General features: G+C 45.5%; 43 protein-coding genes and 1 pseudogene (1 of these 44 running past the window's edge). 19 read left to right on the top strand and 25 right to left on the bottom strand.

Translation table 11 applies throughout. The annotated features are described in order from the left end of the window. The first annotated feature begins 628 nt into the window (after nucleotides 1–628). A complete protein-coding gene (locus ACFPFU_RS20165) occupies nucleotides 629–1,264 on the top strand; it encodes an NAD(P)-dependent oxidoreductase (RefSeq protein WP_377067493.1) in 636 nt (211 codons plus the stop codon). Nucleotides 1,265–1,366: 102 nt separating this feature from the next. On the opposite strand, the gene ACFPFU_RS20170 is transcribed toward ACFPFU_RS20165, so the two are convergent. The 7 genes from ACFPFU_RS20170 to ACFPFU_RS20200 form a co-directional block, all read right to left on the bottom strand. Beyond that, on the bottom strand, nucleotides 1,367–2,716 hold the full coding sequence (locus ACFPFU_RS20170; RefSeq protein WP_377067495.1) for a purple acid phosphatase family protein: 1,350 nt from the start codon (nucleotides 2,714–2,716) through the stop codon (nucleotides 1,367–1,369). A 497-nt stretch (nucleotides 2,717–3,213) separates the two neighbouring features. Beyond that, nucleotides 3,214–4,905, bottom strand: a complete 1,692-nt coding sequence (locus ACFPFU_RS20175) for a SusD/RagB family nutrient-binding outer membrane lipoprotein (RefSeq protein WP_377067496.1) — start codon at nucleotides 4,903–4,905, stop codon at nucleotides 3,214–3,216. A gap of 40 nt (nucleotides 4,906–4,945) precedes the next feature. Continuing rightward, nucleotides 4,946–8,329, bottom strand: a complete 3,384-nt coding sequence (locus ACFPFU_RS20180) for a SusC/RagA family TonB-linked outer membrane protein (protein WP_377067498.1) — start codon at nucleotides 8,327–8,329, stop codon at nucleotides 4,946–4,948. Nucleotides 8,330–8,513: 184 nt separating this feature from the next. Further along, nucleotides 8,514–8,732, bottom strand: a complete 219-nt coding sequence (locus tag ACFPFU_RS20185) for a hypothetical protein (RefSeq protein ID WP_377067500.1) — start codon at nucleotides 8,730–8,732, stop codon at nucleotides 8,514–8,516. Between the two features lie 412 nt (nucleotides 8,733–9,144). Continuing rightward, nucleotides 9,145–10,833, bottom strand: a complete 1,689-nt coding sequence (locus ACFPFU_RS20190) for a SusD/RagB family nutrient-binding outer membrane lipoprotein (protein ID WP_377067502.1) — start codon at nucleotides 10,831–10,833, stop codon at nucleotides 9,145–9,147. A gap of 136 nt (nucleotides 10,834–10,969) precedes the next feature. After that, nucleotides 10,970–14,374, bottom strand: coding sequence for a SusC/RagA family TonB-linked outer membrane protein (locus tag ACFPFU_RS20195; protein WP_377067504.1), 3,405 nt, complete (start codon nucleotides 14,372–14,374; stop codon nucleotides 10,970–10,972). A 186-nt stretch (nucleotides 14,375–14,560) separates the two neighbouring features. After that, nucleotides 14,561–14,794 carry a hypothetical protein gene (locus ACFPFU_RS20200; protein WP_377067506.1) on the bottom strand — a complete coding sequence of 78 codons (234 nt, stop codon included), beginning with the start codon at nucleotides 14,792–14,794 and terminating at the stop codon, nucleotides 14,561–14,563. Between the two features lie 322 nt (nucleotides 14,795–15,116). On the opposite strand from ACFPFU_RS20200, the gene ACFPFU_RS20205 reads away from it, so the two are divergent. From ACFPFU_RS20205 to trxA, 3 genes are all read left to right on the top strand, one after another. Then, on the top strand, nucleotides 15,117–16,937 hold the full coding sequence (locus ACFPFU_RS20205) for a purple acid phosphatase family protein (protein ID WP_377067508.1): 1,821 nt from the start codon (nucleotides 15,117–15,119) through the stop codon (nucleotides 16,935–16,937). Between the two features lie 142 nt (nucleotides 16,938–17,079). Further along, nucleotides 17,080–21,366 (top strand): DNA polymerase III subunit alpha, encoded by a 4,287-nt coding sequence (dnaE, locus tag ACFPFU_RS20210; RefSeq protein WP_377067510.1) that lies wholly within the window; start codon nucleotides 17,080–17,082, stop codon nucleotides 21,364–21,366. Nucleotides 21,367–21,455: 89 nt separating this feature from the next. Next, nucleotides 21,456–21,776, top strand: coding sequence for a thioredoxin (gene trxA / locus ACFPFU_RS20215; RefSeq protein WP_377067512.1), 321 nt, complete (start codon nucleotides 21,456–21,458; stop codon nucleotides 21,774–21,776). 48 nt (nucleotides 21,777–21,824) lie between these two features. On the opposite strand, the gene ACFPFU_RS20220 is transcribed toward trxA, so the two are convergent. The 10 genes from ACFPFU_RS20220 to cmk all read right to left on the bottom strand — a co-directional run bounded on the left by ACFPFU_RS20220 (nucleotide 21,825) and on the right by cmk (nucleotide 31,470). Beyond that, complete coding sequence (locus ACFPFU_RS20220; RefSeq protein ID WP_377067514.1) at nucleotides 21,825–23,123, bottom strand: DUF4221 family protein; 1,299 nt, start codon at nucleotides 23,121–23,123, stop codon at nucleotides 21,825–21,827. 102 nt (nucleotides 23,124–23,225) lie between these two features. Beyond that, nucleotides 23,226–24,353, bottom strand: a complete 1,128-nt coding sequence (rffA, locus tag ACFPFU_RS20225) for a dTDP-4-amino-4,6-dideoxygalactose transaminase (RefSeq protein WP_377067516.1) — start codon at nucleotides 24,351–24,353, stop codon at nucleotides 23,226–23,228. An 11-nt stretch (nucleotides 24,354–24,364) separates the two neighbouring features. Then, nucleotides 24,365–24,985, bottom strand: coding sequence for a DUF502 domain-containing protein (locus ACFPFU_RS20230; protein WP_377067518.1), 621 nt, complete (start codon nucleotides 24,983–24,985; stop codon nucleotides 24,365–24,367). Nucleotides 24,986–25,092: 107 nt separating this feature from the next. After that, nucleotides 25,093–25,704 carry an NADH:ubiquinone reductase (Na(+)-transporting) subunit E gene (gene nqrE, locus ACFPFU_RS20235; protein WP_377067520.1) on the bottom strand — a complete coding sequence of 204 codons (612 nt, stop codon included), beginning with the start codon at nucleotides 25,702–25,704 and terminating at the stop codon, nucleotides 25,093–25,095. Between the two features lie 16 nt (nucleotides 25,705–25,720). Further along, nucleotides 25,721–26,404 carry an NADH:ubiquinone reductase (Na(+)-transporting) subunit D gene (locus ACFPFU_RS20240; protein ID WP_377067522.1) on the bottom strand — a complete coding sequence of 228 codons (684 nt, stop codon included), beginning with the start codon at nucleotides 26,402–26,404 and terminating at the stop codon, nucleotides 25,721–25,723. A gap of 29 nt (nucleotides 26,405–26,433) precedes the next feature. Then, nucleotides 26,434–27,198, bottom strand: coding sequence for an NADH:ubiquinone reductase (Na(+)-transporting) subunit C (gene nqrC / locus ACFPFU_RS20245; protein WP_377067524.1), 765 nt, complete (start codon nucleotides 27,196–27,198; stop codon nucleotides 26,434–26,436). After that, the gene (locus ACFPFU_RS20250; protein WP_377067526.1) at nucleotides 27,185–28,387 is read right to left on the bottom strand and encodes an NADH:ubiquinone reductase (Na(+)-transporting) subunit B; all 1,203 of its coding nucleotides are present in this window, start codon (nucleotides 28,385–28,387) and stop codon (nucleotides 27,185–27,187) included. Before ACFPFU_RS20250 ends, nqrC begins: the two co-directional genes overlap by 14 nt. Nucleotides 28,388–28,392: 5 nt before the next feature. Next, the gene (locus ACFPFU_RS20255) at nucleotides 28,393–29,757 is read right to left on the bottom strand and encodes a Na(+)-translocating NADH-quinone reductase subunit A (RefSeq protein ID WP_377067528.1); all 1,365 of its coding nucleotides are present in this window, start codon (nucleotides 29,755–29,757) and stop codon (nucleotides 28,393–28,395) included. Between the two features lie 130 nt (nucleotides 29,758–29,887). Then, complete coding sequence (locus tag ACFPFU_RS20260) at nucleotides 29,888–30,787, bottom strand: 4-hydroxy-3-methylbut-2-enyl diphosphate reductase (protein ID WP_377067530.1); 900 nt, start codon at nucleotides 30,785–30,787, stop codon at nucleotides 29,888–29,890. A gap of 5 nt (nucleotides 30,788–30,792) precedes the next feature. Further along, a complete protein-coding gene (gene cmk, locus ACFPFU_RS20265) occupies nucleotides 30,793–31,470 on the bottom strand; it encodes a (d)CMP kinase (protein WP_377067532.1) in 678 nt (225 codons plus the stop codon). A 148-nt stretch (nucleotides 31,471–31,618) separates the two neighbouring features. Between cmk and ade the strand changes: the two genes are divergently transcribed. Continuing rightward, on the top strand, nucleotides 31,619–33,250 hold the full coding sequence (gene ade / locus ACFPFU_RS20270) for an adenine deaminase (protein WP_377067534.1): 1,632 nt from the start codon (nucleotides 31,619–31,621) through the stop codon (nucleotides 33,248–33,250). 107 nt (nucleotides 33,251–33,357) lie between these two features. Continuing rightward, entirely contained in the window at nucleotides 33,358–34,608 is a 1,251-nt protein-coding gene (locus tag ACFPFU_RS20275) for a sensor histidine kinase (RefSeq protein WP_377067536.1), read from the top strand. Between the two features lie 21 nt (nucleotides 34,609–34,629). Here ACFPFU_RS20275 and ACFPFU_RS20280 read toward each other — a convergent pair whose 3' ends face one another. Next, entirely contained in the window at nucleotides 34,630–35,619 is a 990-nt protein-coding gene (locus ACFPFU_RS20280; protein WP_377067538.1) for a YpdA family putative bacillithiol disulfide reductase, read from the bottom strand. A 23-nt stretch (nucleotides 35,620–35,642) separates the two neighbouring features. Next, nucleotides 35,643–36,416: an NRDE family protein gene (locus ACFPFU_RS20285; protein WP_377067540.1), complete on the bottom strand. Its 774-nt coding sequence runs from the start codon at nucleotides 36,414–36,416 to the stop codon at nucleotides 35,643–35,645. A 150-nt stretch (nucleotides 36,417–36,566) separates the two neighbouring features. On the opposite strand from ACFPFU_RS20285, the gene ACFPFU_RS20290 reads away from it, so the two are divergent. Both ACFPFU_RS20290 and ACFPFU_RS20295 read left to right on the top strand, forming a co-directional pair. Further along, nucleotides 36,567–36,941 (top strand): BlaI/MecI/CopY family transcriptional regulator, encoded by a 375-nt coding sequence (locus ACFPFU_RS20290; protein WP_377067542.1) that lies wholly within the window; start codon nucleotides 36,567–36,569, stop codon nucleotides 36,939–36,941. Next, nucleotides 36,941–38,797: a M56 family metallopeptidase gene (locus tag ACFPFU_RS20295; RefSeq protein WP_377067544.1), complete on the top strand. Its 1,857-nt coding sequence runs from the start codon at nucleotides 36,941–36,943 to the stop codon at nucleotides 38,795–38,797. The genes ACFPFU_RS20290 and ACFPFU_RS20295 overlap by 1 nt, the downstream gene beginning before the upstream one ends. Nucleotides 38,798–38,878: 81 nt before the next feature. Here the strand turns inward: ACFPFU_RS20295 and ACFPFU_RS20300 are convergent, their stop codons facing one another. The 3 genes from ACFPFU_RS20300 to ACFPFU_RS20310 form a co-directional block, all read right to left on the bottom strand. After that, the gene (locus ACFPFU_RS20300; RefSeq protein ID WP_377067546.1) at nucleotides 38,879–39,535 is read right to left on the bottom strand and encodes a hypothetical protein; all 657 of its coding nucleotides are present in this window, start codon (nucleotides 39,533–39,535) and stop codon (nucleotides 38,879–38,881) included. 68 nt (nucleotides 39,536–39,603) lie between these two features. Next, nucleotides 39,604–43,050, bottom strand: a complete 3,447-nt coding sequence (locus ACFPFU_RS20305) for a ThuA domain-containing protein (protein WP_377067548.1) — start codon at nucleotides 43,048–43,050, stop codon at nucleotides 39,604–39,606. A 101-nt stretch (nucleotides 43,051–43,151) separates the two neighbouring features. Then, the gene (locus ACFPFU_RS20310; protein WP_377067550.1) at nucleotides 43,152–44,048 is read right to left on the bottom strand and encodes a UbiA family prenyltransferase; all 897 of its coding nucleotides are present in this window, start codon (nucleotides 44,046–44,048) and stop codon (nucleotides 43,152–43,154) included. Between the two features lie 84 nt (nucleotides 44,049–44,132). Between ACFPFU_RS20310 and ACFPFU_RS20315 the strand changes: the two genes are divergently transcribed. Genes ACFPFU_RS20315 through ACFPFU_RS20325 form a run of 3 tightly spaced genes read left to right on the top strand, consistent with a single transcriptional unit; the run spans nucleotide 44,133 to nucleotide 46,828 of the window. Next, complete coding sequence (locus ACFPFU_RS20315) at nucleotides 44,133–45,212, top strand: type III polyketide synthase (protein ID WP_377067552.1); 1,080 nt, start codon at nucleotides 44,133–44,135, stop codon at nucleotides 45,210–45,212. After that, nucleotides 45,209–45,919: a methyltransferase domain-containing protein gene (locus tag ACFPFU_RS20320; RefSeq protein ID WP_377067554.1), complete on the top strand. Its 711-nt coding sequence runs from the start codon at nucleotides 45,209–45,211 to the stop codon at nucleotides 45,917–45,919. The genes ACFPFU_RS20315 and ACFPFU_RS20320 overlap by 4 nt, the downstream gene beginning before the upstream one ends. Nucleotides 45,920–45,967: 48 nt before the next feature. Beyond that, nucleotides 45,968–46,828 carry a mechanosensitive ion channel family protein gene (locus tag ACFPFU_RS20325; protein WP_377067556.1) on the top strand — a complete coding sequence of 287 codons (861 nt, stop codon included), beginning with the start codon at nucleotides 45,968–45,970 and terminating at the stop codon, nucleotides 46,826–46,828. 523 nt (nucleotides 46,829–47,351) lie between these two features. On the opposite strand, the pseudogene ACFPFU_RS20330 reads toward ACFPFU_RS20325, so the two are convergent. After that, a pseudogene (locus ACFPFU_RS20330) lies at nucleotides 47,352–48,565 on the bottom strand (GTP-binding protein). Continuing rightward, nucleotides 48,546–49,007 carry a hypothetical protein gene (locus ACFPFU_RS20335; protein WP_377067558.1) on the bottom strand — a complete coding sequence of 154 codons (462 nt, stop codon included), beginning with the start codon at nucleotides 49,005–49,007 and terminating at the stop codon, nucleotides 48,546–48,548. Before ACFPFU_RS20335 ends, ACFPFU_RS20330 begins: the two are co-directional and overlap by 20 nt. Before the next feature lie 367 nt (nucleotides 49,008–49,374). Here ACFPFU_RS20335 and ACFPFU_RS20340 point away from each other — a divergent pair, with 367 nt between their 5' ends. From ACFPFU_RS20340 to purE, 4 genes are all read left to right on the top strand, one after another. Then, nucleotides 49,375–51,135 (top strand): MutS-related protein, encoded by a 1,761-nt coding sequence (locus ACFPFU_RS20340; RefSeq protein WP_377067560.1) that lies wholly within the window; start codon nucleotides 49,375–49,377, stop codon nucleotides 51,133–51,135. A gap of 72 nt (nucleotides 51,136–51,207) precedes the next feature. Further along, nucleotides 51,208–51,360: a lmo0937 family membrane protein gene (locus ACFPFU_RS20345; protein ID WP_377067562.1), complete on the top strand. Its 153-nt coding sequence runs from the start codon at nucleotides 51,208–51,210 to the stop codon at nucleotides 51,358–51,360. Nucleotides 51,361–51,523: 163 nt separating this feature from the next. Further along, nucleotides 51,524–52,663 carry a 5-(carboxyamino)imidazole ribonucleotide synthase gene (locus ACFPFU_RS20350; RefSeq protein WP_377067739.1) on the top strand — a complete coding sequence of 380 codons (1,140 nt, stop codon included), beginning with the start codon at nucleotides 51,524–51,526 and terminating at the stop codon, nucleotides 52,661–52,663. Further along, nucleotides 52,660–53,178, top strand: a complete 519-nt coding sequence (purE, locus tag ACFPFU_RS20355; RefSeq protein ID WP_377067564.1) for a 5-(carboxyamino)imidazole ribonucleotide mutase — start codon at nucleotides 52,660–52,662, stop codon at nucleotides 53,176–53,178. Before ACFPFU_RS20350 ends, purE begins: the two co-directional genes overlap by 4 nt. Before the next feature lie 70 nt (nucleotides 53,179–53,248). Here purE and ACFPFU_RS20360 read toward each other — a convergent pair whose 3' ends face one another. Then, a complete protein-coding gene (locus tag ACFPFU_RS20360) occupies nucleotides 53,249–53,602 on the bottom strand; it encodes a DUF3127 domain-containing protein (protein WP_377067566.1) in 354 nt (117 codons plus the stop codon). Nucleotides 53,603–53,722: 120 nt separating this feature from the next. Between ACFPFU_RS20360 and ACFPFU_RS20365 the strand changes: the two genes are divergently transcribed. The 4 genes from ACFPFU_RS20365 to ACFPFU_RS20380 form a co-directional block, all read left to right on the top strand. Beyond that, nucleotides 53,723–54,415: a response regulator transcription factor gene (locus ACFPFU_RS20365; protein ID WP_377067568.1), complete on the top strand. Its 693-nt coding sequence runs from the start codon at nucleotides 53,723–53,725 to the stop codon at nucleotides 54,413–54,415. Beyond that, entirely contained in the window at nucleotides 54,412–55,794 is a 1,383-nt protein-coding gene (locus ACFPFU_RS20370) for a HAMP domain-containing sensor histidine kinase (protein ID WP_377067570.1), read from the top strand. The genes ACFPFU_RS20365 and ACFPFU_RS20370 overlap by 4 nt, the downstream gene beginning before the upstream one ends. 256 nt (nucleotides 55,795–56,050) lie before the next feature. Further along, complete coding sequence (gene omp85 / locus ACFPFU_RS20375) at nucleotides 56,051–57,562, top strand: Omp85 family outer membrane protein (RefSeq protein ID WP_377067572.1); 1,512 nt, start codon at nucleotides 56,051–56,053, stop codon at nucleotides 57,560–57,562. 84 nt (nucleotides 57,563–57,646) lie between these two features. After that, nucleotides 57,647–57,671 carry the 5' end (the start) of a hypothetical protein gene (locus tag ACFPFU_RS20380; protein WP_377067574.1) on the top strand. It continues 926 nt past the right edge of the window, so 25 of the gene's 951 nt are visible here — the first part of the coding sequence; the start codon lies at nucleotides 57,647–57,649; its stop codon lies beyond the right edge, outside the window.

The raw sequence follows: 57,671 nt of genomic DNA on the forward strand, positions 1-57,671 counted from the left end.
GGACTGATTCTGTCAAAATCAATTTCACCGACTTCGTCGCAATGGAAAATAAACAGCGAAGTGCCAAAAATAACCCTATTCATTCACTGTCAAGCTTGTTCTATACAAGAAATTAGCCAAACTTAAGTGGGTGTAGATTGAATCTACACCCCAAATATCATTAGAAACCCACACGGAGGCATTTGTAATGCCGGTTCTCTCCCGTTCCGATAAGACGGGCACAACACGCTATCTGTTCCTGTGGCCATGAAACAGTCAGGGACCAAAGCTGACCAAGAACATTCCTTTTCTCAATGTTACTCTTTTTTGCTGCGGGTCAAAAAAGATAAGCAACCCCCCTGCCGGCAGGAAACCCCACCCCTACACCGTGGCGCACAGTGTGCATCTTTTGCGCTAAAATTTAAACAGCAACAAAACCCGCATATCAAACGCAATATATTGTAGTCAGGGGGGGAAACTCCTGGACATTATCGGTTTTGATTTTCTTATTATTTCATTACTTTTGATCCATCAAAATCTCAATAAAATATTGACATACACCTCAATTCCTTCTCTGGATTTGAGTATTTGTAAATGACTCTTGGCTAAAGGGTCTACTTCTTTTTTGTCAAATTTTATATGAGAAATAATGAAAACCAATAAAACAGCCGTTATAGGCGGCACAGGGAAATCCGGAAAATATCTTCTTAATCGACTCATTGAAAATCAATATAAGCTCAAAATCTTAGTCAGAAATCCCCAAGACCTGACAGTCGATCATTCATTTGTTGAGATCGTTAAAGGCGATGCAAGGGACTATGAATCTATTTTATTATTAGTTTCAGGTTGTGACGCTGTGATTAGTACGTTGGGACAGCCTAAAGGGGAGCCTTGCGTATTCAGTCAGGCAACTAAAAATGTTGTCAGAGCAATGCTGAAATGCGGTATTGATCGCTATATCGTCACAACAGGATTGAGTGTAAATACCTCATTTGATCAAAAGGATCCAAAAGTTCGATTTGCTACGGATTGGATGTATGACCATTATCCTGAGACTACCCGGGACAAGCAAGTTGAATATGATTATCTTTCTAAAAGTAAAATCGAGTGGACGTCAGTTCGCTTGCCTTTGATTGTTCAAACGGAAGAGAAATTTCCGATTGAGGTGAATCTGGGGAATTGTCCGGGCGAAAAGATCAGTTCTACTGATTTGGCGGATTTCTTAATCGTTCAGTTGTCGGATAAAACTTATATTAGAAAGAGTCCTTTTCTTTCTAATATTTGAATAAACTGGAGCGAGTCGGTTTGGCTCGCTCTTTTTTGGGGGCACTCTTCTGGGTTTAGATTGTATCCAAAAAACGGTCCTCACCCTACCTTATTCAATCGATCAAAATTCAGGCAAATCAGGAATCTGATTCAAAAGCCGGTTACCCCCATCCTCCTGCTTATGCAATTCAAAAGCATCATATAAAATACCATTGACTGTGTATGCCTTATATTTCAATGTGGTGTCATTTATTTCGATCAGCTGATAGGTTTGGGTCTGGGAGGCCTTCCGCTCCATCCAAGGGTAATCCCCGGCATCATACATTTTTATCCCTGCCATTGAAACCACATATACTGTACCTTCGTCCTCTGACACCACTTCTTTCATCGGTCCGTCCTGACCGGGTCCGATCATGCCCCTGCCATAGGCGTGGTCATGGCCCTGAAGCACCATATCTACTTTGTACTTGTCTATGATCGGCTTGAAATGTTTTCTCAGGTCATCATTGTCCCTGTTTTCCTTGGTGGAATAAAAGGGGTGATGGATGGTCACGATGGTCCATTTCCTGGGGTCATGCTGTAGCAAAGAGTCCAGCCATTCCTTTTGCTTTTGCTTGAGATAGGGGGATTCTTCTATTTGTTCGGCATTCAGGGATATGACCTTCAAATCCGGAAAATTCACCTGATAACATGTTTCCTCCAAACCTTCCGGACCATTCATTGGCAGGTTGAACTGGGGTCTCCATTGGGGTGAGAGCTGCCCGTCTCTGCCGTATTCATGGTTTCCGGGTGTCATCACACTGGGTACGGTGGCATGGATATGATCGCCCGCGTAAAACCATTCCCCCCATTCAAAATCATTGTTATGCCGGTTGATCAAATCCCCTGCATGAAGGATAAAATCAATGTTGGAGTCGGATTTGTGCGCCTGTCTGATCAGTCTGGACCAGTGGTCCCTGATGCCGTTTTGCGCATCCCCCAGGTAAAGGACTTTAACGCCCTTGCTTGCGGGATCCGGTGTTTCAAACTGGTACCATTCACTCCAGTATTCTCCCGAGCCCACCCGGTATACGTACCTTTGGCCGGCCTCCAGCCCATCCAGGGTTGCTGCGTGGTAATACGCTTCTACGGTAGGATTTTCGTCGTGCTCTACGGATAAAAATTCACTGACGGCATCTTTTGTCCTTACATTTTCCATAAAAGAAGTATTATGGGTAGCCAGTGCCCATTGCACCTGACCTTCGGAGACACGGGCGGACGTTCTCCAATTCACGCCTATTTTTTCCAATGGGTTTTCGTCCAGATTAAGGATGATTCTGTCCGGCAGTTTGGAAGGCAGATAGGGGAGAAATTCTTCGGCGACCTGGGAAGGCCCTGCTATTTCCTGAGCCATAAGGACCTCCATATAGGTATGAAGCAAAAGCACAAAGCCTAAAAAAAACATTCTTTTTTTACCCATAACTGATATCATTCTGAGAAATTTTTGATTTACAATCGGTAAACATCACCCTAAAATATGGCCTAAGGTTACGGCGATAGACAGGCCGCTTTATCCTTAATACTGAAAGTTTGCCTATGTGGCTATTTGCCGGAGCCGTTAATCCTATTGTACCTGAGTTCGATCATAATTAACTTTTGATACGTCATTGCGAACCCTTTTTAGGAAGTGGGCGGGTTGGAAAAGGGTGTGGCAATCCCTTAATAGGAGACTGCCGCGGCTTCATTCCCTCAAATCCACCCCTGAGCCTCGCATTGACGGTTTATATAATCGAACTGAGGTTATTTGAAGCAAGTTTGGGAGGGAGAAAAAGATTCGGCCCGGTTTTCTTTAAGGTATAAAAAATAAAATTCAGGTTGATTTTTTGGGGATACAGAAGTAGTGTTTGATATGGACTTTGATTTAGGTCAATGAAAAAACCCCGGCCTTTTTCCGGACCGGGGCTTAAAAAATGTTGACAAAAACTACTGTTACCAAGGTTTACCCGTCCCTTGCATGATCCAGGGCTTGGCCCATTGGTTGTTTTGTCCCCTGTTCGCACCTACGGTAACCTCTAATCTGTCAATGGCCTTCGCCACCTGCTGCGCGTTAAAGTTGATCTCGTTGTTGCCATAAGTAAACCTCACGGCAATCTGTGGTTCGGGAGCCGCCTCCCCAATTTGGAGTGAGGGAAATCCTGTTCTCCTCCAGTCAAACCAGGATTCCGTGGTTGTGGTCCAGCTTGCGATCCACTTTTGTTCAATGATTCTTTCCAGGGAGCCATCATAAGCCACGTTTGGATTTTGGATATAACTGTTATAGCTATCTCCTACTCCCCATGTCTGTAGGGAAAACCTCACCGCATTGTTATAGTGGGTTTCGGCATTGCCCACGGACCAACCTCTCTGGGCAGCTTCTGCAAGGATGAAGTGCACCTCTGCAGCAGACATGATCCTGGCCTTCAGGATACCTCCGCTTCTTCCCCTGTAATGGTCGGAAAGCTGAGAGACGTGCTGGTTCTCAAGCTGCTGCCCGCCTGTAGGATTTAGATTGTGGTCGCTGGGTCCCTGAAGCATGGGTGGCAGACCAACATATTCCCGTGTATCCAATTGCCTTCCCAACAAGTCGGGATTATAATGACGGGTATAGGTATTCCCCTCCGCTATCTTTTGAAGGTAAACCATGTCCTGATAAGATACCACTCCATTCAAAACCTGGCCGTTTTCCCTGATATAGGGATCAAAAGCCACAGGAAGACTGGTATCCTCCACCCATCGGCAATGCACCGGACGGAACCAAACAGACACCCTGGGATCGTCGTATTCCAGCATCCTATCCAAAAGTGTGTTGCAGGGCTTGATCCGCCTGAAGTTGGATCCCGCGTCAAAATCGGTGGCCGATGGCCAGGAGTCTCCGGCAGACGCGCCGATATAATCCATAACCACGTCCTCGTCCGCTCCCATCAGGTACACACCTGAGTTGTAAACCTGCTCAATACCCTGTCTGGCCATCTCCGGCATTTTCTCCGAAATCCTCATGTAATAACGAAGCAAGAGGGAGTTGGTGAACTTGTGCCACATGGTCGCGTTCCCGCCAAAATAAAGATCATACGCTGGAATAACTCCTTCGTTGTTGCCTGTGGCAAAAATCTGGGCAGCAGCCTTGAGATCGTTGATTACACCGGGATATATCACCTCCTGGCCGTCATACTCAGGAAACTCGTTCTCAAGACCGGGTTGATCGCCCCTCAAAGCCATGGTATAAGGCGCATCTCCCCAAAGATCGGTAACCGTACCGAAGATATAGGATTTCATCGTCAGTGCCACTCCTTTATGGAATTCCAAACCGGTTTCTTCTGCTCTTTGGTAAAGAAATTTATTGGTTCTCAAAAGGTTATACCAGCCTGTCCAGTCCCTCAGCCCCCAGTCAAACTGGTTGTGTCCGGTGAACCAGCCGTCTTTTTGCGTATGTTGCATAGCGCCCGCAATATCTCCGTACCCCAAATTAAGGATATCGGTAGCAGCAGGCCGCATCACGGAAGGCATCAGTAGATTGGGATTGGCTTCCGATGGCGACACCCCATTTGGGTTTTCGTTGATTTCGTCCAGGCTATCACAAGCCGAAAAAACCAGGATGGACGAAATAAAAACCGTTTTGAATATATGATTTAATATTTTCATCATGTAAATGTTAGAGTTGATAATACACTAAATCTTACCTGCATCAGAAGGTCATGTTGACCTTGAACCCGAATGGAATGGTCCACGGCATTACGTTCTGAAGTTCGATACCCTGTCTGAACAGGTTGGCTGAATCGCCCTGCCTGCTTGCCGTCACCTGGAAGGCCCTTTCGGGATCAATGCCGATGTTGGCGGCGGTCCAGAGAATGATATTTCTGGTAAACACCGATACGTTAGCATTTCTGATACCGGGAATATTGGGGAGGTCGTAACCTATGGAAAGCTCCCTGAGTTTCAGGAAAGATGCGTCAAAGGTAATCTGCTGGTTCCAACTCCAGGCAAACTGCCTGGAAGCGGGATAGATCACGGTACCCTCACCGCCGAGATGTTCCACATATTCACCTGGGGCCACCTCAATCACGCCGGGAATGAAAACCCCGTCATTACCGGGAGCGTCCGTGGTGTTGGTAGGCAGACCTCCGGTCTCGGGCGTATAACCACCGACCCTGGGGAAGTTGCCGTTTTGGGGGATAATATACCTCTCGGGATCTGATTTCAGTAAGGCTATCAACTCCTCGGTGCCATAAAGCCCTCCGGGTATCAGGTTGTCGATCTGTCTTTGGGATTTCCAATCCGATTCTCCATACCTATACGTGAAGGACTGGAAGTTGCCCCCCATTCTCCAGTCAAAGCTGGCCTGCATACTCCAACGCTTATACCTCAGGTTGGTCTGCATACCCATGATAAAATCAGGATTGAAATTACCCACCTTTACCCGGTCTTCCCTGTCATTTCTGGCGATCCATTTGCCGTTGGCATCCAATATAGGCCACCTGTAGTAAGGTGAATTGGGATCCTCAACATAGGCAAAGCCCCTGCTGTACAAATCCCCGATGTCCTGACCTACAAAAGTCTGGGCACCGCCGTTGTTATCGTCCCATAGAGTAATGAAGTCCATGCCCTCGGTAAGACTTTCCAGACGGGTGCGCATCCTGGTAAAATTCATGTTGATGTCCAACATCAAGCCATCCGCCCTCCTGATGGGAGTCCCTCCCAATGCAAGTTCCCAACCCCGGCTGGATATCATACCCGCATTGATCTGCTTGGCGCTGAAACCGGAAGAAGCAGGGGTCGGAATGCTCAGGATCTGGTTTCTGTTTCTTTGGTAAAAATAGGTACCTTCAAACCTCAACCGGTCATTGAAGAAGTTCAGGTCAAGACCGTATTCCTGTGAGGTATTGATCTCAGGTCTAAGGTCCGGGTTAAGCAGGGTTCCTGGATAGGTATTTGAAATCAGATTACCCCAACTCTGCATGCCCAAAACCGGCTCCAACGCATAGGGATTGGTGTCGTTACCCACCTGGGCCACACCTGCGCGTACCTTCAGCATGGAGATTTCCTGTGGCAGATCGAATGTATAATTGGCCAGCCAGCTCAATGAAGCTGAGGGGTAGAAATAGGATCTGTTATGTGCTGGCAACGTGCTTGACCAGTCGTTCCGGGCCGTCATGTCCAGGTAAATCTGGTCTTTGAAACCTATGGATGCCAAACCGAAAACACTGTAGATGGCCTTTCTGGATTCAAAATTGGAATAGTTAAGTCCGGTATTGGGGATGTTGCTGATCCTGTACAAGCCGGGCACAATCAGCCCCACTCCGGGAGCACTTCCCATGTAATTGTCCCGGAAGTTTTGGCTCATGATGTTGCCGCCACCCGACACGCTGAAGTTGAAATCGTTTACCGCCTTGCTGTAAGTGGTCAGGAATTCGATGTTGGATTCGTCTCTGGCAATATCCTGCAGGTGGTAGGCTCCTCTTCTTTCTCTGGTATAAGACCAAGGAATTTTAGTTTCCCTGTTTTCCATATAGATATCATGGGTCAAACGAAGATGGGAATTCAGGTTTTCATTTAACTTATAATCAAACTTGATATTCCCAAACGCCCTGTCTCTCACATAGGCATTTGTCATCCCGTAAGCGATGAAGTAAGGGTTGTCATGGTTAAGAGATACCGAACGTTGCTGGATTTCCTCTTGACCAGGCTCCCAGTAGTTTTCCAAATCCTTGATATTTACATGTGACCAGTTATAAACTGCTTCCAAAGGGTTTGCCCCCCTGTTACCTGTAGAAGGCCTGTCGTTGGAATTGGATTTCGACAGGTTGATGTCCGTACTTACCGACAGCTTATCATTCAATTGAAAAGTGGACGACAGACTGAGGTTGTTTCTGAAAAGATCCGAATTGGGGATCATGCCGTTGTGGGACATGTTGGTGTAGGAAAGCCTGTAAGTGGCTCTTTCTGAGGATCCGGAAATTGAAAGTGTGTTGGTGGATGTCACTCCCGTTTCAATAAAGTTCCTCATATTGTTTGGATATGACCTCAACTCTGTAGGTATTCTATTCCCGTTGGCGTCCACTGGACTGTTCCACTGCACGGCCGTATTGCCAACGTCCAACTCGGGACCAGCCCAGTAAGCGGAAAGTTCATCCAACTGCGCCACCCTGTTGCCCGTAGCGTAGCGGTAATGGAAATTCAAGTACTTTACGGGGCGCTCAAAGACGTTACTGGAAGAGAAGTTTACGGTCATCCTTTCGCCCTTCTTCCCTTTCTTGGTCGTGATCAGGATCACTCCGTTGCCCGCTCTGGCACCGTAGAGCGCTGCCGCACTCGGCCCTTTCAACACCGTCATGTCTTCGATATCGTCTGGGTTCAGGTCAGAAATAGGGTTGCCGTAGTCAACCTCATTCCTGTCCCCCATCCGACTGATGTTATTCAGCGTGTTGGATACCGGAACCCCATCTATCACGAAAAGAGGCTGGTTGTCACTGCTTAGTGAGGTAGCGCCGCGGATCACCACAGAGGTCGAAGAACCCACGCCGCTCATCTGGTTAATGGTAACACCGGCCACACGGCCAGCCAACGCATTGATCGCGTTTTCCTGCGTGACGTTACGGATATCATCACCTTTGACCTCACCTACGGAGTATCCCAAGGAACGCTTTTCCCGTTCGATACCCAAGGCGGTGACCACCACTTCCGACATGGCGGCAATACTCTCCTGGAGGGAGATATTGATATTGGTTTGGTTACCGACCCGAACCTCCTGAGACTCGAACCCCACGTAGGAAAACACCAGTATGGAATTTTCTCCCGCTACCTCTATTGTGAAGGCTCCGTCTATGTCGGTTACCGTGCCGTTATTCGTCCCCTTTTCCAGGACTGTCACTCCAGGGAGGCCCAGATCGTCACCTTGAGAAGTAACCCTTCCCCTAACGGTAACCGCAAAGACTTCCTCAAAAAATTCCACACCCCCGTTTAAAGAGGGTAGTTCCCTTATGGCGGGATCCAAAGCGCCATTGGCCATTGCCAGTACAGGACCTGAGCAATAGATGCCAACCGACAAAAGCGGAACCATCCACTTTAACATTTTTTTAGTACGGCTTTTTTTCATAAGACATCAGTTGATTTTTATTTTGTTAATTTGACTTTTTACCTACTATCGGAAAGAAATCCTTCCAAACCATTTCTCCCTTGCGGGGTTGCTGTTCCGCTGTGATGATGGAGAATCTTGAACATGCCCAAGTTTTTGTAATATTCCCCACTGCTACAGATCAATTATCATTTTGAAGCTTATCCTGTACAGGTTCTTTTAAACCAGATTCCTGCCTGTGTTTTTTCATAACCTTATCGAAATAAACTTTCATGCTCGTTTCCAGATAAATGGCCATTTCAGTGTCCTCCAAACCGCTCAGAAGTTCCTCAAACTCCAGTCTCGAAATCTTATTTTTAATAAGCTTTTGAAGTAGTGTGTCTGATCTTTTCTTTTTCATGCTATTGCCCTCCGAAGCTATATACCTACAGCTATCATATTCAGGCTATTATTTTTTAAATCAGAACAAAAAAAATTTTTATTCTATATAGGATACTCATATAAAATAAAATTTTGAATAAGTTATTGGTTTAGTTGAAAAAGCTAATTATTTGTTCGAATATTTATATGATAAAATATGAGTATTATTAATGATTATTTTTATATGACTTTTTTTTGTCATAATTGTATTATGCTGACCTGTAAAGAAATTATAGAGATTGTTTCTAATGATAAGCGTTCTTTTATCTGATGTTTAAATCTTAAGAACGTCTCATTTTCGAGCGGATATTCTCATAAAAAGGGCTCTTCAGATAATAGGAAAACCTATCTTCTGAAGAGCCTCTCTCGTAAAAGTTATAATTATTTAATTTCTACCAAGGTTTGCCGGTACCTTGGATGATCCATGGTTTGGCCCATTGGTTGTTGGGGCCTCTATTGGCACCGATGGTAACTTCAAGCCTTTCTATGGCCTTTGCCACCTGCTGGGCGTTAAAGTTGATCTCATTGTTGCCATAAGTGAATCTCACGGCTATCTGTGATTCAGGAGCAGCCTCTCCCACATTCATCTCCGGAAATCCTGTTCTTCTCCAATCAAACCAGGATTCGGTGGCGGTGGTCCAGCTGGCGATCCATTTCTGTTCGATGATTCTTTCAAGGGACCCATCATAGGCTACCTGGGGATTTTGAATATAAGTATCAAAATCATCCCCTACTCCCCATGTTTGCAGGGAATATCTTACCGCGTTGTTGTAATGGGTTTCCGCATCACCGACGGACCATCCCCGCTGGGCGGCCTCTGCAAGGATGAAGTGTACCTCTGACGCCGACATGATCCTGGCCTTCAGAAAGCCGCCGCTTCTTCCTCTATAATGGTCAGAAAGCTGGGAAACGTGCTGGTTCTCCAGCTGCTGGCCACCGGTGGGGTTAAGGTTGTGGTCACTGGGCCCCTGCAGCATGGGAGGCAATCCTACATACTCCCTGGTATCCAGTTGTCTGCCCAGCAGATCGGGATTGTAATGACGGGTATAGGTGTTCCCTTCCGCAATCCTATCCAGATATTGAATATCTTGAAACGAAACAACGCCATTGAGGATCTGGCCATTTTCTCTTATATAGGGATCCACTGCAACGGGAAGGCTGGTGTCCTCCACCCATCGGCAGTGCACGGGACGGAACCATACCCCCACCCGCGGGTCGTCATAATCCAAAAGCCTGTCCAGAAGCGTGTTGCACGGCTTGATCCTGCGGAAATTTGAACCTGCGTCAAAATCGGTCGCCGAAGGCCAGGAATCGCCCGCCGAGGCGCCTATGTAATCTATCGCCACATCCTCATCGGCACCCATCAGATAAACCCCCGAGTTGTATACCTCTTCGATTCCCTGTCTGGCCATCTCCGGCATCTTCTCCGAAATCCTCATGTAATAACGAAGCAAAAGGGAGTTGGTGAACTTGTGCCACATGGTCGCGTTGCCACCGAAATACAGGTCATATTCTGGAATAACCCCTTCATTGTTGCCCGTGGCAAAGATCTGGGCAGCGGCCTTCAGGTCATTGATGACGCCTGGGTATATTACTTCCTGGCTGTCGTACTCGGGAAATTCGTTTTCAAGTCCCGCCTGATCACCCTTGAGTGCCATGGTATAAGGCGCGTCCCCCCAAAGGTCCGTGACCGTTCCGAAGATAAAAGACTTCATCGTCAGGGAAACTCCTTTATGAAACTCAAGCCCGGTCTCTTCGGCACGTTGGTAAAGGAATCTGTTTGTCCGCAAAAGGTCGTACCAGCCGGTCCAATCCCGTAAACCCCAATCAGATTGATTGTGTCCGGTAAACCAACCGTCTTTCTGCGTATGCTGTACCGTTCCCGCCATATCGCCGTAGCCCAAATTCAGGATGTTTGTCGCTGCCGGACGCATCACTGAAGGCATCAGTAAGTTTGGGTTGGCATCGGACGGTGATACCCCATTCGGGTTTTCATTGATCTCATCCAAGGTGTCACAGGCCGTAAACACCATCATGGAAAGGAGGAAAACCGATTTGAATATGTGAATTGATGTTTTCATCTGTTTATATTTTGTTTTTCAATGGTCAGATGGAATCCCGCATGTGTGATAATCATGCCTCTGTGTGACGATCTCGTCATGCTCGGTTTCATCTTTTTGAAATTTTTGGCTTTTCATTTGGACTGCCGACAGTACTTTAAAAGGTCATGTTCACCCGAAATCCGACTGGGGCCGTCCATGGCATCACGTTCTGAAGCTCGATACCCTGTCTGAACAGGTTGGCAGAGTCGCCCTGTCTGCTGGCCGTCACCTGGAAGGCCCTTTCCGGATCAATGCCGATATTGGCGGCAGTCCAGAGAATAATATTTCTCGTGAACACGGCCACGTTCGCATTTCTGATACCCGGAATATTGGGAAGGTCATAGCCAATGGAAAGTTCCCTGAGTTTCAGAAAAGACGCGTCAAAGGTAATCTGCTGCGCCCAGCTCCAGGCAAACTGTCTGGAAGCGGGATAGATCACCGTGCCCTCTCCGCCGAGATGCTCAACATATTCGCCCGGGGCCACCTCGATCACACCGGGAATAAATACGCCGTCATTACCTGGGGCATCGGTGGTGTTGGTGGGGAGACCACCCGTTTCGGGCGTATAGCCACCCACCCTGGGGAAATTACCGTTCTGGGGGATGATGTATCTTTCGGGATCGGACTTAAGTAGGGCTATCAGTTCTTCCTCGCCGTATAGCCCCCCGGGTATCAGGTTGTCGATCTGCCGCTGGGATTTCCAGTTGGACTCCCCGTACCGGTAAGTGTAAGACTGGAAGTTGCCGCCCATCCTCCAATCAAAGCTTGCTTGCAAGGTCCATCTTTTATACCTGAGATTTGCCTGCATACCCATGATGAAATCAGGATTGAAGTTGCCGACGGGAACCCTGTCCTCTCTATCGTTTCTGGCTATCCATTTCCCGTTTTCATCCAAAATGGGCCATCTGTAATAGGGGGAATTGGGGTCATTCACATAGGCAAAGCCTCTGCTGTATAAGGTGCCAATGTCGTCTCCAACAAAGGTCTGGGCACCGCCGTTGTTGTCATCCCAAAGGGTGATGAAGTCCATGCCTTCGGTAAGACTTTCCAGGCGGGTACGCATCCTGGTGAAGTTCATGTTGATATCCAGCATCAGCCCGTCAGGCCTTTGGATAGGCGTGCCACCCAGCATCACTTCCCCACCCCTGCTGGATATCATCCCGGCGTTGATCTGCTTGGCGGAGAAGCCGGAGGAATGCGGCGTGGGTATACTTAGGATCTGGTTCCTGTTTCGCTGATAGAAATACGTCCCTTCAAACCTCAAACGGTCATTGAAAAAATTCAAATCCAGGCCGTATTCCTGGGAAGTATTGATCTCAGGTTTCAGGTCAGGATTCAACAAAGTGCCCGGATAGGTGGTAGAGATCAGGTTCCCCCAGTTTTGGGTTCCCAGGACAGGGTCCAGCGCATACGGATTGGTATCGTTACCCACCTGGGCCACACCTGCCCTCACTTTCAGCATGGAGATTTCCTGAGGCAGATCAAAGGTATAGTTCGCCATCCAACTCAGGGAGGCCGATGGATAAAAGTAGGACCTGTTGTGCGCCGGTAGTGTACTGGACCAGTCGTTCCTTGCCGTCACGTCCAGATACAGCTGATCCTTGAACCCTATGGAGGCCAGGCCGAACACACTGTAAATGGCTTTTCTCGATTCAAAATTGGAGTAATTCAGGCCGGTATTGACGATGTTGCTGATCCTGTACAGACCCGGGACGATCAGTCCGACACCGGGGGCGCTGCCCATATAATTGTCTCTGAAGTTCTGGTTCATGATGTTACCCCCGGCAGATATCGACAGATTAAAATCGTTTACCGACTTGTTATAAGTGGTCAGAAATTCAATATTGGACTCATCCCTGGCAATGTCCTGCAAATGGTATGCACCTTGCCTTTCCCTGGTATATGACCAGGGGATTTTGGTCTCCCTGTTTTCCATATAGGTATCATGGGTAAGCCTCAGGTGGGAATTGAAGTTTTCATTGAACTTGTAGTCAAACTTGATGTTTCCGAAGGCCCTGTCCCTGACAAATCCGTTATTGATGCCGTAGGCGATGAAGTAGGGATTATCATGATTCAGGGAGACAGACCGCTGCTGGATTTCCTCCTGGCCCGGCTCCCAGTAGTTTTTCATGTCCCTGATATCCACATGCGACCAGTTGTATACATCCTCAACCGGGTTGGCACCCCTGTTGCCTGTGGAAGGCCTGTCAGTGGAGTTGGATTTGGACAGATTGATGTCGGTACTTACCGACAGCTTATCGTTCAACTGAAAAGTAGACGAAAGACTGAGGTTGTTTCTGAAAAGATCAGAATTGGGAATCATCCCGTTATGCGACATATTGGTATAGGACAGCCGGTAGGTTGCCCTCTCTGAAGAGCCCGAAATGGCAAGGGAATTCGTGGAGGTAACCCCCGTCTCCAGGAAATTTCTCATGTTGTCGGGATAGGATCTCAGTTCCATAGGTACCCGGTTGCCGTTCTCGTCTACAGGGCTGTTCCACTGTACCGCCATGTTGCCTACATCCAGCTGCGGACCGGACCAGTATGAAGAAAGCTCGTCCAACTGGGCCACCCTGTTGCCGGTGGCATAGCGGTAATGAAAATCCAAGTACCTGACTGGTCTTTCAAAGACGTTGCTGGAAGAAAAATTGACCGTCATCCGCTCACCCTTTCTGCCTTTTTTGGTGGTGATCAGGATCACCCCGTTACCGGCTCTGGCCCCGTAGAGGGCCGCGGCACTGGGACCTTTTAGCACGGTCATGTCCTCAATGTCGTCCGGGTTGAGGTCCGATATCGGGTTGCCGTAATCCACTTCGTTCCGGTCCCCCATCCTGCTGATGTTGTTCAACGTGTTGGACACCGGCACGCCGTCAATCACGAAAAGCGGCTGATTGTCACTGCTCAGCGAAGTGGCTCCGCGGATCACAATGGAGGTGGAAGACCCCACGCCACTCATTTGGTTGATGGTCACGCCCGCGACCCTGCCGGCCAGTGCGTTGATCGCATTTTCCTGGGTCACGTTACGGATATCATCACCCCTGACTTCGCCCACGGAATAGCCCAGTGAGCGTTTCTCCCTTTCTATGCCCAAGGCTGTAACCACTACCTCCGACATCGCGGCCAGGCTCTCCTGAAGGGAAACTTCTATGTTGGTACGGTTTCCTATCCGGACTTCCTGAGACTCAAAGCCAACATAGGAGAATACCAATACGGAATTCTCCCCGGCCACCTCTATGGCGAACGCCCCGTCTATATCCGTAACGGTTCCGTTGTTGGTTCCTTTTTCAAGAACGGTCACACCTGGAAGGCCGGCGCCGTCTCCTTCCGACGTAACCCTTCCCCTAACATTAACTGCTACCGATTCGGAGAAAGCCTCTCCCACTTCGGGGTGGTGAACCAATCCGGTTCCCAACTCCCCTAAGGGACCCGATGCATTACTCGCCGATGCTACTATGCTCAAATAGCAAAAGGCCGTCAGCGGAATACCCCACTTGAATTTTCTTGTAAATTTTACTTTCATTTTTCAGACGATGTTTAAATGATGGATTGAGGATAAACCGGAAATATTTTCCAGGCAATAATTACCATATCCCCTTGAAACATTTGGCACTTTTCTTTTCATAGTTTTACCTATTTTTAGTTTCTATTATATTTTAAAATCAGATGAATAAAAAAAAGTCAATTTCGGAAACCTGATTATTCGCCGCTATCCCTTCTTCCTATGATCTGAAGCATCCAAAGATTTAATTTCCCTGTCCGCCTCATCTTTTTTGCCCCGCTCCTCAGACAAAAGTGAATCAAAATATTTTCTTAAGCTTTTTTCAACAGAATAGGCTTTTTCAGGGTGTTCCAAGCTATTCAAAAACGCTTCGAACTCCGCTCTGGTCACTTTGCCTGAAACCCATTTCTTTATCAAATCATCTGATTGTTTTCCTTTCATACTGTTGCCCTCCGACTTATATACCCGAGGCAGCAAAAATCCGACTATTTACAGGCATTAAAATTTTAGAAAAAAGTGCAATTTTTTTATAATATATCATATAAATAAATGTGTAAAAAATAGATACACTTTATTATTATTTCATTAAAACCTCCTTTCTCTAAAGAAAATTTATTCTGAGATGTAAAAAAATTCAAAATATTATATTAATTAAATCATATTGATATCGAAAAAAACAAATTTGACCAAAAGCTTGAAATGGCCTTTATTTCCGGTTTCCAAGTAATAAACAAAGTCGAACCAGAAAACATCTTTACGCCAAATGATGCAAAATCACGTATTCCTCCTTATCCGTGACAGATTTCACCACCTGAAAGTATATCATTGTTTTTTCATGCTGGTATTTGCCGGTGTGGGATGCAAAAGCGAAACCGGTCATAACAACTCAGGAGACTTGATGTCTACCATGGATCAAGTCGTCACAAGGCTTTACAGTGAGTTTGAAAAAGCCTCATTGGACACCATTGGCCATGACTTCGTTTTAAATTATCTTACCAAAAACGAAAAAGAGGCGTTGGCCACCCAATACTGGAAGATGAAGGTCAACGTTCCGGTGACGGTTTCTCTTATGAGAGACAAAGACCAAAAAAAGATTCCTTTTTGGTTAAAAGATGCGGGGTTTGAGGTGACCGACATGGAGGTTAAAAACACACATTCCACCTACGAAGTCTGGCAAAAAGACTTCGAACCAGGCATCATCGAACTGGGTATCAATGGCTTTGATAAACACCGTCCTGTTTATTTTTTGAGTATCGGCCCGCAGGACGGGAGCCTACCCTTAGAAATAACCCCTGTTTATCCCAAAAAACAGCATTTTGAAACGATGCAGGAGGGAGCATTTACCTATCACGACTGGAGCGAACTGACATTAACAGAGGTACCTGAATTGCTAAAAGGCCAAAGACTATTGACTACCATCCGGGGAAGGGCCAGAGAGGCCCATATAGTGGGCGCATTCAGAACCACGGATTTCCCCTCTTCAGAAAAACCTGACCACTTGCTGCTGACCTGGAGCGATGATCCCGCCCGTTCCATGGACGTGCAATGGAGAACCACAAATACTGTCCCGGATGGGTCGGTCAAATACTGGATACAAGGCACGACGGATACCCTGAGGGCTGCTGCTGACAAAAACCTTATGGAGGACCGGATGCTTCAAAACGACAGGTATATCAACAGGTTTACCGCTCAGCTTCGCGCCCTTCAGCCCGGTACCAAATATGAATACATGGTGGGCAGCGAAAACGGCGGCTGGTCAGCAACACAGCATTTTTCCACCGCTCCCTCCACTGCCAGCCCTTATTCCTTTATATGGTTCGGCGATGTGCACAATTCAGAGATATGGGGAGAATTGATCCAAAAATCGGAGAAAAAACACCCTGACACCGGTTTTTATTTTATTGCGGGCGATTTGGTGAACACCGGGCTTCACAGGGATGACTGGGATAAGCTTTTCCAATATGCGGGCAGCACCATTGCCAGAAAGCCCCTCTTGGCGGTACCGGGAAACCACGACAGCCAGGACGGCTTGGGTGCCTGGATGTATGAGGAGATGCTGAGTCTACCCTCCAACAGCCCCAGCAAAGAAATGGAGGGCAGGACCTACGCCTTCAATTACCAAAACAGCTTGTTCCTGATGATTGATGCCACATTTCCGTTGAAGGACCAGACCGAATGGATAGACCGGCAACTGGCTGAAAGCGATGCCACCTGGAAAATGGCGGTCTTCCATTTTCCCCCTTACAATGCCGTTGCACCCTACCATAACATCATAGCAGAATGGGTGCCTTTATTTGACAAGCACAAGGTGGACATGGTCATGGGTGGCCACTTTCATTATTATATGAGGTCAAAACCCCTGCGGGGAGGCGAAGTGATGCCTTCCTCCAATGACGGGACATTATACCTGATATCCATTGGGACCACGGGCAAGAATAAAGGTCTGGAGAAGGAGCATTATGCGGAGGCACAGTTTGCTGCCGAACACCTTTACCAACATGTGACCGTGGATGGAAAAAGCCTCTCTTACAAAGCCTATGATTTTGATGGGAATGTGGTGGACCAGTTTCGACTGGAGAAATAAACTTTTGATACGTTCTCACGATGAGTTCCCCTACAGCCTGATAGCCTTGGCTGTAGGATTTTTTTATGCAAAAAAAGTAAGGTCCTTTGGCACATCCGCTTTATTCGGCGTATTTTAGATTCCCTAAAAATCAGGAAATCACATGTACATTATTTTTGATACCGAAACCACTGGACTGCCCAGAGACTATGATGCCCCTATTACCGACCTGGACAACTGGCCCCGCCTGGTCCAACTGGCCTGGCAGCTCCATGACGAAAGGGGCAACCTGATTTCGAATGAAAACTTCATTATAAAGCCTGAAGGTTTTACCATTCCTTATAATGCTGAAAAAGTCCATGGCATATCCACTGAAAGGGCCTTAAAAGAGGGGCATGATCTGCAAAAGGTTCTTGAGATATTTGAAAGGGATTTAGCAAAATCCAAATATGTCGTTGGCCACAATATCGGTTTTGACATCAATGTCACCGGCGCGGAATTCCTGCGGAAACAGCTGGATACCCAGCTTCTGGAGAGAACAGAGTTGGATACCAAGGACATCTCTACGGAATATTGCGCCATCCCGGGCGGCAAGGGGGGTAAATTCAAATGGCCCACGCTCACCGAGCTGCACCGGAAGCTTTTCGGAAACGGTTTTGAAGATGCGCACGATGCCGCGTACGATGTGGATGCCACCGCCAAATGTTTTTTTGGCCTGATCAAAGCAGGGGTCTGTCCGTTGGAAGAAGGTGTGACGATAGAAGAGGTAGTGTACCAACCTCCCAAATTGGATGCGGCCAATTTTGCCGATGCCAAAGATGGTCAGAAACTGGCGGCCAAGGAAGTGCTGAAAGCGGCCCACCAAGCAGACATTTCCAATCTTGAAGATGTCCCCTTCTCCCACCTGCATGTGCATACCCAGTTTTCCATTTTACAGGCCACCTCGGAAATACCGGCTTTGGTAAACCGGGCCAAAGAATTGGGGATGCCTGCCATTGCCATGACTGACCACGGAAACATGATGGGGGCATTCAACTTTGTGAAGGAAGCCTTTAATCGAGGCATAAAACCTATTGTCGGTTGTGAGTTCAACATTTGCCGCGACAGAAACAATAAATCCAATAAGGATGATGGTTTTCAGACCGTCCTCTTGGCCAAAAACAAGGCCGGATACCACAACCTCGCCAAGTTGGCTTCCTATGCCAATATTCAAGGTTTTTATTATGTCCCCAGAATAGACAAAGAACTTTTGCTCCAATATAAGGGAGACATCATCGCCACTACGGGAGGCTTGTGGGGTGAAATCCCTTATTTGATCCTCAACGTGGGGGAAACACAGGCAGAAGAAGCCTTTGTGTGGTGGATGGACCAATTTGGGGAGGATTTTTATGTGGAGCTTAACCGCCACGGAATCCCCGAAGAGGAAAAGGTGAATGAGGTACTCCTGGGTTTCGCAAAGAAATACGGAGTCAGCTATTTTGCGGCGAATAACACCTACTATAATGCCAAATCCGATGCAAAGGCCCATGATATCCTCCTTTGTGTGAAAGATGGAGAGCTTGTGGAAAAACCCAAAAAATACATAGGCAAAAGAGGACGGGAATTTAGGTATGGATTTCCTAACGAGGAGTTCTACCTGAAAAGCCCTGAGGAGATGAAAAAGCTGTTTGCGGACCTGCCCGGAGCGATTCATTGCACCCAGGAGATCGTGGATAAAATTGAGCCTTTCAAACTGGCCAGGGAGGTCTTGTTGCCCAAGTTTGATATACCGGAGGAATTCATTGATCCCCAGGATGATGTGGATGGAGGAAAGCGGGGGGAAAATGCCTATTTGCGTCATCTCACTTATGTGGGGGCAGCGGAAAGGTATGGGGAAATCACCTCTGAGATCAAGGAAAGGCTGGATTTTGAACTGGAAACCATCGAGAGGACCGGATATCCGGGTTATTTTTTGATTGTCCAGGATTTTACCCGTGCCGCCAGGGACATGGGGGTTTCCGTAGGTCCCGGCAGGGGGTCGGCTGCCGGATCTGCCGTTGCTTACTGCGTAGGGATAACCAATGTGGACCCGATCGCTTATGATCTCCTGTTTGAGAGGTTTTTGAACCCGGACAGGGTTTCACTGCCCGATATTGACATTGATTTCGATGATGAGGGCAGGCAGAAAGTAATCGATTATGTAATCCGAAAATATGGCGCCAACCAGGTGGCGCAGATCATCACCTACGGTACCATGGCGGCAAAATCAGCCATCAGGGATACGGCAAGGGTGCTTAACCTGCCCCTGTCCGAAGCTGACAAACTGGCCAAACTGGTACCCGACATCAAACTCAAAAACCTGTTTGATCTGGCCGGTGACAAGGCCAAGCTTTCCGCCAAACTTAAAAACAACAGTGAAAACATGGATAAGGCGTTTGAGCTTATCCGTATTTCAAAAGGTCAGGACGATAATTCCAAGACCATTAACCAGGCCAAAGTACTGGAAGGCTCCGTGAGGAATACAGGCATCCACGCCTGCGGCGTCATCATTACCCCCGATGATATTACCAATTTTGTGCCGGTAGCGCTGGCCAAGGACTCGGATATGGTCTGCACCCAATTTGACAACTCCGTGGTGGAGAGTGCCGGCCTGTTGAAAATGGATTTTCTGGGATTAAAGACCCTGACTCTCATTAAGGATGCGGTCAAAATCGTCAAGGAAAGGCATGGAGTAACGCTGGATCCTGAAAAATTCCCCATTGATGACACCAAAACTTATGAGCTATTCCAAAAAGGAGAAACCATAGGCATATTTCAGTACGAATCCCCCGGCATGCAAAAATACATGCGGGAGCTGAAACCCACGGTATTTGCCGATCTGATCGCCATGAATGCCCTGTATAGGCCAGGGCCATTGGAGTATATCCCCAGCTTTATCAAGCGGAAGCATGGAAAAGAGCCGATCAGCTATGATTTGGAGGACATGAAGGAATACCTGGAGGAAACCTACGGCATTACGGTCTACCAGGAACAGGTCATGTTGCTTTCCCAAAAACTGGCAGATTTTACCAAAGGCGAAGCGGACGTCCTGCGTAAAGCCATGGGCAAAAAGCAGAAGGATGTTCTGGACAAGATGAAGCCCAAATTTATCGAACAGGCTGCTACCAAAGGCCATGATAAGAGCAAGTTGGAAAAGATCTGGAAAGACTGGGAGGCTTTTGCTTCTTATGCTTTCAACAAATCCCACTCCACCTGCTACGCCTGGATAGCTTATCAGACCGCTTACCTCAAAGCCCATTATCCTGCGGAGTACATGGCCTCGGTGCTGAGCAACAACATGAACGACATCACCCAAGTGACTTTTTTCATGGAAGAGTGCAAACGCATGGGCATTCAGGTATTGGGGCCGGATGTGAACGAATCAAAGAGCGGCTTTACAGTCAATATGGAGGGCCAGATCCGGTTTGGGTTGGCGGCTATCAAGGGGGCAGGCAATGCCGCCGTACAGGCCATCATAGAAGAAAGGGAAAAATCCGGGGTGTATAAAAACATTTTTGATTTTGTCAAAAGGGTAAACCTGCGCACGGTGAACAAAAAAACGTTGGAGGTACTTGCTATGGCCGGAGGATTTGATTGTTTCCCGGAGCACCACCGGAGACAGTACCTCGAAGCTCCGGAGGAGGATCTTCCTTTACTGGAGAAAGCCGTTAAATATGCCCAGAAAGTCATCCAGGAAGAGGAAAGCTCGCAGGTCTCTCTTTTTGGAGGAAGCAATGGCATGGAAATCCCCCTGCCCACCATACCCAAAATGGAGCCGTTCAGCCAGTTACAGCAACTCAACATCGAAAGGGAAGTAGTGGGGCTGTATATCTCCGGCCACCCTCTGGACCAGTTCAAAATAGAAATAAATGCCTTCACCAATACGGACTTGCCAGAACTCGCCAACCTGGAGACATTGAAAAACAAAGGGGAAATCAAGCTGGCCGGTGCCGTCACTTCCTTTGCTCATAGGACCACCAAAAACGGCAAGCCGTTTGGCACCCTTACCCTGGAGGACTATCATGGGGGGCATACTTTTTTCCTTTTTGGGGATGATTATGTGCGCTTCAAGGAGTATTTTATGACCGGATGGTTTTTGTATATCTCAGGCAGTGTACATCCCAGTAAGTTCAGACCCGGAGAATTCGAATTCAAGATCAACAACATCACCCTGCTCAACGAAATCAGGGCAAAAATGATCAAGGGGCTAAGGGTACATATCGACTTGGATGATCTCACCCTGGACCTGATGGAAAAGCTGGAAGCCATTACGGAAAAGTATAAAGGAGAGGCCAAACTGTACATCAATGTCATCGACAACAAGGAGAACATCACCCTGGACCTGATGTCCAAAAAGTATCACGTAGACCCTTCCAATGATATGATCAAAGCTTTGGAAAGCATACCGGAGATTGCCTATAAGATCATTTGATCCATTAAAAAACATAAGGGTCAGGAACTTATTGGGATCAAATGGAATTAAGTAATATATTTCAATGAAAACAGTTTAATTACAATCCAATGGCAAAAGCAATAGAAATTACAGACGCTAACTTTGATGAAGTGCTGCAATCGGAGCAACCCATACTAGTAGATTTTTGGGCAGAATGGTGCGGCCCCTGTAAGATGATCGGCCCCTTAGTAGAAGAACTGGCCGGTGAATATGAAGGAAAAGCAGTGGTAGGTAAATTGGACGTGGATACCAACCCCGACATCACCTCAAAATTCGGTGTGAGGAGTATCCCTACCCTTTTGATATTTAAAGGAGGACAAGTGGTGGACAAGCAGGTGGGCGCTGTGCCTAAATCCGTGCTGGCCCAGAAACTGGAAGCCCAAATCTAATTCAGATAAACAGGATATATGATAAAAAGCCTTTCACTGAGAGGCTTTTTATTTTTTCACCGGTCGGTAAACATCGTAGACCAAATCGTCTTCATTGTCATACAAAACAGGATCTACCTGTATATGTAGCCCTTCTTTTCCTATAAAAAAATTATGGAATAAATTCCTCCCACGGTCCAACACGATCTTCCCTACTTTATGAAAATCATTGTCCAGAAGGATCACAGCAGCCCTTTGTTTGTACTGAACATCAGGATCTTTTACTTCATCAAGCGTATTGCCTAATAAAGCAAACCGATAATAGAGTCCATTAAACCTGTCATAAATAACCTGATAATATCTGGAATTGGTATAATCGTACTCCACAGATTTTTGCCAATCCTGAACAGCCATGCGATCCGAAGACATGGGTTTGATGTCCTCTATATACTCGCTTGCAGCGGGATGCGGCACAAAATGCTCCTGGTGATCTGTCTCATATAAATGGTGATCTACGGGAAATGAGTAGATGAATCTTTTTGTGTCAGGGTTATAGGTGGAATAACACCTGTCAAATTCACCGTTAGCACTCCAATATCCCCTATTATAGACCTCCGGTCGATACATGCTCCTCCTAACTGTACCATCTGCAAACCCGGCAATCATCACATGGCTGAACTTGGTGTGGTCTTTCAGCGCTCTTCCCGATATCAAAGTATGCATATAGACCTCGTTGTTTTTAAGAACCAATGGCCTATTTACCCCAACATCCAACCCACCGATAAGCGTATCTTGATTCAGTGGATCCGTATAAACTTTCATTTGGTCCAAAATTTCCCCCTTACTGTTTAAAAGAAAAACTTTGTTAAGAATGACGTTGGCAACCAATATACTGTCTCTTGAAATTACCTGAAACCCTTTATAACCACTATAGCCACCTACTCCATTTGGACCTTCGTTTGAAAACTGTGCTTTATCTACAGGCATTCCAGATGCATAGTCAAAAAACACCAAAGCATTTTGCTCTCTACTATACATACAAAATAAATCTGCATCCGGCGCCTGAACATAGGTGACGAAAGTTGAAATTGGCCCTGTAAGTGAGTCTAATACAAAAGTTTTTATTCCTGTATTTTCCAGCACATAAGAAACATGGCCATCAGCTTTATTTTTTCCACCGCCCGTGCAGGATGTGCCCCAAGCTAACGCCGACAAAATAAGACTATACTTAAAAATTTGCATACCTATTTCTCTAAGCAAAACATCCTCCATTCCTGCTAACTGCGACCCTCTGTGGTCAATGAAGGTAAAATTGCGTGGATAACAAACAAGACCAATATAATTCCTTGAAAAAACATTTGCAAACATCTGATCCTTAAACGAATAAAAATCGACCCGAGGAGGGGTTATTAAAGCGGAAAGGACGACTCCAAATCCATGAATGTAATGCCTGGCATAGAGGATTCCTTCTTAATCCTTCAGCATTTCCTTCAAACTATCCGTATCCAGTCCATAGTAAAACGGCAACCGCAATAAACTTTGGCTATATTTTTCTGCTTCCAGAAGCTTCCGCCCATCATGTAACGCGCTATAAAACGGGCTCCTGTGAAGACACTGATAATGAAAAACCGCCAAAACGCCTTTTTGCCCCAATCGGGAAATTATGAGATCCCTATCCTTCTGGTCCGTGCAGACCAGATAGTACATATGGAAATTATGCTGTGAAAACAGGGGGATATGGGGAACCTCCCCATCAAACTGCGGCCATATGCTACCAAGGTTTTTATCATACCATTCCCAAATCCGCTTTCTCTCCGATTGGATGTCATCCAGGTGCTGCAGCTGCGCCCAAAGACAGGCGGCGGTGATTTCGGAGGGGGCATAGGCGCTTCCTAAGCTCACCCAGTCATAACGCTCCACCTCCCCTCTCAAAAAGGCAGACCGGTTCGTGCCCCTTTCCCATATCTCCGTGGCGCTTTCTAAAAAACGGCTGTCGTTGACCACCAGCATCCCACCTTCCCCTGAGCTGATGTTTTTGGTCTCATGGAAAGAAAAAGCAGCGAAATGGCCAAATGTACCGAGGGCCTGCTTCTCACCTTCTCCATTTATATAAAAAGCATCCAACGCGGCCGCAGCATCCTCCACTACAAAAAGCCCGTGCCGGCCGGCGAGTCCCATCACCTGTTGCATGTCACATGCTATCCCGCCATAATGGACCAGCACAATCGCCTTGGTTCTGGCCGTAATGAGACTTTCAAGATCTTCGATGCTCACACCCGGATAGTCCGGCCTGCTGTCAGCAAATACGATCCTTGCCCCTCTTAACGCAAAGGCATTTGCAGTGCTTACGAAAGTATAAGAAGGCACGATCACCTCATCACCGGGCCGGATGTCCATCAGCAAGGCAGTCATTTCCAAAGCCTGCGTACAGGAATTGGTTAAAAACGTCTTATAAAATCCGTAACGCTGCTCAAAAAAATGTTGGCACAGCCCGGTATATTTCCCATTGGCGGAAAGTTTTCCCTGTGCCAGCGCATCATGGATAAACTTGGTCTCTTTACCTGTAAAATAGGGCTTGTTGAAGGGAATTTTATACATAGGGCGGCTGACTATAGCAGGGGCTCACTTTTACTAAAGTCCTCTAATGTCAGCTTATCATCGGGGTTACTGTAATAATTCAACTGGGAAACCCCTCCGGAAACAATGAACTTCATCACCTCGGTACTGTTTACATTTTTAAGCCGTCGAACATTGGCCTTGGGTACCAAGCACAAATTCCCGCTGAAATTATAAGAATGCGGAAAATAAACAGAAACCAAACCCTCTTCCCCCAATACTGACAGGTCATCCTGAGTCATAAAGCCGAGCCGGAATGTATTTTCGGACAGCTTAACGATAATAGGATGGTTGAATTTCTTCTTATCCCCGACAAAAGCAGACATCAGATCTTTGATACTGGTATAAAGAATATTGACGAGGGGTATCTTGAAGACGATTTTCTCAAATTCATCGAAAATGGATTTTGTGATGAATATGCTGGTCAGATAACCTACCAGGGTAACGATAAAAAACATGATCAATATGCCCAATCCAGGCACGTTTATTGGAATGATATTGTCCAAAAACTGGACCGCTAACAGGATGATGTAAGCCGTTAAAAAAACAGGGACTACAAAAAGAAGTCCTCTCAGAAAGTACCCTATAATTCTCTTGGAAGTAAAGCTTGACATAGAACAACAGATTTATCCTTTACATTTCACAATAAAAATTATACCAAAAAAGCCCTGTTCATCTATGGAAGAACAGGGCTTTTACATGATTTAACATAAATTATAGATTAGAGGTCTATTCCCATGAAGGACATAAACGCTATGCCCATAAGTCCTGTAATCAACATGGTGATTCCCAATCCTTTGAGACCATTGGGCACATTGGAATATTTGAGCTTCTCCCTGATCGCCGCCAAGGCCACAATGGCCAGGAAAAAGCCGGTTCCCGAGCCAAAACCATACACCGCTGCTTCTGCCAAAGTATAGTCCCTCTGAGCCATAAATAGAGAGCCGCCCAAAATGGCGCAGTTCACCGCGATAAGAGGTAGGAAAATCCCCAAAGCACCATAAAGCGCGGGAGCATACTTCTCCACAATCATTTCCACCAATTGTACCATGGCAGCGATGATGGCGATAAACATGATAAAGCGCAGGAAGCTCAAATCTATGGCTGCGAAGTTCTCACCAAGGAAGCCCAGCGCACCCTCTTTAAGTACAAATTCATTTAACAGCCAGTTCAACGGTACCGTGATGGACAGCACGAAGATAACGGCCGCACCAAGTCCCAAGGCAGTGCTTACTTTTTTGGATACGGCCAAAAACGAACACATACCCAAAAAATAAGCAAATACCATATTATCTATGAAAATAGATCTGATTGCGAGATTGAATAATTCCATTTCTTAAGTTGGTTTATTAATGTTCAACATAACCTGTTTTGGTCCGCTGTACCCATATCAGTAAACCCAATATAAGGAATGCGCCTACCGGGGTAACCATCAGTCCGTTGGTAGCCAAATTGAAATCCTCCCCGAAAATCCCTGAAACGGTATCGAAGACAGGAATTCCGAAAAGGGATCCGGAACCCCAAAGTTCTCTGAAGAAAGCCACGGTAAGGATGATCCAGGAGTAGCCCAAAGCACTGCCGAAACCGTCCAACACGGAATCATAGGGCCTATTACCCAGGGCATAAGCCTCCAGCCTCCCCATCACGATACAGTTGGTGATGATCAGGCCCACAAACACGGACAGTTCTTTGTACATGTCGTAGGCAAAAGCCTTCAGTACCTCATTCACCAAGGTAACGAGCGAGGCAATCACCGCCAACTGCACGATGATCCTTACCCGGGTAGGTATCTTATTTCTCAGCAATGAAATGGTGAGGTTGGCCATCACCATCACGAATATCACAGAAAGCGCCATTACCAGAGTAGGCTGCATCTGCGTGGTCACCGCCAATGCGGAACAGATTCCCAATACCTGGATGGTAATGGGGTTGTCATCCACTAAAGGGTCGGTGATAAGTTTTTTTCTTCTTTTCGACAGAAGGGCTTCTGCTTCCTTTTTTATTTCTGTCTTTTCCGCTGTTTCTGTACTCATGGTATATTATTGTATTGAAACGTTCAAAATCAATTCATCGCCACAGGAGCGCCTTCTTTCTTCTTCTCCATGTAGGCTTTATAATGTCCGAGGTAATTTCTCAGCATTTTGTTTACGCCATCGGCAGTGATGGTGGCACCTGACAAGCCGTCCACTTTGTGCGGGTCATCCGAATAGTCCCTTCCTTCTCCTTTTTGCATTTCAACTGAGGTAAGGTTTCCATCCTCATCAAAGATGGATTTTCCTTTAAATCTGCTTTGGACTTCCCCGGAAGTGATTCTGGCACCTAAGCCCGGTGTTTCACCAGCGTGGGAGAAGGTAATCCCTTCAATGGTAACCAAATCTGTTTGTAATGCCAGATATCCCCATATGTTATCCCAAAGACCGCTTCCATATACGGGGAAAATATAGGCGATCTCCTGATCTTCAGCACCTTCTTCGTGGTAAATGAATACCGGATAAAGTCTATCGTCAGGGGCTCTCTTATAATTTTTACTCACATCCACCGTCTCCGCGGTTACCTGTTCACCGTCTTTTTCAGTGATTTCTTCGCCATTGATGTCCACGACCTTGGAAGAAATTCTGCTTTCATAATAGGCATCAATCTCATCGGCCTTCATTTTGGAGAGCTGCTCGGAGGAAATCACGGCACCCAGGATCTGCTTTTTGGTATCCAGGGCTTCTGCCTTTTTTTGGATTGGCTTCAATACTTCAGACGTACCTGAAAGCAATAAGCCGAGGATCACGGTAAGAATTACCGAAAATGTGATGATATAAGCATTAGACTGTTGCACGTTGTAACCTCCTTTTCTTGTTTGCTTTTACTACATAATGATCAATCAGCGGGGCAAATACGTTCATAAACAATACTGCCAACATGATTCCCTCGGGGTAAGCCGGGTTAGTGACCCTGATGATTATGGTCAATACACCAATCAGAAGTCCATAAATCCATTTCCCGGATTCCGTCTGCGCCGCAGAAACAGGATCAGTAGCCATAAATACGATGCCAAAAGCAATCCCTCCCATGACGAGATGGTAATGGGCGGGCATGGCCATGAATTCATTCACCGCCAGCAGCTGCATCACCAAGGCCATGAGGTAAGCACCCCCAAAGGCGCTTAGCATGATCTTCCAACTGCCTACTCTTGTGAACAGCAGGATAGCCGCGCCGATAAGCACCATAAGTGTAGATGTTTCTCCTATCGATCCCGGTATGAATCCAAAAAACATATTGGCAAAGCTGAACATGTTGTCCATTACCGATGCGTTATGACCTGCAAGATTGGATACCACATCCACGCCTTCCTGGCCGGACTGGTAAGCCACCGCCAAGGCCGTGGCACCGGAAAACCCATCCACTGGCGCCTTGTCACCTATATAAGTCCAAACCTGATCTCCCGATATTTGGGCAGGATAGGCAAAATAAAGGAATGCCCTGGCAGTCATGGCGACATTAAGGATATTCATCCCGGTACCACCAAATACTTCTTTGGCTATCACCACAGCAAAGACCGTTGCCAAGGCCACTTGCCACAGTGGCAAAGTAGCAGGAACCACCAACGGAATCAGCATACCCGTAACCAGGAAACCCTCATTGATGGGATGTTTTCTTACCACGGCAAATATAGCCTCCACCAAACCTCCCGAAGCATACGAAACGATGACTATGGGCAGCACCAGTTCCAGCCCCAGCAAAAACTTATCACCAAAACCGGCTTCTTCTCCCACCGCCAAATAGTGCATGTAACCGGTATTGTATATTCCGAAGAGCAGGCAGGGGATCATGGCTATTACAACCGTGATCATCAACCTTTTTAAATCTATCGCATCTTTGATCTGAGCACCCCTTGCTCCGGTAGTATGGTTGGGGGTAAACAGAAATGTCTCTCCCGCCTCGTACAGATAATAGAGGTTTTCCAATTTGCCTCCCTTTTGAAATAAGGGCTTCTGCTTATCCAACAGATCTCTTAAAAACTTCATATTGATTAACTATATTGAATGAGTTCTATACCTTTTCTAACTATCTCCTGAACCGGATGTTTGGACACGTCCACGAATTCGCACAACGCCAGGTCTTCCTCCACTACTTCGTAGATCCCCAGCTCTTCCATTTCATCGTAATCCTCAGCCATGATGGCTTTCAGTAAATACACGGGATAAATGTCCATCGGCGTTACGCTTTCGAATATGCCGGTTTGTACAAAAGCCCGTTCTTCACCGCGGGTATTCGAATCCAGTACAAATTCCTTTTTGGGGAACAGGAAAGAAAAAAGGCCTAAAGCTTTATGATAACTTAACTTGTCTGCCGTCGGCTTCATCCAGCCAAGAAATTCATAATAGTCCCCCTCCGGGATAATGGTGACCTGATGGTGGTAAAAACCTAAATAGCCGTCACGGTTTATCTTTTCCCCCGTCAATACATTTCCGGAGATTACCCTGAAATGGTTCGATTGGGTGTTACCTGCCACAAAACTGTCTACACAGCATCCCAAATAGGTTTGTACATAAACTGCTTTTTTGGCTTCAGACCCGGTGATGGCCACCACTTTGGACGCATCATATATGCCATCCACAAACAACTTGCCTATCTGCGCTACTCCATAGGGATTGAGTGTCCATACCAAATCACCTTTCCCTATCGGATCAATGTGGTGGATCTGTACACCGACATTTCCTGATGGATGTGGACCGGAAAATTTGTTTACCTGAACTCCCTGAACATTGGAGAATACTTCGGGGACGGTACCGTTGGCACTCAGACCAAGATGAACCTGACCACCGGTAAGTTTTCTGAGTATATTTATCCCTGCATGAAAATATTTTTCCTGCCCTTTTAATAAAAAGTCATAATCAGGTGCTAAGGGGTGGGTATCAAATCCGGAAATAAAAATAGACTTGGGTTCATCCTCCGGATTGGCAATGACCCCATAAGGTCTCTGAATGATCTGTGGCCAGACACCCGAAGCCGTCATGTGATCCACGATTTTCTCTCTGCTGGCAGACTCGATCTCCGCGTCGGAAAATTTACCGAACTGTTCAAATTGAATCTCACTGTCTGCGAGAATTTTGATTTCGAGCAATTTTCTTTTTTCCCCCCGTTTGATTTCCACTATTTCCCCAGAGACGGGTGCTACAAACTGCACCTTTTCCATCTTCTTATCAAATAGTATCGGGGTACCGGCCTTTACCGTATCACCTTCCTTGACCAGAACCTTTGGTCTTTGCATTCCGATGAAATCAGTTGGCTTGATGGCAAAGGTTTTGACAGGCTGAAAATCACCGATTTGCTTTCCGGCCTTTCCAACCAAACGAATATCAAACCCTTTTTTAAGCTTGACTAATTTTGACATATTTAAATTTTGAAACTGTGTGATCCTTTGAAAAACGCCTCAAATCTAATAAATTACATTAGTTATAAGAAGACAATTCCCTGAATATTTACATACGGTGAACAAAGATCACGTGAATTTTTCATGGTCCTCATCCCACCGTAGTTTGTTTTATTTCGAGTGAAAGAATGTAGTCCCTCACTTGCTCCATCAACCACATGGGAGTGGACGTTGCGCCGCAAATACCTACCCGGTCATCGGCCTCAAACCAAGCTGAATCAATCTCCCTTTCATTCTCTATGAAATAACTTTTGGAATTCACCCCTTTACACACTTGGTACAGGGCTTTTCCGTTTGAGCTTTTCTTACCGGAAACAAAGATGATCACATCATTCTCCTCTGAGAACCTTTGTAGCTGCGGCTCCCTATTGGATACCTGCCGGCAGATGGAGTCATTGGCACTGAAGTCTACTTCGTTCAGCACGCCCCTTTTCTCCTTGATGCGCGCCTCAATTTTCTCCTTGAGGGAGTAAAACCCTTTGGTGCTTTTGGTCGTCTGGCTGAACAATGTGACGGGTCTGGAAAAGTCAACCTGTTCCAAATCCTTATCCTCCATCACCACGATGGCCTTTTCCAAAGTCTGGCCGGTGAGGCCAATGACTTCTGCATGGCCCTTCTTCCCGTAAATGACAATCTGGCCATCCTGTTTCTCCATTTTGTCAAAAGCGGCTTTGACCCGGTGCTGCAGTTTCAGCACTACCGGGCAGGAAGCATCAATCAACTCTATATTGTTCTCTATGGCTGTCCTATAGGTTTCCGGCGGCTCTCCATGGGCCCTGATCAGCACCTTGCAGTCATGCAGCTGCGCAAGCTCATCCCGGCCGATCACTACCAATCCCTTATTGCTCAAACGCTCGACTTCCATGTCATTGTGTACAATATCCCCCAAACAGTAAAGCTTTCGGCTTTCCTTCATTTCATCCTCAGCCATCTGTATGGCATATTCCACGCCAAAGCAATATCCGGAGTTCTTATCAATTGTTACATCCATAGCCATCAATTCATTCTTTGCCTTGCCAATTCCAAAATCCTGGACACCTGCTCGTCAAATTGGAGGTAGCTTGTATCGAGTTCGACCGCGTCATCGGCTTTCTTCAAAGGGCTTTCTTTCCTGCCTGTATCCATCTTATCCCGGTGTTCCAGATTTTTCTTCACCTTTTCCAATTCTATCATCTCTCCCTTTTCCAGCAACTCCTTTTGTCTCCTGACAGCTCTTATATCCAAATCCGCTGTCATGAATACCTTCAGTTCGGCATTCGGAAATACCACAGTGCCAATATCCCTGCCATCCATCACCACTCCTTTATGTTTCCCCATTTTCTGCTGCTTTTCCACCATTGCTTTCCGTACCTCACCAATCTTACTGACCTCGCTTACCTGATCTGAAACCGCCATGCTTCTGATCTCCTCCTCCACATTAAGTCCATTTAAAAACACCTGCTGAATGCCTTCCTGCTCATTATAGTGAAAAGAAACATCCATGCCAGAAAGTGACTTTTGAATCTGTTTGGGATTGGTAAGGTTGGTGAAGTTATTTAGAAAATGAAGCGTAGCAGCCCTGTACATCGCGCCTGAATCCAGGTAAGTGTAATCCAATGCCCTAGCAACTGCTTTGGCGGTTGTACTTTTTCCGCACCCGGAAAATCCGTCAATGGCGATAATGATTTTTTTCATTAAGGGAAAATGAGAATGGTACCTGCTTTCTTATTCAGGTGCAAATATAGTAGATTTAAAATTATTAAGGGAATCAGCCCCAATTCAATTGGGGTTTTATTAAAGTCTGAAGAAAAAACTATTTTTGACTGTCAATCTTTTACGAAAAATGGAACCTGAATTTAACATCCGGGGACAATTTGTCGACATAAAAAACCGGTCTGTTTATCCTGCTGAAGTCAGTGTGGCTGATGGGCATATTAAAGCCATCGACAAAATCGATGACGCCCCCGAAAAGTTTATCCTCCCCGGATTCATCGATGCGCACGTCCATATCGAATCTTCCATGCTGGTCCCATCTGAATTCGCCAGACTCGCCGTAGTACATGGCACGGTGGCAGTCGTTTCGGATTCTCACGAAATCGCCAATGTATGTGGAATGGATGGGATCAATTACATGATTGAAAACAGCAAAAAAGTAAATTTCAAGTTTTATTTTGGTGCGCCTTCCTGCGTTCCGGCAACTGCTTTTGAAACCTCGGGAGCCACCATCAATTCTAAGGATATTGATCAGCTGTTACAAAGGGATGAGATTCTATACCTCGCTGAAATGATGAACTGGCCGGGCGTAATCCATAATGAGGAAGAGGTCATGCGAAAAATCAACCTTGCCCGCAAACATGGAAAACCGATTGATGGCCACGCCCCCGGACTAAGAGGAGAGCAGGCAGCATTATATGCTGCGGCGGGAATTTCCACTGACCATGAATGCTTTCAATATGAGGAGGCCATAGAAAAGCTTTCATTGGGGATGAAAATCATCATCCGGGAGGGAAGCGCTGCAAAAAACTTTGACGAATTGATTGACTTGATAGATCATCATGCCCGGAACCTGATGTTCTGTTCAGACGATAAACATCCCGACAGCCTGGCGGAAGGCCACATCAATCAGCTGGCGGCTAGAGCAATAGCTAAAGGAAAAGACCTGTTCGATGTGCTCCAGGTTGCCTGCATCAATCCCATCAACCATTATGGCTTGCAGGTCGGACAATTGAGACCCGGGGATCCGGCAGACTTTATACTGGCCAACAATCTAGAGGATTTCAAAATAGAAAAAACCTATATCAATGGACAACTTCAGTCTGAATTTGGCGTAACCAAAATTCAGCACCAAACCCATCCTCTGATCAATAACTTTGATGCGACTCCCAAAACTAAAGAAGATTTCCTCATAAAGGCCCCCTCAAACCGCGCCTGGGTGATACACGCCCAGGATAGGCAATTGGTTACCAAGAGCCAGGTGCTGGAGATAAAAACCCAAAACGGATACGCCATTCCGGACCCGGAACGCGATATTCTGAAAATTGCCCTCATCAACCGGTATCACCACTGCCAACCTGCTGTGGCCTTTATCAAAAACTTCGGTTTAAAGGAAGGGGCGATTGCCTCGTCGGTGGCCCATGATTCCCATAACATCGTGGTAGTAGGTACAGATGATGAACTTATGGCAAAATCAGTAAATTTGATAATAGAACACAGAGGAGGACTATCCGTCGTAAATAGTTCTGCCTCAGAAATTGTGCCTCTCCCTGTCGGGGGATTGATGTCTGCTGGAGATGGCTATCAAATTGCCGCAGATTATACTAAATTGGATAAAATGGCCAAAGCGTTGGGAACCACCTTGCAATCTCCCTTCATGACCCTGAGTTTCATGGCCCTGCTTGTTATTCCTGAAATAAAACTAAGCGATAAAGGACTATTTAATGGGAATACGTTTGGGTTTTTAAACGTTTTTGTGTAAAAAACTTAAAAAATTGACGGCAATTATTTAACTTATGAACTGTGAATTTTTGGAGGGAATATAAAGATAGGTTTAATAAACTGTTTTTCTGGGAAGAAAGTCTCATTATGGAAAAACAGATTTTTAATACTACCGTCGTTATAATGTTGTTTTACGTCCTGATAATGGGATTTTTCAATGCCTTGATAGGTAACTACATCCTGGTGGGCATGATAGGTTTTACCTTTATTTGTCTTTTATATGTTTATAAACTGCTCAGGGTCAATAACAATTATAAGCTTGCTTACTATTTGTTCGGCAGTTTGGCTTACCCGATCCTCATCTTCAATTTTTATTTCAACGATGGTAATGCGGGACCCACCTTTTATATATTCTTCCTGGTCCACATGGTAATGCTCAGCATTTCCCCCATAAATAAATTCATATTCTGGAGTGTCCTGAATTTTATTTTTTTTGTGCTCCTGTTTTACGCAGGCAATTTTTTCCGGGAATATATCCCTCAAATGTACGGTAACCAGGAAATGATTTTTCTGGACCATAGTATAACCTATCTGGGATCTTTGACAGGAGTGTCCCTGCTCATAGGAACCATCAAGCAATATTATGTCAGCCAAAAAAGGAAAGTCAGTGAGAAAGGAAGGGAACTGATAAAGGCAAACAGGGATCTAAACAGGGTGAATTCCCAAAAGGACAAAATCATCACCATTATTTCCCATGATCTTAAAAATCCGCTGCAATCCATTATGCAAACCCTGGAACTCCTTAAGGAGAGTGACCTCAACCAAGCCGAAATCGAATATCTCCATGATGAACTGCTGAAGATTACCACGCGTACCTACCAAATGATGGAAAATATCCTGGATTGGTCTTCTTTTGAATTGAAAAACAAACAAGTGAAGATCCAGGAAACCGATCTCCGGGGCTTGTTTGAAAACACACTGGAAATACTCAAAGTGATCGCGAAACAAAAGGGCATCTCCCTTGAAATCATCTACTATCAAAACCCCATCGTGAGACTTGAAACAGACCGGCTTCTGCTTATTATCAGAAACCTGATTCAAAATGCGATAAAATTTACCGAAAACGGAGGCAAGGTGGTTCTGGAAGTCTCCTCCAATGAAGATGAGATCATCATTTCCATTACTGACAACGGCATCGGTATTCCGGAAGAACAGCTTAAGGACATCTTTCAGCTGAACATAAAATCAACCTTCGGCACCAATCATGAAAAAGGTACAGGAATGGGGCTGCATCTGTGCCACCAGAATGCCCAAAAACTCGGTGGCAGGATCAAAGCAAGCAGCTCGCCTGGAAAAGGCTCCAATTTTGAACTCAGAATTCCAAACGGGTTTGACTGACCGGCGCCGGTCTATCCCATCTTATTTTTCGACTTTCTCAAAGCTTGATTTCTTCCTCACAATATCTTCTACGATAGACCTGGCGTGGACAATGGTATTTTCAATAAAAAACTCCCGGGTATTCAAACCGCCGCATACCACCCCGGCTAGATACAATCCTGGTACGTTGGACTCCTGGCTGGCATCGTCAAAACAGGGTTGTCTTTTTTCATCCAGGCTTAATTCCACCCCCAACTGATCCAATAAAGTGAAATTGGGCTTATACCCTGTCATGGCCAAAACAAAATCATTCTCCAAAGTAACCTCGCCGTCGGGCGTGTCCAGTATCACCTCCTTTTCTTTGATTTCCTTAATCGTAGAATTAAAATACCCTTTGATGGACCCTTCCTTTATGCGGTTTTCGATATCCGGCAGCACCCAATATTTTACCGTCTGATCAATCTGTGGCTTCATGACCACCATCGTCACCTCGGCTCCCTTTCTCCAGGTTTCCAGTGCCACATCCACAGCCGAATTGCCTCCTCCCACTACAATGATTTTCTGACCGATATAAGGCCACGGTTCTTTATAATAATGGGTGACCTTGGGCAAGTGCTCGCCAGGAACATTCATTTCATTGGGAAGATCATAAAAGCCTGTAGCCAAAACCAGTTTTTCCGTCTCATAGCTTTCTTTGGAAGTCTTTACCACAAATCCCCCTTCTGTCTTTTCCAAGTTCAAAACTTCTTCATACAGGTTGATTTTCAGCTGATAATGTTTGGCTATCCTTCTGTAATATTCCAGTGCCTCAGGACGGGTAGGTTTATTGGCTATGGACATAAATGGAATACCTCCCATTTCAAGCTTCTCGGAAGTAGAGAAAAAAGTCATGTTGACCGGATAATTGTAAATGGAGTTGGTAAGCACCCCTTTTTCTATTATCAGGTAACTTAAATTGTGTTTCTTTGCTTCAATACCACAAGCTAGCCCTATGGGGCCGGCTCCTACAATCAATACTTCCAGTTTTTTCATATTTAGATAAACATGATTTTGATCTATGAGTTCCTTGGGCATTGGTCTTTTACCGCAAAGGCAACCATACTTTCCTCCAATTCGGGCACCCACTTCCTTTCTTTCATGATAACCTCCCCGTCATGCTTCCACAGGACCACAGTGGTATTGACCGTCCCATAATAATCATCCACATGGATAAACTGTGAAGACACCGCTTTCTCCAAATGGAACGGCAATCCCGTTTCCGGCAATAGCGCATCAGGTGCCAAGGTTTTCGACTGCAGCAAGCCCAGGTAACTGTCCACATCCCGATGATTTTGTAATAAAAACCTACGGAAATCAGCTTTTGCGGATATAACTTTTGGCCAGGGTGTGTCTAAAAAAGAGTTGCTGATCGCATGCAAGCCAGCCTCTACCGTATCAATCCCTTCTTTATAATTGGAAAACACGCACATCGTGTCCCTCTCGGCAACGATCAGGTTAAAGCCATTGTAAAGATGTTTTTTCGATTCTATCTTCTGCAGGTATTCAATAGGGGAAAGGTCAGCATCAAGAAAGCCCCTGACCAACTCCCCCCTGCTGCGGGCGGTGTCCCTTTCATTCTTATAATCCCTGAAATTCGTCAGTGCGGCAAATCTGCCACTGGGATGGAATCCCAACCAAGTCCCTCCTTCCTTTAGGTCTTTTCCCGCAAAAAAACCTTCATCCCATTTGTGTAGGGGGGTAGAAGGCCGTTTATAATATTCATCCCTGTTGGCCACCAGCATCAATTTATAATCCGGATGGTCCATCCAATTAAAAACAATCAAACACATACCCGCAAAGTAATAAAGTCGAAAAAAAGAAAAACCATTTTCTCAAATATTTATTTAACATTTTTTAATACGATAAAAATCGTAAATAATTTTGAATTACGATTTCAATCGTATAATTTTGATACGAACAAAATCGTACTAAAAGAAAGCATGAACTATAAACCTACCGCTTCTGAATTGGAAATTCTGGCAATTTTATGGAATGAGGAGAAGGCCAGCGTAAGAGAAATCCATGAAAAACTGAGCGAAAATAAGGAAACCGGTTATACCACTACCCTCAAAACTTTACAAAATATGTTCTCAAAGGGTTTGGTAAAAAGAAATGAGGATAAAAGAAGCCATGTTTATTATCCAGCCGTCTCACAGCAGGATACGCAGAAATCACTGGTTAAAAATTTTATGTCTACCGCCTTCGGAGGCTCCGCCAAAAAGCTTGTGATGCAGGCCCTTGGACAGAGCAAGCCCTCAAAAGATGAAATCTCAGAAATAAGAAAATTCCTGGATCAACTTGAAAACAAACCCTGATGGACACCTTCAGCACAATCATTCCCCAACAGTTATTGGAAACCATTGGATGGACCTTGATCCATTCCGTATGGCAGATCTTGCTCATCGCTACACTCCTATGGGGAATAGCCAAAATCTTTCGCCACCGGAAACCCGCGTTTCACTATCGAAATGGATTAGTGGCGCTGTGCTTGATTTTAAGTGGCTTTTTAGGTACCCTGTACCATTTGTCGTCAACCCATCCGTCTTCCAATGAGCCGCCCACAACCCATGAAATATCCTACGCCTATTTTTCCACTTATCAACCGGACCGCATTAGCATTTACGAATCCGCAAGGGAATTCATCATTACCCATATCGAGCTCAACCTGCCTCTAATGGTCAATCTGTGGTTTTTAGGCATGCTCTTCTTCATGGTGCGGATGGCTGGAAACCTGGCTGAAATAAGGCAATTGGCCTATAAAAACCATAAGGCATTGCCTATCACGCTACAAAAATCAGCTGTTCGATTTACCCGTAAGCTGGGGATCCATCAGAGAATACAGGTCATGGGAAGTGAGCATATCCAGACGCCGATGACCTATGGTATCTGGAAACCGGTGGTTCTATTTCCCCTCAGTCTGGTTTTCCAAATGAGCCCAAAACAGCTCGAGGCTATCTTAGCCCATGAACTGGCTCATATAAAAAGATGTGATTTCGGAGTCAACCTGGTGCAATCTGCTCTGGAAGTTCTCTTTTTCTATCATCCGGCATTTTGGTGGATCAACGGCCAGGTGAGGCATTATCGGGAACACGCCGCTGACGATATGGCCATCAAGGCGGGCGTCGATCCCCATGCCCTTGCCCATGGATTGGCCACGGTAGTAAACCATGCCCGGCAAAATGCTCCTGAATTAAGCATGGCCGCCCACAGACCTTCATTTCCCACCCTGGAAAGGATTCAAAGAATCCTTGGTTATAAAAAAACAGTCAATAATTCCAATCCACCTTTAATCAGTACTGCCATGATCCTCGCCTGCATGCTTAGCTTATCCTTGCTGATAAGTGCCAACACTCCGGCCCAACTCTCTGAAAATGAAACCTGGCTTGCCACCACACTGAAAAACAGTTATACGGACGTTTCCCTGCATGCCAGTTCCCCACAATATCCCCTCAGGAAGGGTAAATATGCCATCATGCGGAAAGATACCCTCCCCAAAAATGATGTTTCCATAGATTGGGATACCGACAGCTGGGCAACTGTTGATATCGATACCAATATCTTTAACGATATCTCCGCAGAATGGGAAATAGCTAACTGGTTACCCGTCGATTTTGACACCAATATTTTCATAGATGTTCAGAATATTGTCCGATTAGACACTTTGCCCCCTTTTCCCCCCGTGCCACCCTTGGTATTGAGCCCCACACCTGTGCTGGATTTCAATTTTGACCGGGTTTTTCAGGATTCCATCAGGATTTACAGCAAAAAATTCGGCAAGGAATATGCCGACAGCATCAGGGTAATCACATCCAAGATCATCCGCATTCACAGTGACACCTCTCCGGACGCGGAGCTGCTGCGCGAAAAGCTACAATCCAAAATGGAAGCTCTCCAGCGGCGAATGAATGCTTCCCAGGAAGAGTTTGCAAAAAAAATGGAGGCCTGGACCAAGGAAATGGAACCCAAGATGAAGGAATTTGAGCAGAAAATGGAAGCTTGGAGAATGGAGAATGAACCCAAAATAAAAGAGTTTGAGGAAAAAATGGAAAAATGGGCCGAAAAACATGCCATTCAAATGGAGAAAATGGAACAGAAACTCAAAGAAAATGAGCGGAAACTGGAGCAGAAACAAAAAGAAATAGAAAACAAGCAAAAGGAAAAAGATATCTGATCAAATCATAATGTAGGTATGTCCCGCATCCCATATTCCGGTGCGGGATTTTTATTTTATTTATCGCTCATTTTGTTTCTGTTACCGCGATTTACCCAGGATCTTTTCGATAAAACAGGGATACCCGTACGAGTTTTCCAGTTTTAAGGTTTGATTTTCAAAGACCGAAGAAAAAAAAGACAGGAACTTGTCCCACACCTCTCCCCCAAAGAGTTCCAGGCCAAAAGTAAAACAAACCCGGCTGTCCCAGCTTAATTCAGTGTATTCTATTTGACAGCCCTTCTCAAAGCGGACATTATATCCGTGCATTTCCACCTTCCCCTCACTGTCCAACTGCATTTTTGAGACCCAACGCCTTTTTTCCAAAGAGAACGGTTGTAAGCCATTGTCCGATATCCAGGCTTCCCAATCTTTGATTTCCTCTCCTGTGATTTCCCATTTTTCCCAGCCTTCGTGTTTTCCAGCTGCTGTTTTTGAAAACCGCAAGGGCTCATAAGCAGCAATCAAACGTTTGAGTTCATATTTCCCCTCCCTTGATTTCAAACCCCAATCGATTCTCCCCGGAATGGGGTAGTAGGTGTCTATCCGGTGTTGGAAATCCGCATGGGTCAGGTATCTTTCTTTGAGCCGGTGCTTTTGTGGATTTTCCGTTCCAAAAAACCACCTTATCTCCCTGGTCAGCTGTGAAGATGTCTGTCGGCTATAGTTTTCTATTTTCCTCAGTACAAATTCTTCCATGATACCAAAAGACCGGCCCATATGATCATAACGGGCCGGTCTTATTTGATTTTATAATTTTTCCGGCTTTACTCGGATTTCATTTCCATACCCACTAAGGCAAGGTTTACAGACTCTTCTGCGTTTAATGGCCTCGTCACTATATACAGATCCTGTAATTTATCATACGAATTCCGTTCAAGCGCCATCGACAAGGGTTTGAAAATAATTTCCTCTCCTTTGCCTTTCATTTCATTGGCCCTAAGAATCACCTGGCCAATCCTTTTTCCGTCAGGGTTGTTCAGCCTGGCCTCTAGTTCATATCCATAATCCATCGCTCTCTGGGATGCGGCCACCAGATCTATCGAAGCGATTTGATTCAGGTCAATATTCTTTAGAATGAAGTGGCCTTCTCCGGTTGGGGCTAACATAATGTCATTGCCTTCCACATTGAAAGTATTATACCCTTCCATAGCGTCCACTTGGCCAAAATCCACTTTGCTGTTTCTGAGATAGACGGATGTAGTTGTGCTCAGGGGTTTGATGTTTTCTCCGCCCCTATCTGTAAAGCTGGCTGAAAGGATCAATACACCGTTATCAGACATCTGCTTGCCCAGAGTTGGTTTTATTTGGCCGGCTGTTGGCAGCGAGGCTTCCCGGTTATCCGTTTCAGCCAGAGACAATATCCAGGCCACTATTTTCCTCGCATCTCCCTGTTTCAGATCCGGATTGGCGGGCATGGTGGTTTCTCCCCAAACGCCTGACCCTCCTTTTATGATTTTATTGATGAGATGGTCAGCGCCGCGGGAATTCCCTTTATATTTTTTGGCCACTTCCTGGTAAGCCGGGCCCACTGACGCCTCATCAAGGTTATGGCAAGTCTTACAGGTAAGGGATTCCATGATACTTTTTCCAGCCATGGCATCAGTCATTACCTGGTGCCCAAGTGAAGCCTCCGCTTTGTCAAAACCTTCTATGTAATCCGCGGTGACATACAACGATGAAAGATCATCCCCAGCCGTCGGGTCATCCTCATCCCTGACTTTTACTTCATAAGCGACTTGCTTCCCCGGAAAGTAAAAGGTACGGTTACCCTGAATGTCAATCGTTACTTCAGGAGCGATATTACCCGCATAAACCTCCACGGGCCGGCTTACTGCCGTGAGCTTTTCGGGATCACTTACTTGTAACGTAATACCGTAATCGCCAACCGATTGGTAAGTGTATGTCAACCTCGGTTCCTTGGTTTCTACAATTTCACCATTGCCCATATCCCATGCATATTGCAATGGATCATTCTCCGGATCCCTTACATCTGCCTCCAGGTTTATTTCAAAGGGCAGGCCCCCTGAGCTTTTGTCCACACGTACACCAGCAATTACCGGCGCCCTGTTACCCGGGTTGAACTCAATCACAGACAACGTCGCGTCGGGGTTGGCGGTGAACCAGCCATTTCCATATTCCAGCAAATACAATTTGCCATCAGGCCCCAATTCCAGATCGATAAGGGCATTGTGTTTCACCTCTTCCATGAAAGGCTCCATTTTTAAATAATTGCCCTCTTCATCCATGGTCACCGCCTTAATCCAGCCTCTGATCCATTCATAAATAAAGAGCTTGCCATCATAATACTCCGGTAATCCCCCGCCGTTGGGATATAGATCTGAATAATATACCGGTCCCGCCATAGCATTTCTTCCGCCGGTACCCACTTGAGGAAACTCGGGAGAGTTGTCATAGGGATACCATATAAAGGCAGGCTGGGCGGGAGGCAATTCCTTCAGGCCGGTATTGTTCCTTGAGAGATTTACGGGTTTGGCTGGGTCGAACTGTATCCCGCTTTTCCCTTTGTCAAAATCATAGGCATTATAGGGATAATTGTCTCCTACGAAGAAAGGCCAACCAAAAAAACCTGCTTCTTTGGCTTGATTTACCTCATCATAACCTTTAGGCCCTCTTATTCCCAAGCTGTCACCCCTGGCATCCGGTCCCACTTCACCCCAGTACACATATCCGGTTTTCTGGTCCACTGCGATGCGGTAAGGGTTCCTGTTACCCTGCACATATATTTCCGGACGCGCTCCTTCTGTTCCCGGCGGATAGAGGTTTCCTTCAGGGATGTCATAGCTCCCGTCCTCATTTACCTTGATCCGGATAATTTTGCCCCGCAGATCATTTGTATTGCCTGAGGATCTGGAGGCGTCATACTGCTCAAAACCCGGCCTTTCATCCAAAGGCGCATATCCCAGCAAAGTATGCGGCTGATTCGGTTGGTTAAACGGAGTGGAATTATCGCCGGTGGACAGGTAAAGCAGTCCATCTTTATCAAATGCTATGGAACCCCCTGTATGACAACAAATATCTCTTTGGGAATAAAATTCCAAAATGATCTGTTCGGAACCCATATCCCATTGGTCATTTTCAAATTTAAACCTGGAAAGTCTGTTCACAGATCCTTCTTTTGGACTGTAAAAAGCATAAACCCAATGATTGTTTTCGAAATCAGGGTCGGCTTTAAGTCCCATTAATCCCTCTTCTGCATTTACCCTTGGCACATCGGTCTTCCAGTAAACATCCAACAGTCCTACCTGGTTAACTGTAGAATCACCATGTTTATACAGGAGGATTTCTCCCCGCCGCTGCGCGACAAGAATATCAAGATTGGGTAAAATGGTCATTTCCGTGGGTTCAACAAATTCCCCCATCACCATGACCCTCTTTTCAAACCTGTCCGCATCAGGCACTCTTTTGGTCTTTGCTTTTTTGTAATCCAATTTCCGGTTTTTCCCTATCGCATACCGGATGCCTTCAAGCAGGTGTTTCAAAAAAAGCTCCTCAGAAAATGATTCTTTGGTATGGCCTCCGCCCGTATAAAAAGCCCGTCCACCGTCATACTCATGGTACCAGGCGATAGGGTGATATCCCATGTCCTCTCCCCCCTGGTAACTGTTTTCATCCAAGGTAATAAGGACCTTCACGTCCTCATTGAAATCCTTGTAGCTGTACCACTCATCTTTTCTTCCCCACCGATCGGGCAAAAAGGAAGTACTGTTGTGGTCTTTATCCACCACATCCAACTCACCCTCCTGAACATTGGGATGAGGATCTTTGATACCGGGGTGGTCAGAAAAATAGGCGCCGGTCATTTTTCCATACCACGCCCAATCATATTCTGTATCCGCGGCTGCATGGATTCCTACAAAACCCCCACCCGCCTGAATGTACCTTTCAAAGTCGGCCTCCTGATAATGATTCAGCACGTTCCCCGTAGTACTCAGAAAAACCACGGCGCTGTATTCCTGAAGAATTTCATCCGTGAACATGGCCGAATTGGTGGTAGTATCTACCTCAAACCCGTTTTCCTCACCCAGTTTCACGAGGGCCTTGATGCCATCCGGAATGGATTCATGATAAAATCCTTCCGTTTTACTGAAAACCAATATCTTGGGAGTCCCGGAGCGGGTATTACACGCTCCAAAAATGATTATACAAAACAAAAGGGTCAATAAACCCTTGCCCATATTCCATGCACTCATACTTAATTTGATAATTTTGCGCCAATATAAAGATTATCTTTTTTTTGACATGTACTTTCAAGTAATTCTTGTGCTATTTAATTAAAAATCAGAAAGAGAAATCAATAATTCATCAACTGTAATACCTGGGTGTTTTTGAAAAAATAGTAGACAAAAAAAAGATTAAGGGCAGTGGCTGAAATCCTGTTCATCCACATGGTCATGGTATAATTTATATATTTCCCGGAATTCTTTCTGACCAACAAAAACCAGATGAAGAAATAAAAAACCACCGGAAGCATCGCAGCCAGGAATGTCCAGAATGCCCAGTCCTGGTTCTTTCCCATAAAGTACCATACAAATGCCAATCCCGAAAATAAAAACCAAGCTGCGGAAAAAGCAAAAGTACCCTTAATACCCAAACGCAGGCTCAGCGTAATATCCCCTCTTCTGCTGTCTTCCTCATGTTGGTAAACCTGCGTCAAAGGATACGAGCCCAGTAAAAGGGAAGTAGTCAACAAGCCTGGAATGTATACTCCGGGTCTGAGAAACACCTCCCACCCAAAATCACTTAATCCAGCATAAGTCATCGCAAAAGTAAAATATCCCTGAAATGCCCCTGCGGTCAACCAGCTAAGATAGGGGTATTTCTTTAGGCGAATCGAGGGGTGACTGTAGGCCATAGAGACAAGGCCATACACGCCGGCCATGGTGCAGAAGGCAAAATTTACCATCAAGGCTGTTCCGAGTGCCAATAAGAAAAACACCAGAGAGAGGTAATAAAGCCCTCCAGTCACCCTGGGCGGATGTTTCAACCCCCCGATACTGCCTTCATCCTTATCAAAATAACTATTGTACCCATTGCTGGAAGGATACAAAAACAAATGAAGCACCACCCACACCCATACAATACGCTCCGCATCAATATTCGGAGCAAGCGCCAGCGCAAACCAGAAAACCGGCATCAGATAATACGAAAAGGTGATCCGGAGGTGTTTCCAGCTGGAACTTTTAAACATATTTTTCAAGGATAACTTTTCTGGAAAGGAACGGTTTTTTACTTATCTTGAATGTACAACAATTTTTAACCAAAATAAAAACGGATGCAAAGCCATATCGTCAGTATAGGCCTGGCCAACCCCGGAGCTCCAATCCCTCAGGAAAAAATCTGCAGGTTCATGCAAATGGCCCATGGCTTGAACGCCTCCGACAGCCGGAAATTAAACTTCATTTACAAACTCTCTGAAATAAATTCCCGCCACAGCGCTTTAGAGGATTTTCGACACCAGGATCCGGCACAGTTTGCTTTTTTTCCTAAAAACATGGCCCTGGAACCATTTCCGGGAACAAAAAAAAGAATGTCCATATTCCAGAAAGTTGCGCCAAGTTTAGGCATCTCCGCGATATCGGAATGCCTGGACAAATCCGGTGTCAGTCCCGGGCAAATCACCCATCTTATTCTGGTTTCCTGCACAGGCATGTATGCCCCTGGTGTAGAAATGGACATTATTCAAAAAATGGGATTCAAAAGCACCATAGAAAGATATGCCATCCATTTCATGGGTTGCTATGCGGCTTTCAACGCCATCAAGTTAGCTGACAGAATTTGCAAAAGTGAACCCAAAGCCAAGGTTTTGATACTTTCTGTGGAGCTATGCACCATTCATTTTCAAAAGGACTACAATGAGGACAACATGATAGCCAATGCCATTTTTGGGGATGGGGCCGCGGCCATCCTCGTCACCCATTCGAATGAAGGGATTAAAATCAAAGGTTATGAAAGTGACATTCTGAATGAAGGGGAGCCGGATATGGCCTGGCACATCGGCGATTACGGATTTGAAATGAAACTTAGTAAATATGTACCGGAGCTACTGGACAAAGGCGTTAAATTACTGAAAGAAAAAATGGAAAGTAAATTCAATCTATCCACTATCAAAAACTTCGCGATCCACCCCGGGGGTACCCAGATACTGAAAAAAGTGGAAGTGGCCTTTGGCATTGACCGATGTCAAAATATCCATGCCCATGAGGTATTGAGAAGGTTTGGTAATATGTCTTCGGCTTCGATTCTGTTCGTGCTCTCAGCCCTGATGGATGACGCCTCTCTGAAGGGAGATGTACTGGCCATGGGATTCGGTCCGGGGCTTTCCATGGAGACACTTTTGATAGAGAAAATATGAAACGGCTCCGCCAAAGAAGTACGGATAAAGAAATGATGGACGATCTCCTTTGTGAAGGTGAAGTGCTTTTACAAACGCTCAAGGAACTGAAAATCATCAACAAACTCCTGGGAGGCAATAGAGTCACCACAACAGGCTTGCATAGGCTCTTAACGGGGCCGAACATCACTTGGCCGGTTACTGTAGCTGATTTGGGCTGCGGAGGAGGGGATATGATCAAAGTAATGGCCAAATGGGCAGATAAAAAAAGATATCCGTTGGAGTTTATAGCTGTAGACGCCAACCCCAATGTCATCATGCTGGCAAAGGAAAACCTCTCTGGACAATCCTCAAACATTCATTTCCACGTAGGCAATGTTTTCGAGCCGGATTTTATTCAGAACAATGTCGACATCATTACCTGCACGCTGTTCACCCATCATTTCACCGATGAAGAATTGCGTTTGTTATTCAAAAATTTCAAACAAAAAGCTAAATTAGGGATTCTTATAAATGATTTGCACAGACATCCGCTGGCTTATTACAGCATAAAGACCCTGACCACGCTGTTTTCCAAGTCGGAGATGGTGAAAAATGATGCGCCTGTTTCCGTAGCACGAAGTTTTTCCAAAAAAGATTGGGAAACGATACTTTTGGGTGCAGGTATAAAAAACTTTACCATTTCATGGCACTGGGCCTTCAGATGGCAGGTTATTTGTTGGGTGTAAACCCTTTTTATTTGTGAATTCAATAAATTTCTTCTAAAATTTAACACTATGGATTTAGATGCCAGTACAATTGAAAGCCTCGTTGATGGGGCTGTCGCGTTTTCTTTGATCGCCATACCTAAAGTCTTATTGGCTGTTCTCTTCTATTTTATAGGCCGGTACATCATTAATTTTGCATTGAAAACTACAAACAAGCTGTTTGTCAATTACGAAATTGAACCCTCCCTGGCAAGTTTTCTGAGTAGTTTCTTAAAGGGAGTATTGTACCTATTGCTCATACTGGCTGTTTTATCCACTTTAGGGGTTGAAGTAACCGCATTTATTGCCGTATTGGGTGCTGCCGGCCTGGCCGTTGGTCTGGCACTCCAAGGGTCGCTGGCCAACTTTGCCGGCGGGGTTTTGATTCTCATCTTCAAACCTTTTAAAGTGGGGGATACGATAGAAGCCCAGGGCACCCTGGGTTCGGTGGAGGCCATTGCTATTTTGTATACCACCGTAAGGAATTTTGACAACAAAGTGGTGACCATACCCAATGGCGCATTGGCCAATAACAGTATCACTAATTTTTCGCTCAAGCCAACCCGAAGGGTGGAAATGAGTGTGGGGGTAGCCTATGGTACTGACTTGAAAAAAGCCCGGCAAGTAATTCTTGAAACACTCAAAAAAGATGAGCGCATACATGAAGATCCTGCCCCGGTGGTGTTATTTACAAACTTCGGTGACAACTCCCTGGACCTGAGTGTAAGGTGCTGGGCAGATACTTCAAACTTATGGCCTGTGTTTTGGGATAACATGGAAGCGATAAAAGAAGCTTTTGAGGCCAATGATATCGGGATCCCCTTCCCTCAAAGAGATGTGCATCACTTCTTCCCTAATGGAATTCCTGAAATGAAAAAATTGCCTAAATAGGCGAAAATCATAATGGATAAAAAAATGCCGGGGCCTCCGACACTACCAAGTTCGAGAGGCCCCGGGCAAACCCTACATTAAAAAATAACCAACTACCAAAACTGAACCTAACAAATCGGTTCATTCTTCACAATCATGGCCAATTCATAAAACAAATCCCACTCATGACCGAATGGATAGGAATTGCCCATAATTTCATCATCCGCACCTACCTATTTTTATCATCCTGGAATCAGATTGACATGAAGTCAATTGATGAATACAATATCCTCTTTTTAATTATCTTACTATCTGCATACGAAATGTAATACGCCTAAAATAATATTCCCAATAAAATGACAATTTTTTATCAAAAAAATAGAACAAAACATAATTAACCTTCCAAAAAACAAAAAATAACATTTGTACTCAGTTAAATCACGAAATAAGTTTTATAAATAATTAAAAACGTTGTTCAACCCATTGACTTAAAAAATAATCCAATATGATCGCAAAATAGTCCATTTATAGCAATTCTTTCTGTTCAGATAGGCCAACTGTCTGTAAATGAATCGCCTTTCATCAGAGCTGCCATCTCCCGGTCCGTCAACATACATTTTTCCAGCTCATATACTATCTTTTTAGGCTGCATTCCCCGTCCTATCAGCACAAGTTCATTCACTCGATCCCCAAAAACCTTGTCCCACTTTTGTTCTATAAGGTCCTTGTTTTCTATATAAGAAGCGAATTTTATACGTCTCGCAAATGGCATACTCGCCCACCAGACACCGGCCGCTTCGGCTTTTAGGGAGCCACCGGCTTGGGACCAGGAAATGGCCACATCAAATCTTGACGCAAGATAAAAAAGCCCCTTGCTCCTGATAATGTCAGCTGGCCAGCTATGTTGGATATAGTTCCAGAACCGGTCAGGATGAAATGGCCTTCTATCTTTAAACACAAATGAAGTGATCCCATACGTTTCGGTTTCAGGCGTATGCTCTTTTTCCAATTCTTCCTGCCATGCCGTCGTTTCAGATGCATCTTCCAAACTGAACAAGCCTGTACCGATGATCTCATCTGGCGCGACTGACCCATAGGTGGTGGATATGACTTTGGCCTTCGGGTTAAGTTTGCCGACTATTGCTTTTAACTCCCCAAGCTGAGTAGGGACACCATATCGGATTTATTGATGACAATGACATTGGCAAACTCCAATTGATCAGTAAGCAGGTTGACAATGGCCCTCTGGTCTTCCCTGTCGTGATTGAGTGCACGGTCAAATACCGTATCACCACTTCCGAAGTCCTTAAAGAAATTATAGGCATCGACTACCGTGACCAAAGTATCCAACCTACTGAAACGGGAAAGGTTTATTCCGTTTGCCTCATCCATAAAACTAAAAGTCTGCGCCACTGGCAATGGCTCAGAGATTCCCGAACTTTCAATCAATAAATAATCAAACCGGTTTTCCAAAGCCAGTCTTTCTACCTCTACTATCAGGTCCTCCCTAAGGGTGCAGCAGATACAGCCGTTGCTCATTTCCACCAGGGTTTCCTCTGTTCTCGAAAGCGTGTTGCCTTTTTTAATAAGCTGGGCATCAACATTTACTTCACTCATGTCATTGACAATGACAGCTACCCTCAAGCCTTCCTTATTATGGAGTATGTGATTGAGCAAAGTCGTTTTACCGGCTCCCAAAAAACCGCTTAAAACGGTCACTGGCAATTTCCTAACAGGTTCAGGGTATAATCCGCGCATCTCTGATTATAAAGTTTAATTCATCTACATCGTCTTCATTGAGTTCCAATATCCCTTTTACCGATACTATTTCATCGGTTTTCAGTCTTCTCCCGGGTTTTTCCTTCAGGTAAACAACCGCCACGCTTTCAGGTCCAGCCCCGCCGCAGAAAAAACATTCTACCATTGGATATTTAGAAAGGACAACCATCTTTGAAGTACCCACATCGATGGGAATATAGAAGCCGGACAGCTCCACTTCCTTCCCTTCCCAGGCACGGAGTTCGTCCGGAAAAGCCGGATACAAAAAATACATTGCGTATTCCCTGTTCAGTTTTTCCACAAACCGGGTTTTGGAAAACAAGGCCCATAGATCCGGGTTGGGTGCAGCAATCCATGACGCCGCTATGGTAACCATTGCAAAAAGCCATCGCTTGAAACCTCTTCTCATCATTGCTTTCATGAAAAGACTCCGGTTTCCCGGAGTCTTAGTTGTCAACCAATTTTATTCTATAAAGAAGAAAAAACTGATGGGCCAAAGTTAATAACAAATTCAGTTAACTGCAACAATGTTGCAATTAATTGAATAACTGTTTTTGCTTGTGGGAGATTCATTTGACAAATGGAGGGGAAATTATCCTTATCTTTAACCGTTTTATTCCTAATCACAAAAGACAACGGATGATGTCTCTTAAAGCAGGAATAAAAAGCGTTCAAAGGCCTCAATAGGGATTGGAGCCCTTGCGTTTGATCATCAACACCGAATACCGAACATTAAAAATCCCGTAAAACAGCAGAGACGGGTCCGGGTGAAAACAGATTTTATGGATATGGATATAAATTTTGACTTTTCTGATCCTGCAAGAGCACTGGCAAAAACCAAAAGGAGAATTGTCCTGCTATCCTTGGGCAGGTTAGCCCTTTTTTTGTCCCTGATTGCCATTACAGCGGTGGGGCTCGCCGAATACAACCGGTTGCTTCTCCTGTTCATCCCGTTAAGTTTTATGTTCGTTTACCTCATCCTGCGTTTCAATGAACAGAAAGACCGGGAGGCTTTTATTTTAGCCATTGCCAAAATAAAAGCCGATAAAAAGAAACGGCTAAAAAGGGAATTGGCGTCATTTGATCCGGGACAGGAATTTTCCAGCAAAAGCCATCCTTATGCAAACGACTTGGATCTTTTCGGGGAGCATTCGCTCTTTCAGTTGATCAACCACACGGTCAGCAAAGGGGGAAAGGAAAAACTCGCTTCATGGATGCTTTCCTTGATGGACAAGCACTCGGCACGGCAACGGAACCTTGCTATAACGGAGTTGAGCAAGAAAGAATATTTTTTGCTTACCTATGAGGCAATAGGGCAGGCATTCTTAAAAGAAGAAAAACCAAAGGAAAAATTCTACCGTTGGCTAAATGCCCCCGGTTCGTGGAAAAAAGCCTTTTGGGTTCCGATGATAGGGGGCCCTTTTGCAGGCACTTTTCTGCTGTTCGGTGTTTTGTTTGGATATCTCCCCTTCTATTACCTCAGTTTTTTCATTCTAGTCGGACTATTGGTATTGGGACTTGTGTTCAGGCCACTTCTGGCGGCGGTCAAAGCAATGCCAAATGATGGGGATCTGAAAACCTATAAATACTGGGCCCAGCTTTTGGAAAACATATCGTTTTCAAATGACAGCTTGATCGCTCTCCAAGCCCCGATCAAAAACGACAACTTCAAGTCATCGGAAGCGCTCAAAACACTGCAACAAAAAAGTTTTGTTGTCCAAAACCGGATGAACCTGATGTACCTCATTTTTAACTTACTGTTTTGGACGGATTTCATCATTTTATACCGGTTGGAAAAATGGAAGGCCAAGTACGGTTACAGGGTACAGCAATGGAAAGAAGTGTATGAGGAATGGGAAGCCATGACATCCCTGGCTTCATTTACGGATGAGGAAAAGCTTCATTGTGAAGTCGAGTGGTTGGAGAAAGCGGTCCTATCCTTCCAAACACTCAAACACCCGCTGATCGCCCCCGAGAAGTGCGTTGGAAATGATTTTGACCTGCCGGAAGACAAAAAGACCATCCTGCTTACCGGCTCAAATATGTCGGGAAAAACAACATTTATGAGAACCATTGGGATCAATTTGGTCCTGACCGGTATGGGCCTTAGTCCCATGGCTACCCGCTTCTCTACTGGGGAATTTCATCTTTACACCAGTATGCGGAACATCGACAGCCTGGGTGAAAGCGTGAGCTCGTTTTATGCTGAGTTGGCAAGGATAAAGGGGCTCCTCAAATTGGCTTCTCAGGATAAGCCGGTATTTTTTTTATTGGATGAAATCCTTAAAGGTACCAATACCCGTGATAGGATAATGGGCAGTGAAGCGCTTATACGGCAATTGTCGGAAACTCCTGCCAAAGGAATTATTTCTACCCATGATATTGAACTCAGTGAACTTGAAAACACCCTTCCAACTCTTGTTAATTACAGTTTCCATCACAAAATAGAGGAAAACGAAATCCATTTTGATTACAAACTCAAAAGTGGGGCGTGTCCTGATTTTAATGCTCAAAAACTTATGGAGCTCATGGGGATCAGGCTGTTATAAATGCTATGCAATTTTTTTGGCACCAAAATTGGGGTTATTTGGTAAAATTGATAACCACTAAACTAACCTATTATGAGCTCTCTGTTATATTTGATTGCAATCATCCTGGTTATAGGATGGATTTTTGGCGCATTTGTCTATAGTGTAGGTGGACTGATTCACATACTATTGGTCTTGGCCGTTATTGCCGTATTGTTCAGATTAATAGGCGGCAGGTCGATTTAGTAAATACTTAATACTTTCATATATAAACAAAAGCCATCCGTGATCACGGATGGCTTTATTTATGAACCGGGGGAGTTGACGGTTGAATTATGACGTAATTGGTCCTTATTCATTTTTTCTCGTTAATTTTGGCCTGTGTAAATTAAAATAGCTATTGACTACAGTGCAAAACGATTATCAGAATAAAACCCTGGGTATATTGGGGGGAGGCCAACTGGGAAGGATGCTGATCCAAGCTGCCATCAATCACAATGTGGATATACACGTACTGGACCCTGATCCGGAAGCGCCCTGCAAACACCTCAGCAGCCGGTTCGTAAAGGGGGACCTAAAAGATTTTGATACGGTCTACCAGTTCGGAAAATCCTGTGATGTCATTTCCATTGAAATCGAGCACGTCAACACCGATGCGCTGCGTTTACTGGAGACAGAGGGCAAGAAAGTTTATCCCCAACCCCATATCATTGAGCTGATCCAGGACAAAAGGAAGCAAAAACAGTTTTACCGGGATCATGGGATTCCCACATCCGAATTTATTCTCACGGAAAACAGGTCCGATGTATCCATTCACGCAGGTTTTTTACCGGCTGTCAACAAATTGGGCAGGGAAGGATATGATGGCAGAGGCGTACAACTGCTCAAAAAGGCAGAGGATTTGGAAAAAGCTTTTGATGCGCCGGGCCTCCTGGAGAAATTCATCGATTTTGAAAAAGAATTGGCTGTGATTGTAGCCAGAAATGAGCGGGGGGAACTCAAAACCTTCGCTCCGGTGGAATGTGCCTTCCATCCGGAACATAACCTGGTGGAATTCCTGTTTTCTCCGGCGGAAATTTCAGACTTCCTTTCCCAACAAGCCCAAAACATAGCCGTTGATGTCATCCAGAAACTGGGAATGGTCGGTTTGCTGGCAGTGGAGCTGTTCGTCACTAAAGAAGGGGAGGTGCTTGTCAATGAAATCGCTCCCCGCCCACACAACAGCGGTCATCATACCATAGAGGCCAACTTTACGTCTCAGTTTGATCAACATCTCAGGGCCGTCTTGAACATGCCACTGGGTAACACAGCAGTACGGTCCCCGGCAGCCATGGTCAATCTCCTGGGCGAAGCCGGTTATACCGGGGAAGCTTTGGTGGAGGGGTTGGATGATGCCTTGGCAGAAAAAGGGGTTTATGTCCACCTTTATGGCAAAAAAATAACCAAACCCTTCCGCAAAATGGGGCATGTGACTATTTTAGAAGAAGATATAGCAACACTCAAAAAGAGGGCACAAAAAATCAAAGATTCCATTAAAATAAAGGCATGAGCAAAACACAAGTAGGCATCATCATGGGCAGCAAGTCAGACCTTCCCATCATGTCAGAAGCTGCGGAAATCCTGGATCAGCTGGGCGTAGGTTATGAATTGACCATTGTTTCGGCGCACAGAACCCCTCTGAGGATGATCTCCTATGCTGAAAAAGCAAAAGAAAGAGGTATCAAAGTCATCATTGCGGGAGCGGGAGGCGCGGCCCACCTTCCCGGTATGGTCGCCTCTCTTACTACCCTACCTGTTATTGGGGTGCCGGTTAAATCCTCCAACTCCATCGATGGTTGGGACAGTGTCTTATCCATCCTGCAAATGCCATCGGGAATTCCCGTGGCCACGGTAGCCCTCAACGGGGCAAAAAATGCCGGAATACTTGCTGCCTCTATTGTGGGGGCATATGAGTCTTCCGTGGGGGTCAATCTGGCTGCTTTCAAAAACAGCCTTAAAGAAAAGGTAGAGGAAACCGCAAAAGAAGTGGAGGAAAAGGGCTGGAAGGAAGTGCTTGGCAAATAAAGCCGTAAATGACGGTGGAATTTTTGCCCGCGGCAGCCATCCCCCGTCTCCGGCTTATGGAATATGCTGATCAAAAAGGCAGAATATCCCCCTCATTTTCCTCTGAAAAAGAAGTGACATCCGGCACGGGACTTCCTTTTTCAGACGCTTGGGGAGAAGCTCCCGACTTGGCCACCTTCCAAACTTTCACGTCCGTATACCATCTGCCATTGAATTCGCGGCTCTCAATCTCTATGCTGGCGGTAACATCCTCTCCTTCCTGCATAGCAAACTGGTCTATCTTATCCCCCCATACGGTCAAGCAAACTTTTTTGGGGTATTGTCCGGTGGTTTCAAGTATATAATCTCTTTTCTTCCACACCCCATTTCTGCCATTACCCGATTGTTCCGGAAGTGCCTGTATGATTTTTCCTGAAATTTCCATGATAATTGGTTTGGTTAAAAAGCGAAGGTAGCCAAAACAAATCAAAAATTTAAACGGCAACCCCGCTTATCAAAGATTGAATGGTTAATTTTGAACAACGCTATTTTCCTGAAACCCGCCATGGAAGCAATAAATATACTTTTGGTAGAAGATGATGACAGGCTGGCCTCACTGCTAAAAAGGCAACTGGAAGAGATAACTTACCGGGTCACAGTTGCCTATGATGGGCAAATGGCCAAAAAGCTATTTGCCAATGAAAAATACAACCTGGTCATCACCGACCTGATCCTTCCCCATATAAACGGGATAGCACTCTCCAGGGAAATAAGGAAACTTGACCCGAATGTCCCCATTATCATGTTGACGGCTTTAGGCACTACCGATGACAAGGTGGAGGGCTTCGATGCCGGAGCCGACGACTATCTGGTAAAGCCATTTGATTTTAGGGAACTGCAAGCGCGAATCAGGTCTTTGTTAAAAAGAACATCCGGGCCTGAAAAATCCGCTCTGCCAACCAATCTTTCTTACAAAGACATCAGAATGGACCTTAACGAAAAAAAGGTATACCGAAACAACCGGGAAATCCATCTTACTCCAAAAGAATTCAGATTAATGGAGTATTTGCTGCAGCATCCTGAGAGGGTTTTGACCAGGGATGAGATCGCCAGTGAAGTATGGGGAGTGACTTTTGATACAGGCACAAATTTTATCGATGTGTACATCAACTACCTCAGAAAAAAAATGGACAAACCTTTCGACGAGAAACTGATTCACACAAGACCGGGTATGGGTTTCATCCTCACATCATCATGAGCATACAAAAAAGGCTTACATTACTTTTCACCATTCTGACAGGAGGAATACTGGTGTTTTTTTCCATTATGGTGTATTACAGCGCGTCAAAAAACCGTCTGGCCGAATTCTACATTACCCTGGAAAAAGAGGCTCACACCAAAATCAACCTGTTGCTGGATACGCAACTGGATGCCGAAACCTTGCAAACCATTTATCTTAAAAACAGAGAAATTCTGTATGAGGTGGAAGTGGCCATATATGATTGGGACCGGAACCTGATCTACCATGATGCTGTAGATATCGACTTTGTAAAGGAAACTCCCGCCATGTTGGATGCTATCAGTGAGAATGGGCACATTCGGTTTGTCCAAGACAAATGGCAAGTCGTGGGGATTCTGTTTACATTTGAAAGGGAGCAATATCTTATTACCGCTGCCGCATATGACGAGTATGGTTACAGTAAGCTGGCCAGTTTGAAAAACACCCTTCTACTTGGGCTGATTACTGCCCTGCTGGCGTTGTTTTTTATTGGCAAATACTTCGCCCGGAAAGCCCTGCTTCCTGTTGCTGAAATGACACAAGAAGCCCGGAAAATATCTGCCTCAAAGCTGGATCTTAGGATAAAAGCAGGCAACGGACACGATGAAATAGGCCAACTTGCCTTGACATTTAACCAAATGCTGGAAAGGCTGGAAAAGTCCTTTGAATCCCAAAAGCAATTTGTTTATCACGTAGCCCATGAACTAAGAACCCCATTATCCGCCATCATTTCGGATCTGGAATGGAATCTGGAAAGCGAGAGAACCCGGCGAGAGACCCTCCGGTCCCTCGCCAATACCCTTGCGGATGCCAGAAAAATGGCCAAATTGTCCGGTAGTCTGCTTGATTTCGCAAAGGCGGGCTACGACCGTTCCGAAGTCAACTTCAGGAACGTTAGGATAGACGAAGTCCTCCTGGATGCCAGCCAGCAAGTACAAACATCCAATCCGGATTTTAAAATTGACGTGAATTTCGAAGCAGATATGGAAAATGAAGAAGCGGTCACCGTTTGGGGAAATGCTTACCTTCTTACCATCGCCTTTTCCAATCTGATGGAGAACGCCTGTAAATTTTCCCCAGACCACAAATGCCATATCACCATTTCCCATAAAGGCAGCAATGTACTTTTGGCATTTCGCGATAAGGGAATCGGTATTTCCGAGGAAGAACTGGAACAAATTTTCACTCCTTTTTACAGAGGATTAAATAAAGATTTTGCTTCCGGAGAGGGCATAGGATTGGCTTTGGTGCAGAAAATCGTGCAAATGCACCAGGGAAGAATCTCTGTTTCATCGATCCTTAATCAAGGAACCGTTTTTTCACTGGAGCTACCCAATATCCTTCAGTCCAACGGATAAATCCGGTCGGGGGGTCAACCGACAAACACCCCGGCTACAAATATGACCCATCCAATTGGTGTAAATCTTTCTAATAAAATTCTAATCTTTTTTTAAAGGAATTCTAAAAGGGGAATAAAGCTTCCTACAGTACTTTTGCACCGTTGATAGCCTTTCAAGCTTCCGTAATCCCCTTTACAGGACCTTTGGCTTGAAAATGAAAGAGGAATATTCAAGGCTCCCCGATTCAAAATTAATCATACAACGCTTGGTTCATATGAGAAAAATACTGTTGACCCACTTTTTTTTATATGCCTTTCTTATCCATGCCAGCTCCCAGGTAATTGTCCCCACACTTAGGGAAGCCACTCACCTCAATGCGGATAGGCTGATTATTGCAGACACCATCAGTTTGCCTTTTGAGGTTTCCCCGGAGAAGCGTCTTTCCAACGAAGATATTCTAAATAAGAAAGAAGGTCTTTTCGTAACCGGCCTTCCCCGTTTTGAATTTGATCCCATAAGGGGGTTCGGTGTGGGCGGTAATGTCTTCCTTTTTCAGAACAACGATAAAAATGATCCCCTGTTTTATTATACCCCATACCGGTATAGCGTAAATACAGAATTCTTTGTGTTTGAAAACGGGAGAGTCAGGGCAGCTATCAACCTGGATATTCCCTACATTTTCAATACCAAGTGGAGAGTGCGGGCCGACGCTGTATTCTGGGAAGATCCCAATGCACAATACTGGGGGATTGGGAGATCCTCATTGGACCCGTTGCGTTTTTCCGACAAATCCAAAGGTGAATACGGCCCGGACCGTCCTTTTTCCAGGCTGGCGGATTATGAGAAAAACCTCAGCCAGGCTATACCTACCTCAGGTGCAGGTTATCGCACGGACACCCACTACAATCAATTTATCCAACGGGAACGGCTGTATAACCTTCTCTTTGAAAGGGTCGAGCTAGGCGGAAAACTCAGGATCATGTTCGGGTATGAGGCATTATTTACAGCCTTCGAAGATTACACGGGCAAAATAGCGGATGAAGCTTTCAGCTTTACTACAGGGGAAGAGGTGGAAGCTATAAACAACCCAACGTTGGTTAACAAACAAATCAACGATGGTACCTGGGACCGGTTTAACCTTTCGGGTTTTTCAGACAGCTACCAGTTTACCAGTATGCTGGCCGCAGCCCTTATTTATGATACAAGGGATCTGGAACCCGACCCTTCCAAGGGAGTATTTCTGCAGTACAGCCATGAATATTCCGCACCGTGGCTGGGTTCTGATTTTGATTTCAATAAATTCATGGTCCAGGGGCAAGTCATCCATACTTTTCACCGATGGAAAGATGGCCGGAACAGGCTGACCTTCGCAGGACTTGCTGCTTTGGGACATATTTTCGGGCCAAACATTAATTTCATCGAAATGTGGGACCTGTCCAGCCAGGCAGAAGCAGGAGGTATTTTGGTACTTGGAGGCGGAAGATCCCTCAGAGGATATAGAGAGGCCCGCTTTTTGGCACCCACTGTGGGTCTGGTAAACCTGGAAATGAGGGCAAGGCTCTATGATTTTACCAAGCTTAACCAGCACTTTGCTTTGGGTCTTACACCCTTTTACGATTTTGGATCCGTATGGAACGGCCTTGGAGACATCAACTTAACAAAGTGGCGAGGAGCCCCCGGTATAGGAGGCCGGATCGCCTGGAACCAATCCACCATCCTGAGGCTGGATTACGCCAACAGCCGGGAAGGCGGGCAGTTCTTCTTCGGTTTTGGACATATATTTTAGAGAAGTGATGGCTAAACCTTCAAACCTTCCAGGTTTTGGAAACCTGGAAGGTTTTTTCACTTTTACAGAAACTTGGTTGATCAAATGAATGAAAAATACTATTTTCTGG

Origin of the sequence: Negadavirga shengliensis, assembly GCF_042652345.1 — a bacterium.
GTDB classification, from domain to species: Bacteria; Bacteroidota; Bacteroidia; order Cytophagales; family Cyclobacteriaceae; genus Negadavirga; species Negadavirga shengliensis.

What these genes read in the sequence shown, in the direction of transcription:
- ACFPFU_RS20340 (WP_377067560.1), top strand. Translation starts at nt 49,375, where the DNA reads ATGGATATAAATTTTGACTTTTCTGATCCTGCAAGAGCACTGGCAAAA.
- ACFPFU_RS20325 (WP_377067556.1), top strand. Translation starts at nt 45,968, where the DNA reads ATGGATTTAGATGCCAGTACAATTGAAAGCCTCGTTGATGGGGCTGTC.
- ade (WP_377067534.1), top strand. Translation starts at nt 31,619, where the DNA reads ATGGAACCTGAATTTAACATCCGGGGACAATTTGTCGACATAAAAAAC.
- nqrE (WP_377067520.1), bottom strand. Translation starts at nt 25,704, where the DNA reads ATGGAATTATTCAATCTCGCAATCAGATCTATTTTCATAGATAATATG.
- ACFPFU_RS20180 (WP_377067498.1), bottom strand. Translation starts at nt 8,329, where the DNA reads ATGTTAAAGTGGATGGTTCCGCTTTTGTCGGTTGGCATCTATTGCTCA.
- trxA (WP_377067512.1), top strand. Translation starts at nt 21,456, where the DNA reads ATGGCAAAAGCAATAGAAATTACAGACGCTAACTTTGATGAAGTGCTG.
- ACFPFU_RS20240 (WP_377067522.1), bottom strand. Translation starts at nt 26,404, where the DNA reads ATGAGTACAGAAACAGCGGAAAAGACAGAAATAAAAAAGGAAGCAGAA.
- ACFPFU_RS20335 (WP_377067558.1), bottom strand. Translation starts at nt 49,007, where the DNA reads ATGAAAGCAATGATGAGAAGAGGTTTCAAGCGATGGCTTTTTGCAATG.
- ACFPFU_RS20260 (WP_377067530.1), bottom strand. Translation starts at nt 30,787, where the DNA reads ATGGATGTAACAATTGATAAGAACTCCGGATATTGCTTTGGCGTGGAA.
- omp85 (WP_377067572.1), top strand. Translation starts at nt 56,051, where the DNA reads ATGAGAAAAATACTGTTGACCCACTTTTTTTTATATGCCTTTCTTATC.
- cmk (WP_377067532.1), bottom strand. Translation starts at nt 31,470, where the DNA reads ATGAAAAAAATCATTATCGCCATTGACGGATTTTCCGGGTGCGGAAAA.
- ACFPFU_RS20360 (WP_377067566.1), bottom strand. Translation starts at nt 53,602, where the DNA reads ATGGAAATTTCAGGAAAAATCATACAGGCACTTCCGGAACAATCGGGT.
- ACFPFU_RS20250 (WP_377067526.1), bottom strand. Translation starts at nt 28,387, where the DNA reads ATGAAGTTTTTAAGAGATCTGTTGGATAAGCAGAAGCCCTTATTTCAA.
- ACFPFU_RS20280 (WP_377067538.1), bottom strand. Translation starts at nt 35,619, where the DNA reads ATGAAAAAACTGGAAGTATTGATTGTAGGAGCCGGCCCCATAGGGCTA.
- ACFPFU_RS20295 (WP_377067544.1), top strand. Translation starts at nt 36,941, where the DNA reads ATGGACACCTTCAGCACAATCATTCCCCAACAGTTATTGGAAACCATT.
- ACFPFU_RS20190 (WP_377067502.1), bottom strand. Translation starts at nt 10,833, where the DNA reads ATGAAAACATCAATTCACATATTCAAATCGGTTTTCCTCCTTTCCATG.
- ACFPFU_RS20220 (WP_377067514.1), bottom strand. Translation starts at nt 23,123, where the DNA reads ATGTTTGCAAATGTTTTTTCAAGGAATTATATTGGTCTTGTTTGTTAT.
- ACFPFU_RS20370 (WP_377067570.1), top strand. Translation starts at nt 54,412, where the DNA reads ATGAGCATACAAAAAAGGCTTACATTACTTTTCACCATTCTGACAGGA.
- ACFPFU_RS20255 (WP_377067528.1), bottom strand. Translation starts at nt 29,757, where the DNA reads ATGTCAAAATTAGTCAAGCTTAAAAAAGGGTTTGATATTCGTTTGGTT.
- ACFPFU_RS20365 (WP_377067568.1), top strand. Translation starts at nt 53,723, where the DNA reads ATGGAAGCAATAAATATACTTTTGGTAGAAGATGATGACAGGCTGGCC.
- ACFPFU_RS20345 (WP_377067562.1), top strand. Translation starts at nt 51,208, where the DNA reads ATGAGCTCTCTGTTATATTTGATTGCAATCATCCTGGTTATAGGATGG.
- ACFPFU_RS20165 (WP_377067493.1), top strand. Translation starts at nt 629, where the DNA reads ATGAAAACCAATAAAACAGCCGTTATAGGCGGCACAGGGAAATCCGGA.
- ACFPFU_RS20285 (WP_377067540.1), bottom strand. Translation starts at nt 36,416, where the DNA reads ATGTGTTTGATTGTTTTTAATTGGATGGACCATCCGGATTATAAATTG.
- ACFPFU_RS20200 (WP_377067506.1), bottom strand. Translation starts at nt 14,794, where the DNA reads ATGAAAGGAAAACAATCAGATGATTTGATAAAGAAATGGGTTTCAGGC.
- ACFPFU_RS20290 (WP_377067542.1), top strand. Translation starts at nt 36,567, where the DNA reads ATGAACTATAAACCTACCGCTTCTGAATTGGAAATTCTGGCAATTTTA.
- ACFPFU_RS20195 (WP_377067504.1), bottom strand. Translation starts at nt 14,374, where the DNA reads ATGAAAGTAAAATTTACAAGAAAATTCAAGTGGGGTATTCCGCTGACG.
- ACFPFU_RS20305 (WP_377067548.1), bottom strand. Translation starts at nt 43,050, where the DNA reads ATGAGTGCATGGAATATGGGCAAGGGTTTATTGACCCTTTTGTTTTGT.
- ACFPFU_RS20205 (WP_377067508.1), top strand. Translation starts at nt 15,117, where the DNA reads ATGATGCAAAATCACGTATTCCTCCTTATCCGTGACAGATTTCACCAC.
- rffA (WP_377067516.1), bottom strand. Translation starts at nt 24,353, where the DNA reads ATGTATAAAATTCCCTTCAACAAGCCCTATTTTACAGGTAAAGAGACC.
- purE (WP_377067564.1), top strand. Translation starts at nt 52,660, where the DNA reads ATGAGCAAAACACAAGTAGGCATCATCATGGGCAGCAAGTCAGACCTT.
- ACFPFU_RS20300 (WP_377067546.1), bottom strand. Translation starts at nt 39,535, where the DNA reads ATGGAAGAATTTGTACTGAGGAAAATAGAAAACTATAGCCGACAGACA.
- ACFPFU_RS20185 (WP_377067500.1), bottom strand. Translation starts at nt 8,732, where the DNA reads ATGAAAAAGAAAAGATCAGACACACTACTTCAAAAGCTTATTAAAAAT.
- ACFPFU_RS20175 (WP_377067496.1), bottom strand. Translation starts at nt 4,905, where the DNA reads ATGATGAAAATATTAAATCATATATTCAAAACGGTTTTTATTTCGTCC.
- ACFPFU_RS20230 (WP_377067518.1), bottom strand. Translation starts at nt 24,985, where the DNA reads ATGTCAAGCTTTACTTCCAAGAGAATTATAGGGTACTTTCTGAGAGGA.
- ACFPFU_RS20275 (WP_377067536.1), top strand. Translation starts at nt 33,358, where the DNA reads ATGGAAAAACAGATTTTTAATACTACCGTCGTTATAATGTTGTTTTAC.
- ACFPFU_RS20310 (WP_377067550.1), bottom strand. Translation starts at nt 44,048, where the DNA reads ATGTTTAAAAGTTCCAGCTGGAAACACCTCCGGATCACCTTTTCGTAT.
- ACFPFU_RS20315 (WP_377067552.1), top strand. Translation starts at nt 44,133, where the DNA reads ATGCAAAGCCATATCGTCAGTATAGGCCTGGCCAACCCCGGAGCTCCA.
- dnaE (WP_377067510.1), top strand. Translation starts at nt 17,080, where the DNA reads ATGTACATTATTTTTGATACCGAAACCACTGGACTGCCCAGAGACTAT.
- ACFPFU_RS20320 (WP_377067554.1), top strand. Translation starts at nt 45,209, where the DNA reads ATGAAACGGCTCCGCCAAAGAAGTACGGATAAAGAAATGATGGACGAT.
- ACFPFU_RS20170 (WP_377067495.1), bottom strand. Translation starts at nt 2,716, where the DNA reads ATGATATCAGTTATGGGTAAAAAAAGAATGTTTTTTTTAGGCTTTGTG.